The organism is Paenibacillus phytorum (genome assembly GCF_013141715.1).
GTDB classification, from domain to species: domain Bacteria; phylum Bacillota; class Bacilli; order Paenibacillales; family NBRC-103111; genus Paenibacillus_E; species Paenibacillus_E phytorum.
Genome location: NZ_WHOA01000037.1, coordinates 1 through 57,671 on the forward strand (window position 1 = coordinate 1; position 57,671 = coordinate 57,671).

Annotated in this window: 50 protein-coding genes and 1 riboswitch; of the genes, 10 read left to right on the forward strand and 40 right to left on the reverse strand. The window is 43.4% G+C overall.

All coding sequences use genetic code 11. From position 1 onward, the window contains the following. Positions 1-112: 112 nt before the first annotated feature. The 10 genes from GC098_RS05835 to GC098_RS05880 form a co-directional block, all read right to left on the reverse strand. Complete coding sequence (locus GC098_RS05835; protein ID WP_171641839.1) at positions 113-925, reverse strand: carbohydrate ABC transporter permease; 813 nt, start codon at positions 923-925, stop codon at positions 113-115. Further along, positions 922-1,875, reverse strand: a complete 954-nt coding sequence (locus GC098_RS05840; protein WP_171642010.1) for a carbohydrate ABC transporter permease — start codon at positions 1,873-1,875, stop codon at positions 922-924. The genes GC098_RS05835 and GC098_RS05840 overlap by 4 nt, the downstream gene beginning before the upstream one ends. 69 nt (positions 1,876-1,944) lie before the next feature. Next, a complete protein-coding gene (locus tag GC098_RS05845) occupies positions 1,945-3,225 on the reverse strand; it encodes an ABC transporter substrate-binding protein (protein WP_171641841.1) in 1,281 nt (426 codons plus the stop codon). Positions 3,226-3,343: 118 nt separating this feature from the next. Next, positions 3,344-4,567: a response regulator transcription factor gene (locus GC098_RS05850; protein WP_171641844.1), complete on the reverse strand. Its 1,224-nt coding sequence runs from the start codon at positions 4,565-4,567 to the stop codon at positions 3,344-3,346. Then, a complete protein-coding gene (locus GC098_RS05855) occupies positions 4,545-6,281 on the reverse strand; it encodes a cache domain-containing sensor histidine kinase (protein WP_171641846.1) in 1,737 nt (578 codons plus the stop codon). The genes GC098_RS05850 and GC098_RS05855 overlap by 23 nt, the downstream gene beginning before the upstream one ends. Before the next feature lie 216 nt (positions 6,282-6,497). Beyond that, on the reverse strand, positions 6,498-8,204 hold the full coding sequence (locus tag GC098_RS05860; RefSeq protein WP_171641848.1) for an amylo-alpha-1,6-glucosidase: 1,707 nt from the start codon (positions 8,202-8,204) through the stop codon (positions 6,498-6,500). A gap of 225 nt (positions 8,205-8,429) precedes the next feature. Further along, entirely contained in the window at positions 8,430-9,149 is a 720-nt protein-coding gene (locus GC098_RS05865; RefSeq protein WP_171641850.1) for a DUF4386 domain-containing protein, read from the reverse strand. A 12-nt stretch (positions 9,150-9,161) separates the two neighbouring features. Then, positions 9,162-9,377: a helix-turn-helix transcriptional regulator gene (locus tag GC098_RS05870; RefSeq protein WP_171641852.1), complete on the reverse strand. Its 216-nt coding sequence runs from the start codon at positions 9,375-9,377 to the stop codon at positions 9,162-9,164. 1 nt (position 9,378) lies between these two features. After that, complete coding sequence (locus GC098_RS05875) at positions 9,379-9,825, reverse strand: hypothetical protein (RefSeq protein WP_171641854.1); 447 nt, start codon at positions 9,823-9,825, stop codon at positions 9,379-9,381. A 170-nt stretch (positions 9,826-9,995) separates the two neighbouring features. Further along, a complete protein-coding gene (locus GC098_RS05880; RefSeq protein ID WP_246358452.1) occupies positions 9,996-11,387 on the reverse strand; it encodes an amino acid permease in 1,392 nt (463 codons plus the stop codon). A 163-nt stretch (positions 11,388-11,550) separates the two neighbouring features. Continuing rightward, a riboswitch (Lysine riboswitch) is annotated at positions 11,551-11,739 on the reverse strand. 198 nt (positions 11,740-11,937) lie between these two features. Between GC098_RS05880 and GC098_RS05885 the strand changes: the two genes are divergently transcribed. After that, positions 11,938-12,621, forward strand: a complete 684-nt coding sequence (locus GC098_RS05885; RefSeq protein WP_171641858.1) for an AlkZ-related protein — start codon at positions 11,938-11,940, stop codon at positions 12,619-12,621. Positions 12,622-12,648: 27 nt separating this feature from the next. On the opposite strand, the gene GC098_RS05890 is transcribed toward GC098_RS05885, so the two are convergent. The 7 genes from GC098_RS05890 to GC098_RS05920 all read right to left on the reverse strand — a co-directional run bounded on the left by GC098_RS05890 (position 12,649) and on the right by GC098_RS05920 (position 26,753). Next, positions 12,649-13,416 (reverse strand): isocitrate lyase/PEP mutase family protein, encoded by a 768-nt coding sequence (locus GC098_RS05890; protein WP_171641860.1) that lies wholly within the window; start codon positions 13,414-13,416, stop codon positions 12,649-12,651. Positions 13,417-13,868: 452 nt separating this feature from the next. Next, on the reverse strand, positions 13,869-18,386 hold the full coding sequence (locus GC098_RS05895; protein WP_171641862.1) for a beta-galactosidase: 4,518 nt from the start codon (positions 18,384-18,386) through the stop codon (positions 13,869-13,871). A 92-nt stretch (positions 18,387-18,478) separates the two neighbouring features. Next, positions 18,479-20,149 carry an extracellular solute-binding protein gene (locus tag GC098_RS05900; RefSeq protein ID WP_171641864.1) on the reverse strand — a complete coding sequence of 557 codons (1,671 nt, stop codon included), beginning with the start codon at positions 20,147-20,149 and terminating at the stop codon, positions 18,479-18,481. Between the two features lie 114 nt (positions 20,150-20,263). Further along, a complete protein-coding gene (locus tag GC098_RS05905) occupies positions 20,264-21,139 on the reverse strand; it encodes a carbohydrate ABC transporter permease (RefSeq protein ID WP_171641866.1) in 876 nt (291 codons plus the stop codon). 15 nt (positions 21,140-21,154) lie between these two features. Further along, a complete protein-coding gene (locus GC098_RS05910; protein WP_171641868.1) occupies positions 21,155-22,045 on the reverse strand; it encodes an ABC transporter permease in 891 nt (296 codons plus the stop codon). 236 nt (positions 22,046-22,281) lie between these two features. After that, the gene (locus GC098_RS05915; RefSeq protein WP_171641870.1) at positions 22,282-24,534 is read right to left on the reverse strand and encodes an AraC family transcriptional regulator; all 2,253 of its coding nucleotides are present in this window, start codon (positions 24,532-24,534) and stop codon (positions 22,282-22,284) included. 35 nt (positions 24,535-24,569) lie between these two features. Next, positions 24,570-26,753 carry a family 78 glycoside hydrolase catalytic domain gene (locus GC098_RS05920; RefSeq protein WP_171641872.1) on the reverse strand — a complete coding sequence of 728 codons (2,184 nt, stop codon included), beginning with the start codon at positions 26,751-26,753 and terminating at the stop codon, positions 24,570-24,572. A 437-nt stretch (positions 26,754-27,190) separates the two neighbouring features. On the opposite strand from GC098_RS05920, the gene GC098_RS05925 reads away from it, so the two are divergent. Together GC098_RS05925 and GC098_RS05930 are read left to right on the forward strand one after the other, a co-directional pair. Beyond that, positions 27,191-27,346 carry an SH3 domain-containing protein gene (locus tag GC098_RS05925; protein ID WP_171641874.1) on the forward strand — a complete coding sequence of 52 codons (156 nt, stop codon included), beginning with the start codon at positions 27,191-27,193 and terminating at the stop codon, positions 27,344-27,346. 112 nt (positions 27,347-27,458) lie between these two features. Beyond that, entirely contained in the window at positions 27,459-27,863 is a 405-nt protein-coding gene (locus GC098_RS05930) for a CBS domain-containing protein (RefSeq protein WP_171641875.1), read from the forward strand. A 164-nt stretch (positions 27,864-28,027) separates the two neighbouring features. Here GC098_RS05930 and GC098_RS05935 read toward each other — a convergent pair whose 3' ends face one another. Together GC098_RS05935 and GC098_RS05940 are read right to left on the reverse strand one after the other, a co-directional pair. Next, positions 28,028-29,035 (reverse strand): DUF3231 family protein, encoded by a 1,008-nt coding sequence (locus tag GC098_RS05935; protein ID WP_171641877.1) that lies wholly within the window; start codon positions 29,033-29,035, stop codon positions 28,028-28,030. 249 nt (positions 29,036-29,284) lie between these two features. After that, a complete protein-coding gene (locus GC098_RS05940; protein ID WP_171641879.1) occupies positions 29,285-30,010 on the reverse strand; it encodes an AAA family ATPase in 726 nt (241 codons plus the stop codon). Between the two features lie 126 nt (positions 30,011-30,136). On the opposite strand from GC098_RS05940, the gene GC098_RS05945 reads away from it, so the two are divergent. Continuing rightward, entirely contained in the window at positions 30,137-30,385 is a 249-nt protein-coding gene (locus tag GC098_RS05945; protein ID WP_171641881.1) for a hypothetical protein, read from the forward strand. A gap of 111 nt (positions 30,386-30,496) precedes the next feature. Here the strand turns inward: GC098_RS05945 and GC098_RS05950 are convergent, their stop codons facing one another. From GC098_RS05950 to GC098_RS05960, 3 genes are read right to left on the reverse strand one after another with little or no spacing between them, the layout of a single operon-like run. Further along, positions 30,497-31,033 carry a GNAT family N-acetyltransferase gene (locus GC098_RS05950; protein ID WP_171641883.1) on the reverse strand — a complete coding sequence of 179 codons (537 nt, stop codon included), beginning with the start codon at positions 31,031-31,033 and terminating at the stop codon, positions 30,497-30,499. After that, on the reverse strand, positions 31,030-31,503 hold the full coding sequence (locus tag GC098_RS05955; RefSeq protein ID WP_171641885.1) for an NUDIX hydrolase: 474 nt from the start codon (positions 31,501-31,503) through the stop codon (positions 31,030-31,032). Before GC098_RS05955 ends, GC098_RS05950 begins: the two co-directional genes overlap by 4 nt. 2 nt (positions 31,504-31,505) lie before the next feature. Continuing rightward, positions 31,506-32,459 (reverse strand): nucleoside hydrolase, encoded by a 954-nt coding sequence (locus tag GC098_RS05960; protein WP_171641887.1) that lies wholly within the window; start codon positions 32,457-32,459, stop codon positions 31,506-31,508. Between the two features lie 94 nt (positions 32,460-32,553). Here GC098_RS05960 and GC098_RS05965 point away from each other — a divergent pair, with 94 nt between their 5' ends. Next, entirely contained in the window at positions 32,554-33,192 is a 639-nt protein-coding gene (locus GC098_RS05965; RefSeq protein WP_171641889.1) for a Crp/Fnr family transcriptional regulator, read from the forward strand. 280 nt (positions 33,193-33,472) lie between these two features. Here GC098_RS05965 and GC098_RS05970 read toward each other — a convergent pair whose 3' ends face one another. The 15 genes from GC098_RS05970 to GC098_RS06040 form a co-directional block, all read right to left on the reverse strand. After that, complete coding sequence (locus GC098_RS05970; RefSeq protein ID WP_171641892.1) at positions 33,473-34,804, reverse strand: alpha/beta hydrolase; 1,332 nt, start codon at positions 34,802-34,804, stop codon at positions 33,473-33,475. After that, positions 34,773-36,152, reverse strand: coding sequence for an alpha/beta hydrolase (locus GC098_RS05975; protein WP_171641893.1), 1,380 nt, complete (start codon positions 36,150-36,152; stop codon positions 34,773-34,775). Before GC098_RS05975 ends, GC098_RS05970 begins: the two co-directional genes overlap by 32 nt. 24 nt (positions 36,153-36,176) lie before the next feature. After that, positions 36,177-37,091, reverse strand: coding sequence for a LacI family DNA-binding transcriptional regulator (locus GC098_RS05980; protein ID WP_171641895.1), 915 nt, complete (start codon positions 37,089-37,091; stop codon positions 36,177-36,179). A gap of 65 nt (positions 37,092-37,156) precedes the next feature. Then, the gene (locus GC098_RS05985) at positions 37,157-38,896 is read right to left on the reverse strand and encodes a glycoside hydrolase family 13 protein (RefSeq protein WP_171641897.1); all 1,740 of its coding nucleotides are present in this window, start codon (positions 38,894-38,896) and stop codon (positions 37,157-37,159) included. Positions 38,897-38,930: 34 nt separating this feature from the next. Continuing rightward, the gene (locus GC098_RS05990; RefSeq protein WP_171641899.1) at positions 38,931-39,764 is read right to left on the reverse strand and encodes a sugar ABC transporter permease; all 834 of its coding nucleotides are present in this window, start codon (positions 39,762-39,764) and stop codon (positions 38,931-38,933) included. Positions 39,765-39,782: 18 nt separating this feature from the next. After that, positions 39,783-41,081, reverse strand: coding sequence for a sugar ABC transporter permease (locus GC098_RS05995; protein ID WP_171641901.1), 1,299 nt, complete (start codon positions 41,079-41,081; stop codon positions 39,783-39,785). Positions 41,082-41,094: 13 nt separating this feature from the next. Then, positions 41,095-42,378, reverse strand: coding sequence for a sugar ABC transporter substrate-binding protein (locus GC098_RS06000; RefSeq protein ID WP_171641903.1), 1,284 nt, complete (start codon positions 42,376-42,378; stop codon positions 41,095-41,097). 170 nt (positions 42,379-42,548) lie between these two features. Continuing rightward, on the reverse strand, positions 42,549-43,649 hold the full coding sequence (locus GC098_RS06005; protein ID WP_171641905.1) for an ABC transporter permease: 1,101 nt from the start codon (positions 43,647-43,649) through the stop codon (positions 42,549-42,551). Further along, positions 43,646-44,596 (reverse strand): ABC transporter ATP-binding protein, encoded by a 951-nt coding sequence (locus GC098_RS06010; RefSeq protein ID WP_171641907.1) that lies wholly within the window; start codon positions 44,594-44,596, stop codon positions 43,646-43,648. The genes GC098_RS06005 and GC098_RS06010 overlap by 4 nt, the downstream gene beginning before the upstream one ends. A gap of 110 nt (positions 44,597-44,706) precedes the next feature. Then, positions 44,707-45,579 carry a DMT family transporter gene (locus tag GC098_RS06015; RefSeq protein ID WP_171641909.1) on the reverse strand — a complete coding sequence of 291 codons (873 nt, stop codon included), beginning with the start codon at positions 45,577-45,579 and terminating at the stop codon, positions 44,707-44,709. A 185-nt stretch (positions 45,580-45,764) separates the two neighbouring features. Continuing rightward, positions 45,765-46,622 (reverse strand): alpha/beta fold hydrolase, encoded by an 858-nt coding sequence (locus GC098_RS06020; protein ID WP_171641911.1) that lies wholly within the window; start codon positions 46,620-46,622, stop codon positions 45,765-45,767. A 189-nt stretch (positions 46,623-46,811) separates the two neighbouring features. Next, the gene (locus GC098_RS06025; protein WP_171641913.1) at positions 46,812-47,039 is read right to left on the reverse strand and encodes a YolD-like family protein; all 228 of its coding nucleotides are present in this window, start codon (positions 47,037-47,039) and stop codon (positions 46,812-46,814) included. Between the two features lie 233 nt (positions 47,040-47,272). Then, complete coding sequence (locus GC098_RS06030) at positions 47,273-47,989, reverse strand: ABC transporter ATP-binding protein (RefSeq protein ID WP_171641915.1); 717 nt, start codon at positions 47,987-47,989, stop codon at positions 47,273-47,275. Further along, a complete protein-coding gene (locus tag GC098_RS06035; RefSeq protein WP_171641918.1) occupies positions 47,986-49,113 on the reverse strand; it encodes an ABC transporter permease in 1,128 nt (375 codons plus the stop codon). Before GC098_RS06035 ends, GC098_RS06030 begins: the two co-directional genes overlap by 4 nt. 232 nt (positions 49,114-49,345) lie before the next feature. Then, positions 49,346-49,954 carry a TetR/AcrR family transcriptional regulator gene (locus GC098_RS06040; protein ID WP_171641920.1) on the reverse strand — a complete coding sequence of 203 codons (609 nt, stop codon included), beginning with the start codon at positions 49,952-49,954 and terminating at the stop codon, positions 49,346-49,348. Positions 49,955-50,175: 221 nt separating this feature from the next. On the opposite strand from GC098_RS06040, the gene GC098_RS06045 reads away from it, so the two are divergent. After that, positions 50,176-50,934, forward strand: a complete 759-nt coding sequence (locus GC098_RS06045; protein WP_171641922.1) for an SDR family oxidoreductase — start codon at positions 50,176-50,178, stop codon at positions 50,932-50,934. A gap of 141 nt (positions 50,935-51,075) precedes the next feature. On the opposite strand, the gene GC098_RS06050 is transcribed toward GC098_RS06045, so the two are convergent. Further along, a complete protein-coding gene (locus GC098_RS06050) occupies positions 51,076-51,549 on the reverse strand; it encodes a MarR family winged helix-turn-helix transcriptional regulator (RefSeq protein WP_171641924.1) in 474 nt (157 codons plus the stop codon). Positions 51,550-51,681: 132 nt separating this feature from the next. Between GC098_RS06050 and GC098_RS06055 the strand changes: the two genes are divergently transcribed. Genes GC098_RS06055 through GC098_RS06065 form a run of 3 tightly spaced genes read left to right on the forward strand, consistent with a single transcriptional unit; the run spans position 51,682 to position 53,517 of the window. After that, the gene (locus GC098_RS06055; protein WP_171641925.1) at positions 51,682-52,266 is read left to right on the forward strand and encodes a DUF3238 domain-containing protein; all 585 of its coding nucleotides are present in this window, start codon (positions 51,682-51,684) and stop codon (positions 52,264-52,266) included. Positions 52,267-52,289: 23 nt separating this feature from the next. Further along, positions 52,290-52,874, forward strand: coding sequence for a DUF3238 domain-containing protein (locus GC098_RS06060; protein WP_171641927.1), 585 nt, complete (start codon positions 52,290-52,292; stop codon positions 52,872-52,874). A 16-nt stretch (positions 52,875-52,890) separates the two neighbouring features. Continuing rightward, positions 52,891-53,517: an FMN-dependent NADH-azoreductase gene (locus tag GC098_RS06065; RefSeq protein ID WP_171641929.1), complete on the forward strand. Its 627-nt coding sequence runs from the start codon at positions 52,891-52,893 to the stop codon at positions 53,515-53,517. A 173-nt stretch (positions 53,518-53,690) separates the two neighbouring features. On the opposite strand, the gene GC098_RS06070 is transcribed toward GC098_RS06065, so the two are convergent. Further along, the gene (locus GC098_RS06070) at positions 53,691-54,890 is read right to left on the reverse strand and encodes an FAD-dependent monooxygenase (RefSeq protein ID WP_171641931.1); all 1,200 of its coding nucleotides are present in this window, start codon (positions 54,888-54,890) and stop codon (positions 53,691-53,693) included. 243 nt (positions 54,891-55,133) lie between these two features. Here GC098_RS06070 and GC098_RS06075 point away from each other — a divergent pair, with 243 nt between their 5' ends. Beyond that, complete coding sequence (locus tag GC098_RS06075; RefSeq protein ID WP_246358450.1) at positions 55,134-55,907, forward strand: TetR/AcrR family transcriptional regulator; 774 nt, start codon at positions 55,134-55,136, stop codon at positions 55,905-55,907. A 657-nt stretch (positions 55,908-56,564) separates the two neighbouring features. On the opposite strand, the gene GC098_RS06080 is transcribed toward GC098_RS06075, so the two are convergent. After that, positions 56,565-57,302 carry an SDR family NAD(P)-dependent oxidoreductase gene (locus GC098_RS06080; RefSeq protein WP_376773842.1) on the reverse strand — a complete coding sequence of 246 codons (738 nt, stop codon included), beginning with the start codon at positions 57,300-57,302 and terminating at the stop codon, positions 56,565-56,567. Between the last annotated feature and the right edge of the window lie 369 nt (positions 57,303-57,671).

Consider the following 57,671-nt stretch of genomic DNA (forward strand, 5'->3'; position numbering starts at 1 on the left):
AATTGTTGTATAAAATACAAAATTGGTAGTAACTCATTGGATAATTACAACAGTACCTCCACAGGGTACCGGATCTCGCCAAGCTTAAAGTGACCATCCGCTCCTAAGCAATCTACCCCTTAATCCCCGTACCCGCGATTCCACCGACAATGTAGCGCTGCGCGAAGAAGAACACGGCCAACGGCGGAATGGAGATCAAACAGGTTATAGCCATAATGGACTGCATATCGACGCCAAACATCCCTTTGAACTGCGACAATCCGAGCGTCAGTGTATATTTCGACTGATCATTGAGGAAAATTAGCGGTCCCAGATAATCGTTCCAACAGCTCATAATCTGAAACACGCCGACTAAGATGAGCGATGGTCCCATGAGCGGAACAATGATCCGCACAAGAATAGCAAATTTGTTTGCCCCATCGATCGTTGCTGCCTCATCTAACTCGCGAGGAAGCGTAAGAATGAACTGTCTCAGCAAGAAGATATAATAAGCAGAACCGAACCACGACGGAACAATAAGCGGTTTGAGCGTATTAATCCAGCCGAGGTAGTTAAACTCCATATACTGCGGGATCATGGTGACTTCCCAAGGGATCATCATCGTAGCAAGTACAATCAGAAACAGCAGATCGCGCCCTTTAAATTGGAATCTCGCAAACCCGTAGGCTACGAGCGTACAAGATATTAGTTGGCCGAGCGTTGACATCAACGTCACGATGACGGTATTTTTCAGGAATAAGTTAAAAGGCTGAATCGTCCACGCATCGGCGAAATTACTGAATTTCCAAACCGAAGGAATCCATTTTGGTGGGAAAAGGTACAGCTCCGCTGGCGATTTCACCGCCGTCGTCACCGCCCAGAACAGCGGAGCGACGAACAGCAGCGAGCAGATAATCAGCATCATATATACGATTATCCGTTTCATGCAGACCGCCTCCTTCCGCCGGATTTCACTTTCTTCTGTGACTTCTGCTTCATTTCGCCTTCATAGAACACCCAAGCCTCTGACGACTTGAATACAAGGAATGTCAGACTGAGCACAATAAGGAACATGAACCATGCGTTTGCTGCGGAATAACCCATTTTAAAAAACTTAAATGCATTCTCGTACATATACATCGCGTAGAAATACGTTGATTTCATCGGACCGCCTCCAGTGAGCAGAAGCGCGAGGGTCAACTGTTGGAACGCCGCGATAATGGACGTAATCAGATTGAATATAATTGTCGGGCTGAGCATCGGAATCGTAACGCTGAAGAATTGTCTGAGCTTACCCGCACCATCTATGGAAGCGGATTCGTATAGATCCTTCGGTATCCCCTTGAGCCCTGCGAGAAAAATGAGCATCATCGAGCCTTGTCCCCATAGGCTTGCAACGACCATCGCAACAAGAGACCATTGTTTATCATTCAACCAGTTCGGACCCTGCACACCGAAGATCGACAGAAAATAATTTAGAATGCCGTAATCTCCGCTGTACACCCAGGACCAGATCATAGCTAGCGCCACGCCCGAGATCACAGAGGGCAGGTAGAACGCGGTTCGAAAAATCGCGCTGCCGCGAATTTTCTGATTAAGCAGAATCGCTAGTCCAAGCGCTACCGCTATATTGAGCGGAACAAATAGCGCTGCGAACTTGATTGTCACGCCGAACGACTTCCAGAACAGCGGATCTTTCGTAAACATATCCACATAATTGCCTAAACCGATAAAGCGCACTTTACCTACAATCGGCCAATCAAAAAACGAAATAATAAGCGAGAATAACAACGGCCCTAAAGTGAACACTAGGAATCCGAAGATCCATGGGAAAATGAAGAGGTAGGGAGTTACCCCACCCCAACTTCGTTTCCTTCTAGGCTTGAGGTTGGCCATTGGTTTCCCTGCGTTTGCTTGATGCGGGTAGGTCTGAGCCATCTCCCTAACCTTCTTTCTGTAGAAATGTTATTTCAAATAACGCTCACTGTCTTTGACAGCTTGATCCAGCGATTCCTGTGCATTACTGCCAAGTACGGTTGCTTCTACGGCCGAAGATAGCTGACGATTCACTTCATTCCACTTCGCATTGAGCAGGAATGCCGGCGAATTGTCGGAGCGCTGCAGCATCGTGTAAAACGGCTTGTACAGAGGATCTTGATCTTTCTTAAGCTCGTTTACGACGCTTACTCTGACCGGCAAATCCGCTACACGCATCTTGATCGCTTCATTGGAAACATAATATTTGATAAACTCCCAAGCGAGATCCTTCTGTTTCGAATCCTTCGCAATAGATAGGGCAGACTCAGCAATCACGCCTTTGACTGGTTTGCCTGGAAACGCAGGCATCTCCACAGTCCCTACATCAATTCCTGCTTCCTTGAACGATTCCAGCGGCCAAATACCGCTTTCCCACATGGCGATTTTGCTGCCTTTGAAGATATCCTCACCGCTTTGCTGTCCTTTGCCTCCAGCCAGCACGGCCGAACCGTTTTTGACCATATCCCCAAACATTTGAATGGCTGCGGCTGTTGCTTTGCTATTCATGAAACCGTTGATGGTTTTGCCGTCATTAGAGATAAAGGAACCGCCGTTACTCCATACAAATCCTTGCAGATCGTACGTATCGTTCTCTGCTCGAACACCGAAACCGTACTGTTTCTTGGCTTTATCCGTCAGCTTCTTGGAGATATCCTGGAAATCATCCCATGTCCAGCCGTCCTTCGGATAAGGAACCTTGGCATCATCAAACATCTTCTTGTTGTAATACACGACACGAGTCGTGAAGCCAGCTGGAATTCCATAGAGCTTGTTCTCGATCGTCGCGTAATTGAACAACCCTTTGTAGAAATCATCCTTTTTCAAGTCCTTGTCCCCGTCAGCGTAGCTGCCGAGCGGCTCAAGTGATTGATGATACGTTGGAAAATCCCACATATACATGACATCCGGAGGATTCGTAGCACCGAAACCCGCAGCTAGCTTCTGGTCGAAACCGTCAGCGTACGCTTCTACCTGGACCTTCGTTCCCGGATGGTTCGCTTCGAACTTCTTCGCGATATCCTGCTCGATCTTCAGCGCATCCCCGGTATCCCATGTAGCGAATCGAAGCGTTTTCTCTTTGGCAGCATCGTTACCGTTAGCCGGTTGTGTCGCCTTGCTAGTCGTACCTTCGTTAGTACTGCTGCATGCTGTAAGCGCAGTCATTGCCATTGCAGTCGTAAGAACAATGAGTGAAAGTTTCTTGATCATTCTGTCAGCTCCCCTATCAGTGAATGAGTAGATAATAATTGAACCGCTTTCATCATAACTAAAATGAAAGCGGTTCAAAACCGATAACTATTCGAATGTTTGTGCGTTTTTGTTCGATTCACTGAGGTGGGTGTCCATTTGTTCGGAGGGTGCCGTCCTTATGTTCGGCGCGGTACTGACTTGGCGTTTGACCTGTGCAGCGCTTGAACCATTTGCTGAAATATTTGCTGTCTCCAAGCCCCGTGCGTTCAGCAATATCCTGCATCGTCAGCGGCGTATCCTTTAATAATCCGTAGGCCAGCTTGAGCTTTCGTTTGTATTGAAAAGCCACAAAGCTGTCTCCCAGCGTTTTCTTGAAAATAATAGAGAAGTGGCTTCGGCTGAGACCAACCTGTCCAGCCACATCGCTGACAGACCATTCCGCCGCCGGATTGTCATGCAGAAGCTTAACCGCTTTCCAGATCGGCTCCGGCCAATCTGTGGCCGTTACGCCATAGGCTTTCTCCAATTCTGCTGCTTTATGCAGGATTAACAACGCTTCAAGACGTTCCTCCGTGCTTGTGAGCGGCCCTCTTTTGACCCATTGCAGCTTCGCATTCTCGCTCTTTCTCTCCACAAGCAAGCTTTCCGCAGCATTCAGAAGCGATTCTGGCACTATATAGTAGCAGCGCTCATCCCCATAAGGAATGACTGCCCCTTCACATAGCTGACGATCTTCCTCTAGCACTTCCTTTAACAGATCAAGCCATGACGCCTCACACCCGGAAGTCTTGATTAGATAGATGTAAACGGGCTCACCTTGGAAAGACCACACCTCGCGGGTACGTTTCTCCATCTCCCCAATAAGTTTGTCATTATGGCCATTCAGCCAAGCGTAAAGCAGGGTACGCAGCCGCTCATCTTCGTCTTCACTGCCAGCTGCTTGGGCATCTGCTGGTGCTGAAGGAACGATTGCAAGCTCATGTTGAAACTTCGCCAGCATGCCTTCCAGTTCTTCATCCTCGAAAGCGGTTTTGAGCAAATAGCCGGCTGCTCCCAGCTTCATGCCCTGTTGGGCGTACTCGAAATCTCGGTGGCAGCTGAGCAGAATGATTTTCGTATCGGGAGCTGCTTCCTTGACTCGGCGTGACAATTCAATGCCATCCATTTCGGGCATAACAATGTCGGTAATGACTACTTGAGGCCGATGCTCAAGGAAAGCATCCCAAGCTTTGCGGCCATTCGGGGCGTCCGCCACCACTTCCATCCCATATTTATCCCAAGGAACCGTGGAACGAAGTCCTTTACGGACGATGCTCTCGTCATCTGCGATGATTACCTTAATGGTCTTGATTGTTTCCATGCGGACTCTCCTCCTTCTTAGGCCATTCCATGATGATCGTTGTCCCTTCACCCTTGATGGATTGCACCTTTAACCCATATTGCAGTCCAAAATGCAGTTTGAATTTCTGATCGGCATTTTGCACACCCAAGCCTCCCCTGCCCTTACGCTTCGTATCGCTTGGCCGAAGCAGACGCTTCAGCTTATCCGCTGAAATACCCACTCCATTATCGGACAGTGTAAGCAGCAAATGATTGCCTTCTTCCTGAACGGTTAAGCGGATCACTCCCTTGCCATCCTCGAAGCCGTGGAAGAAAATATTCTCGAACAACGGCTGCAGTGTCATGCGGGGAATCAGATAACGCTTGAGCAATTCATCGCATGCCAGTTCATACTCGAATACGGGGCCATAACGGACCTCTTGGATTTTCAGAAAATGCTCAATCATCCGCAGCTCTCGACCAAGCGGTATCAGCTCCTGTGTGATATCCAGATTGCCTTCGAGTACCATCGTGAGATGGTACAGCATTTGGCGGATATCCTCCGCTCCCTGAAGCCTGGCTTTCCATTGAATGGAGTTAAGGGTATTGAAGAGCAGATGCGGGTTGATCTGATAATGAAAAGCCTTCAGCTCCGCTTCCTTCTTGAGCCGCTCGCTCCGTTCAACCTCGCCAATCAAAGTCTGTATGCCGCCCACCATATTGTTAAAGCTCGTATCCAAAATACCCAGCTCATCCTTGGCTTCGACCTGAGTCCTCGTATGCAGCTTACCGAAGCTGACCTTCTGCATCGCATCCTTAAGACGGCGAATCCGTGCGGTGAATCGGGAGGAGAATAAATACGCAAGCCCAAAAGCCAGAAGACATGAAGCTACAGCAACCATAATCGTATTCGATCTTATAATGCTGGAGGAGCGATAGAACGACTGGGAGGGCAGCCTCGCCTCGATCGTCCAATGATTAGCTGCAAGTGTTTTGTTCCAGACAATATCACTGGTTTGTGAAGTGAAGGCAGTTGCTGTCTCATATATAATTCGTCCCTGTGGATTTGCTATTCTTAGATGAGCCTTCGTATCGTTCTCGAATAATTTGAACATATGAAGCAGATCTTCCGCATTCTCCTCTATAAGAATCTTGCTGCCCCGCAGCGCGCCGTAAGGATTATTAATCGGGACAGCTAAGCCCAGCACAGGCATCCCGGAATCTTCGGTTTCCTTCATCCCATGATTCTGAGAATAGAATCCCAGCCAGTACTTCCCCTCATTTGCATCCGACATGGATTGCCAAGCCGGAATACGGCTGAGCTTCGACACATCGAGATTATTTTCTCCATAATAGTAGCCAGAACTGGTAATAATGTAGATGCCTGTCGTTCGGTCGGTTTTAAGCGCTTTCAGAAGAACTTCAAAATCATTCTTATCCATAATCTCTTTATAAGTTGTCGGAACCTGGTTCCCTAGATCGACCCTTGCAGGATCAAGTAAATAGGAATAAACCGTCTCCGTCGTCTGATTCATCCGATTCAAGTACGAACTCATCTGCTGCTCCAATTGCGCCACAGTATTCTCCCCATATTTGCCAAACTGTGAATTAATGACCTTCGCGGACTGGTAATATGACAAGGCCCCAAGCGATAGCAGCGGAATAATCGTCACAATGAGAAAACAGAAGAGCAGCTTCGTGCGAATGCTCCGATAAGAGCCAGACAAAAGGCGGATGTTGAGTCGCTTAAGCAAATAATCTTTGATAATCGCACCCTCCCTCCAGCATTCTCTGTAAAATCATACACTTGAAGTGTAGCATGGAACACTTTCAGCGAACAATGTATCTTCCATCCATGAGAGATTCCGCTGACGGCGATGGCTTCACATACCAAATTGAGATCCGATCCCCGAAACCGGAAAAGCACCTCCCCTCTGCTAATTTATAACAGGGAGAAGTGCAGGTTTTATTTAGGTGGTTGAATATTCATGACCTAGAATCAAGAACACACTGGATGTCCATGTAAAGGCACGATCTCGCAAGCCTTGTCCCGTAATCGCGTCAAAATTCTCCGCCATTCCGCTGCGATCCAGCATGGTGCAGAATCGGCGCGCTACCTCTTCTGCCAATTCACGATCACCCGCTGCGGCCACTCCTTCCACGAGTAGCATGGTCGAAGGAGCCCAGATTGGGCCTCGCCAATAGCCGTCCGGATTATAGAAAGGACTATTCACGCTCTCTGTCGCCCAACCATTACTGGTTAAGAAACGATCTTCATCCCTTAGCCCCTTCAGCAAAGCTGTGCGGATCGGCTCCGGCAGACGTTTGCCTAGAAGAATGGGAACGAACAAGAGGAGACTGTCCCCTTCGGATAACTCGTGCGTGCCGGAGCGGCAAGCCGTGAAGCGGCCATCCTTCCAGAAATGGGAAATCATCTTCTCAAGTGTGCCCTCAGCAAGCTGCCGCCATTCTTTCGCTTCTTCCGCATGCCCGAGCAGTCCCGCAATCTCAGCAAGCAGTTCTATTTGAAGAATGAGAAAGGCCGCTAAATCCGGGCTTTCTACCGGAATGCCATTATTGAAGGCTGTACTGTTATCCCAGCCAGAGTCATTGCCGTGATTGTATTGCGGAATGCCATCTCCATCGCCGTCGCGATATCGGAACCACCATTTCGTCCATTTGGAGAGTGGTTCATAGACCTCTCGAAGTTGGGCATCCTTAATATAGTCCGTTCTGGCCATCATCCAGGAAAGCGTCCAACCGTGAATCGGCGGCTTGTTGCAGTTCCAGAGTTCATACTTATCATTGATGAAATCAGGAATCAAGCCACTCTCATCCTGGCGGTCAAAGAAAATCATAAATTGATCCCAAGCCAACTTCGGATCATGGCGAACAAGCGCCATTGCATTGAAGCAGTGATCCCAGCTCCAAATATTCGTCATCCAGTTCTTCGACATATACATCGCCGGCCTGGTCAGGCACCCCTCATCTGGAACGAGGCAGGACCACGTGATATAAGATGCAAGTTCCCGACTTTCATGCCAACGTTCTGGCAGAGGCAGGGTACGATATAGCCACAGGTTAAACTCTTCCTTCACTTGCTTCACAGCGTCATCGAAGGATTCCCAAGCAGCGCGCGGCTCCCATACGGTGCGGAATTCCTCTACAGCAAACTCGGATACACCCGATTTGCGGTCAGGCAAGAAGTCTGCAATTACATAGGAGCTTTTAATTTTGTCCCATGGCACTTCCATCTTCAAGTCGCCAACCAGCGCTGTCAGCATGAATCGGCATTCATGGGTGAAGCTGTTCACTTCCCAGCTGCTGGAGTCTGCTTGATAGGCGTAATCGTAAGCAGCCGTGCGGAAGGTTAAGCGGATTCCACAGCCTTTCGTCCGAATCCGAAATGTTCGGTGATCGGAGATACAGATCTCAGCTGTTAAGCCTTCCGTCGATTCAAGCCGGATCAGCTCCGGGCAAGCTATTGCCTGGAATGACACGGAATGACCGCTTTCATCCAGCATATCAATATGGAACGCCTCGCCGAATTTATCGTCGCCGCCACGAACGGTGCGCAGATACAGACCTTGTTGTCTATCTTGGGCTTCAGGCAGAATCGAAATCGCTAGGAAGGATTCTCTCCGGCTGAAAGGTACAACGTTCAGATCAAAGTTCATGATTAATTCTCCTTTACAAGAGCAGTATGCGCTTTCATTGTACCGAATGGAGATCGGGGGAAGAACCGACAGTTGTTTGTGATGGGTAGGTAATTTGTTGCGTGTTGAGGGTTGCGAGGGGGTGAGGGGGAATTTCGTTCGTCGTGATTCGTCATATTGTTCGAAAAACGAAAAACCTCCCATCGTGGGAGGTTAGTTTGTGAATATTGATTTAAGAATCGATAGCTATTGCCTTTGTTGAACCTTTACACCTTTAATCAGAAGCCAGAAAGCTAATGACAGCTCTCCAATCACACCAGGTACGGCTACAATCAGTAGGAATATCGTTTTGTAGTCGGTGTAGTTGGGTAGAAGAAAATGTGCAATACTATCTATGACATATCCAGCAGATGCAAGGATCAAGAAGATCCCAATTATTTTTGGAATATAGCCTCCTGACTTGATGATTAAATAACCAACGACCACCAAATGAAATCCAAAGAATACTAATCCAATCAGCCATCCATTTTTAAATGCATCGATTAGAAACATCATCTGAGCGTGTAACTGATTAGTTGTGAATACCGTCAAGTATTCAGCACCACTTAGAAGAGGCAGAACGTTAAAAAAATTTGACAAGGCGACTCCAAAAATGGCGGTGTACACCAACCTAAAACATGCCGCGAGCATGGCAAGATTCTTATTAACTGGTTTGAGTAAAACATACAGTGCCCAAGCTACCAGCACATCAAGAATAAGCACGATGACAAAGCTAATTAATCCACTCCGAAATAACATCTCATTGGCTATAATGTTACTAGCAGTTTTTGCTGCATCATCCGATATGATAAGACCCTCAAGAACAGAAAAATTAGAAAACATAGCAAGTATGGCCATAAGTAGAAGCCCGAACCCTGCGACTCTAGCATAATAAAGCGGTGAAGCTCCTGTGTTACGGTTTGTCATTTCTAACCCCTCCTAATTTTCCTCAAAAGAGAACACTTCTTCCAACGTTAAGCCGAAGACGCGAGCAATACGAAAAGCCAATTCCAGGGAAGGGGAGTAATTTCCTTTCTCAATTGCAACAATAGTCTGTCGTGTCACCCCTGCTTTATCCGCTAATTGTTGTTGGGTCATTTCATCATGATTAAAGCGTAAAGTTCGAATCTTGTTGCTAATATGTGCTTTGCCCATCTTAGACTCCTCTCCGATAAAGAAACAGCTGTGTGATGACTCCAATCACCTCTGATAATAAGCCTGAACTAATAAGTATGATGAACATAACATAGGGTGGTTGATCCATAACCAGCGGTATCATTGCTAGAAGAAAACCAATAATAAATACATAATGAGAATTTCTCGTGGATTTCAATTCAATTAATTTGTCCAGCTCATCCGTGATTCGAGGTTCTTTCTCCTTCGTTGCTATGGTATTGATCATACTGAAAACGATATGAATGATAATTTTTGCTAAAATCGACACCGGGATTAAGATTAAAATGAAAGCTCCCCAGAAGCTGAATGCGTTCGATGTATGAAAGCTCCCTTCTTGGTACTTTTGAAACACATACATACTATAGAGAGAAAAAATGAGTAAGGTAGTAATTAAAGATACGATGTTTTTCTTTTCTTGAAAGGACATATACACCTCTCCTTTTCTGTTAATATTTATAAATAAGTAAAGTATTATTTACATAGTATATTATCCGACATACATTGTGTCAAGTATTCTTTACATGTGATTACACAAATTTATAGCCTAGACCTATGCAAAAAGAGCAAAGGCGTTATGCCTTTGCTCTTTTTGTTCAATTAATCTACTGTAGGGTCCAACTGGCATTCTTCCAGTTTTAACACTTTTGTTTTGTATTTCCACTTGTAGCCCAGCCACAACACCAAGAAAAATGGAATTCCTATATAGGATGCGAGTAAGAACGTCCAGTCCACCTGACCGTCCGAAAACGCGCTAATGCTTTGGCCAATGATGACAATCATACACATTACACCTGCCAAGATCGGCCCGAACGGGAACCACATAGAGCGGTATGGAAGATCAGCTACTTTGTTCCCTTGTGCAACGTAAGCTTTACGGAAACGGTAATGGCTAATTGCAATACCAAGCCATGCGATGAATCCAGACATACCTGATGCGTTCAATAGCCAAATGTACACTTGACCATCGCCAAAGAAAGAGGCAAGAAACGTAAGCATTCCGATTGCAGCTGTCGCGAGCAGGGCGTAAACTGGAATCCCGCTTTTATTTAATTTAGTGAATAATTTAGGTGCTTTACCTTCTTTCGCCAATACCCACAGCATGCGTGTGGAAGCGTACATCCCTGAATTACCCGCGGATAAAACCGAGCTTAGGATAACGGCATTCATCACAGAAGCTGCTATGCTTAAGCCTGCTTTTTCGAAAATAATCGTAAACGGACTTGCCGCTACGCTGTCGCTAGCCAATGTATCTGTGGAATACGGAATCAGCATGCCAACAACGAAAATAGCCAAGATGTAAAATAATAGAATTCTCCAGAATACGCTGCGAATCGCGCGAGGTACGCTCTTCCGTGGATTCTCGGACTCCCCTGCTGCAATTCCGACGAGTTCTGTTCCTTGGAAGGAGAAGCCGGCAGCCATACAAACACCAAGTACGGCAAGCAAGCCGCCCGAAATCGGCGCGTCACCTGCTGTAAAATTACTGAATCCAATCGCTTTTCCGCCCCAGATGCCGACGATCATTAGCAATCCGATACCGATAAACACTGTAATTGTTACAATCTTTATCATTGCGAACCAATATTCCGACTCGCCATAGCTTTTAACAGACAATAAATTAAGACCAACCATCAAAGCAAGGAATAAAGCACTCCATAAGAACGACGGGCTGTCAGGCAGCCAGAACTTAATAATTAACGTCGCCGCGGACAACTCTGCCGCAATTGTAATTGCCCAGTTGTACCAATAATTCCACCCTAGCGCGAAACCAAAGGATGGATCCACGAATTTCGTTGCGTAGGTACTAAATGTTCCAGATACCGGCATATATGTCGCCATTTCTCCTAAGCTTGTTACCAAAAAGTAAACCATAATTCCAATGACCAAGTATGCTAACAGCGCGCCGCCTGGTCCTGCCGTATGAATCGCCCCGCCGCTGGCTAGGAACAACCCTGTTCCAATCGATCCGCCGAGTGAAATCATCGTCATGTGGCGCGACTTTAAACCTCTACGTAACTTGTTCTCTTTCAATTTTTGTACGCTCCCTTTACATGTTTTCCATTAGCTTTCTTTAAATAGAAGGCTAACAACACAAAAAAGCCGCCTCTTTTCATAAATAAGTCAGGCAGCTTCTACTCCCTCATTTATCCTATTTCAAGATAGCACAACACACTGTTTTGGATAAAACAGTATGACAGTTCCGCTCCTTTCGGAAACGGCCCCAGCCGGGCGCGGTCAGTATACCGTGCGGCTTCGGCAATGTTGCCTTTTCATCGGAATTAACAGTCTTTACTGGACTTCCTCCGATGTACTCTTCAACATCGCGACCTCTACCTCATCTAGGTTGATGAGGGTTCATATTTAGTTTTAATAACCTTTACTATTTTAATTAGCTTCAGGTTATTAATCAATAGATATTTATTCCAATTTGAAAGGGATAGCTCTAGACAATTATATTGTGTTTAACTGTCACATGCTTCATATTTATATGGATAAGCCATTATTTTCAAATTAAATCGACTGGTTGAGGTGAACTGCTATGAAAGAACAGAAAATACATACGTATGAAGAGGCCGTTCAACTTATTCATGAAGTCGGTATTCTACCTTTAGCTCCCTTAATCCCAGATCACCCGTCACTCTATCAGGTCACTCACGGTGAGCCGTGGTTAACTGGCACTGATTTAGATCCTTGGGTGTGGCGAGCACGGTTTCCGAGCGACGGTACAGCTGCCTATGGCAAATTCCTGAAGAAAAAATCGGTTTTCATTTCACGCGAACTGTTTCCATGGGTCAAAGCCATATTAGGAAGCCCTCAACCCATTGAAGATCGTTATAAAAACGGCCTTGTTTCCAACGCTTCCTTAGAGCTCTTCCGGCAAATCAAAGAAGAAGAAGGGATTGAAACAAGGTTGTTAAGAGTTAAAACGGGCATGCATGCCAAAGAAATGAAAAAAACCTTTGGACAAGGTTTATTGGATTTACAAGGCACGTTGGATATCGTTATTTCCGGTGTCAAAGAAAGCAGAATTTCGTTAGATGAAAACAGCGCATGGCAAAGCACTTCATTCGAAACAGCGGATCATTGGATGGAGAGCGCCAAATTGCACGAATTCGATATTGACTTGAAAATTGCCAAACAAGAATTGCACACTCGATTAAAAAGCAATTGTAGTCCTGATTCAATGAAATTTTTCACTAAACTGTTTCAGTTCGAAGCCTAGTCTTAGGTTAACATTTTAAATTATTAATCAATTAAATAATATCGATGTATCCTGAGACTCATAAATTTGAGCCGCACAATGATCCAATAAGTTGTTAACCTTCCGATATAACGCACCTCCAATACTTAACCTTTTGACTCCAAGCTCCTTGAGCTTATTGCAGCTAGTGAGTCCCGGCAAAGACATAATATTTAGCGGCGCATTTGTTTGTGAGATGATTACTCTGATTTCGTCATCTTCTTTCAATCCGGGAACAAAAATACCGCTTGCGCCGCTTTCGACATAGGCTTTTGCTCTGTAAATCGTTTCATTTAGAGGATCTTGATTTTGTAAATATGTATCAGTCCTTGCGTTGATATAAAATCCTTGATAGCCATTCTTCTCTAATGCAGTTCTAATTTTCGATAAAAGATGGCATTGTTGGTCCAATGGTTTGAGGCCCGCTTGGTTCTTGAGTGAATCCTCTATATTGATTCCTGACGCACCTAAATCGGCAAGTTTTAACACATTATCGACAATCGTTTGATCATCTTCTCCATAACCGGACTCAATGTCTGCAGTAACAGGTATTTTCACATGATCTACGATCATTTTCACAACGTTTTGCTGTATGGCAAATTCAATCATTTCGCCGTCAGAATATCCTAGGCTTTTCGCTACTCCCCAACTAGTTGTACCGATTGCTTTGAATCCGGCTTTCTCAAGTGACAGAGCGGAGAGTAGGTCCCAGGCGTTCCCCAGCAATAAAACTTCATTTGATTCATGCAGCGCGTTAAACTCCTGAATTCTATTCATGTTAGCGCATCCCCTTTAGTTTTGATTAGACACAAATACATCAAATTCAACCTTATCACTCTTTAACTTATGATTCCCTACTAATGATGCAATAAATAGTTTAAAAATAGAAGCTAGGAATTGATTTTAATTAAAATATCCTCTCGTTCTGGGGGAGGTCCTTTTGGGACAGAGGTTGTTCTTAACGGAACGACAAGCCGCTAAAGTGGATGAAATGAGCTAAAAATTGAATTAGCGGAACGTGAGGGCGTTATTCGATCAAATTTGAGCGATCCGAAGCTAAAAACAACGGAATAGCGTCAATACGTTCCTCGTTTACTTGAATTAGAGCATATTTCACGTAAATAGCGTCTCTACGTTCACTCTGCATCTACAGGAAACGTCTAATTTAAAGAGAAGAGGGCTGTCCTCAAGTAGATTTCTACTTTTGAGACAACCCCTTCAAAACTTAACTATTTAGTTACATTTACTATCATCTTTTCGCTAGAGGTGGCTCCTGCATAGTTAATAAGCTCAGCTCGATACTCATAGTTGCCTTTTGCTCTATTTGCCACGGTCATTACCGCTGATTGGGCGTTCGGTGTATGATTCGCCAGTGCTTCTGTATAGATGAGAATACCATTCTCATATAAATTGTACGTCCCGCCATTGGTTCCCCACCACATGTTCATGCTGACTTTAAAATTGCCGTCACCATCCCAGTTATCGTTGGAAAGAACTGATTTTTCCGGTGCTGCTTTTGTAACCGTTACTACGTGTGTAGGGCTCGTTGTTGTGCCGAATGCATTGGTAAGCTCTGCATAGTAACGATAAATCCCATTCTGCTTGTAGGTAATGGATGTTATGGTGGATTGAGCTGATGGTGAATTGTCAGTGAGAATTTGTGTATCCATTAATACATCATTCTCGTAAAGCTTGTAGATTCTACCGTTTTCTCCATACCACATGTTCATCGTAACATTATATGTACCGTCCAGAAGTCCGGTATCATACCCATTGTCATCGGATAGTACCACTGTACCCGGTTTAGCTTTACTTTTTGCTGCAATATTGTTCACAGTTGCCGTTGCCGTTCCGTGATTTCCTGCTGCGTCGACGAATTCGAAGGTAAAGCTGCCGTTAAAGATGAATGTGTAGCTGTTTGAACCTCCATTATTCGTAATCGTTACCGATTCGCTCGGTGTGATTGTGGCAATTACACTTTGTGCGTTTAGCACGCTATAGGCCACTGTTGCAGTTGGCGCCGTATTATCTACCGTTATCTCTATGCTGCCGACAAAGGGACCGTACGATGCTTGAATGATCGCTCTGCCTTCCCCAATTGCCTTCACTACGCCATAAGTATCCACAGTTACGGTTGATGGATCGGATGAATGCCACGCAGCTTTGCCAGATAAATCTACAAACCCGCTTGCCGTCAGTCCGTGGGCACCCAGAGTCTGTGTTTGTCCCTCCGTCATATTCGTTTGAGCCGCTTCAACAACTAGCCCATTCAACATCCACACTTTTCCATATTTCGCCGGATTTTTATCACTGCCAATCCCGCTGCTCCACTCAAGCCATCCAAGCCGACCGCTGCCGTTATTGTCGTTGACCAGCACAGACAGTCGAAGAGGACCTTTCGGATCATGTACATAAGGATATAATTCAGAAGAATTCACATGGATATAATAAGTTGTTTCATTGGGAACCGTTTGATCTACCTTTAGGGACGCGTACTGTGCTACGCTGTTACCCGGTGTCCAATTTGTTGGCAAATTTCCGCCAACATAAGGCACCGATTGTTTATAAAGCACTGGGCCTTGCGGTGTCAGTGCTGCCTGGAACTCCACCTGATCTCCCGTAAATCCCTGTCCGAATGTGTCAATCGCGAACTGTACGCTGTCCCCTTTCCAGAAGCTTCCGAGTGGATTATCCTGAACAAATGTCCCATCCTTCACACGAACGATCAGGTCTAGCCCGCTATCCGAATACCCCGCCGCAAACGAAGCGTCAAAATCCGCCGGTTTCGTCGACTGAGCAGCTGCTTTATACGCCCAATTATCGGTAGTCCAAACAGCATGGTCTGCGACTTCTAATGTGGCAGGATTGAACAGTTCTCCGCTGGTTCCCTTGGACTCAGGGACAACAATATTACTCGTATTACGGTCGAAATCCGAGATCAAAAACGGCTCTGAGATCGGTAGTAGCGCTAATGCTGCGCTATCCGCATTACTTATCCAATATACCTTACCAGGATGTACGCTAAGTAGGTTATTGGCACTTTGCGTTTTGCCCTCCCAGTCCGTAACGAGGGTTTCACTCGTGAAAGCAGCCGCTAGACGCGCATCGATCGGAGCTTCTGAGGATCCGTCAGTCCACAAACCTATGAGTCGGGTTCCGTCGTTGTCAATTACAACTGCTTTTTGTCCTTCCTGGAGAACGTACTCCCCTTTATAAACGAGCGATTGGCCAGCAAGATCGAGAAAATGGTGGGCTACTGACGCTGCCAGTCTAGGCTCCACTCGCGGCTTAGAGCGGAATAAACCCGATGCGTGCGTTACAGTTCCTGTGCTCTTGGCATAAGATAAAGTTTCCATCTCCGATAAATTCAACATATGAAATAAGGCAATTTTTTGCGTTCCCCATTTGAGCTGTGACAGGAAGTCAACGATCATCCGCTTAGCGATCTCAGATTCCGTAGGTACTGTGCCTGTTACTGAATTCGAATTGACCAGAATCGCATGACTCTCCGAATCAGCCCACTGCTTGGAAGCGATCCCAAAAGCCTGATCAATACGCTGGAATTCGCGTGGATCGGGCAGGTAACCATGCAGCGAGAGCTTATCGAAATAGGACGCTCCGCCCAAGCTGAGCAGTTCTTTATAAAATGATAAATAGTTGCGTCCTGCAAGTCCGCCAATCCATACATCCGAATCTGGCTGCTCCTCTTTGATTGTCTTATATGCCGTTTTCAACAGCTCAACGAAGCGTTCCGTCGAATCCAGCCAAAACACGCTCAACCCCGGCAAATTCGGCTCATTCCATACTTCCCACGTCTTAATCTGATTATCGTACCGGGTAACGACGGCACGAACAAAATCTTCCCAGTCCTTCATATCCACAGGAGCATAAGCGGAATAGGCCGGCACACTAATATTCGCCTGCGTTTGCTCCGGATGCGGCGATGCCCACTGCGGCGTGTATAACAGATTTCCAATCATATCGAAGCCGTAACTTGACAGCTTGTTGATTTGGTCATCGAATCTCGACCACTCATAAACACCGCGTGACGGTTCAATCGCCCAGCTCGTATCGCGGAACTGCGATCCCCATGGCACTGCATGAATCCGCGCAAAGCGAAATCCGACTAAATCAGCCAGTTTCATGGCATTCTCGCCTTCAGAAAGCTGATAGCTAAAGCCCATGGTCGGCCATCTTTGAGATATTGGCTTCGTTGGCCCCTGACTTACTACCAATGAATATCGCTCACGTGAAAACGTAGTAAGATCCGTCTGTGAATACGTATATTTGACGGGCAGATCCGTTAAATCCGTAGAACCGTTCTGTTGATACGCAAAAGCAATTTCGTAGTACCCCGGCTCTTGAGGCGTCCAGCTCCAACCTTGATCGAGGAATGTCTGTCTCGATACAGGCACTTGTGCGATCAATTCATTATCAGAATTGTAAACGCTACCAATAATGGCATTAACGGAACTCGCTACTGCTCCAGCGTTCAATTGATACACTACGGGGTCCCCTAAATTCCACCAGCTTGCAAATTTATTGGATTTCAACGTAAAAACAACCGGTCCCAGCGATTGGTTCGATGCTTCCGCCTTCACATCATCGTAGTATAGCTTGCCACTTGCCGGTGTCGTGGCATTTATGCTGGTAGTCGTCAAATTCAGCACAAGCGTGTTGGTGCCAGCTGGAAATTGGCTTCGATCCACGATAAACGACACCTCCGTCCAATCCGCAAGCGACACCCCCTCCGTCTTATCCGTCGTGTAGGACCCTAAGAACGTCCCGTTGTTCTGGAAGGAAACCCACAAACGCGGTTTATTGCCCGAATAATCTTGCGACGCCTTCAGCTTGGTTGTAATTCGAAACGATGTCATATTCGAAGGGAGCGTTATGGGACTCGACACCCACCCCGCGTATCCGCTGCTGACACTGCCCATAAACACCGAGCGCAAACCGCTGCTTTTTTCATCCTCTGTATAATTCGCCGCCGAAACCGGCGGATTGTTCGCGGATCCGTTCCACCACCACGTTTTCCAATCTTTTGGACTGCTAATGCCATTCGTCACGGTCAATGTCTCAAAGCCCGGATTCGAAACAGGCAGTTGCTGAACTACCGGAATCGGTTCATCCGACGCCTCCACCATCACATCATCATAGTAAATTTTGCCGCTTGCTGGTGTCGCAGTATTTATGCTGGTTGTCGACAGGTTCAGCACAAGCGTGTTGGTGCCAGCCGGAAATTGGCTTCGATCGACGGTAAAGGACACTTCCGTCCAATCCGCAAGTGACAACCCCTCCGTCTGATCCGTCGTGTAGGACCCTAAAAAAGTCCCGTTGTTCTGGAAGGAAACCCACAAACGCGGTTTGTTTCCCGCATAATCTTCCGATGTCTTCAGTTTGGTAGAAATTCGAAACGACATCATATCCGAAGGAAGCGTTATGGGATTCGATACCCACCCCGCGTATCCCGTGCTGACACTGCCAATAAATACGGAGCGCTGGCCGCCGCTTTTTTCATTCTCCGTATAATTCGCTGCCGAAATTGACGGATTGTTGACGGGTCCGCTCCACCACCACGTCTTCCAATCTTTCGGACTGTAAACACCGTTCGTTACAGTCAGTGTTTCAAATCCTGGGTTCGAGACCGGCAGCTGCTGTATAACCGCCGCATGAGCAGCACGTGCTCCAATTACCATAAAAAATAATAGCCCCAAAACACAAACAAATTTCTTAAACTTCCTCATAATCCCCCTCCTCGTATTCATGCATCGATAAAATAAAGCTGAGGACCGCAGATTCGTATAACGGCCCCCATCGTGTATTACAAGCGCGTTGCTTACTTCTTCATTTGTGCTTGTTTGGCAACGGTCTCCCATAAGTCTTTCATCATGAAACTGCTGTCCTTATTGGTTTTATACCACTCGATTATGAAGTCGTCCATTTGTTTGCCGCCCGCTTTATCCCATGAAGTCTGAACGTCCTTAAAGGCTTGATCAACAGAATATTTATCCCCGCTTAAGACTGCTTTCAACCATGTATCCGTAATTTGCTTTTTGACGGTGTTAAATGACGTTTGCATATCTTTGGGGAAAGACGGTATCAGCTCTTGCAAGGTGACGAAACGGTATTTTTTAGTCGAATCGAGATATAAGGACTCGGCTTTGTTGAACATATCCAGTCCTGCTTTTTGTTCTGGAATGTCAGGATTGAATTGATTTTGGAAGAACGAACACTTCCCTAGCAGCAAACGGGAATAGGATTGAGCGTAGTCGCCCGCCCAGCTAACTTCTGCTTTCGTTTTATTCGGATCGATGATTTGCGGACATCCGTTTGCATCCTTCTTATAATGCGTACCTTCCAATCCGAAAAGCAGGCTGGTACCCGTCGAGACACGATTCATAAAGTCGATGTATTTGATCGCTGCAACCGGGTCTTTAGTCTTTGCATTAATCGCAGTTGTCATTTGCACTGGACTTTGTACATCCGGAATAAATTCGCCTACTGGACTTTTTGGCAGTGCGATAGGGATCACATCGGCATCTGGAACAGCCTTTTTCAAGGTTTGTATATCGGTTACTGTCGAATCAAACCAACTTCCTACAAAAGTCGGGAAAATGCCCAGCTTGCCATTCAAAAAGTCTTGTTTGGCCTTTGCCCCATTTTTGTCATTCACGAAGTCTTTATCGATTATCCCCTCATCAAACAAGCGTTTTTTGAACTCCGTCGCCAATTTCGCATGTTCAAATGCTCGGCTCGGTTGATCATTTACAAGACCATACAGCTCAACAGGGTTCCCGAACATCATATCGATCGCAAACTCCGAACGAAAACTCAATGCCATTCCGTATGTGTCTTTCTTTCCGTTGCCGTCAGGGTCTTGCTCCGCAAATGCTTTTGCTACTTTATACAGATCCTCGGTCGTTTTAGGTACGTCCAGATTCAATTTTTTCAACCAATCTGCACGGACAAAGACCGCATAACTTGGAAATGATTCTAGCACCCGTCCAATTTTGTACATCTTCCCGTCGGGACTGGTTGCTACTTTCTTCAATGCGGGATAATCCTGAAGCACCTTCTTATATTCAACACTGTTCTTGTCGATCAGGTCGTTTAGCGGCATAAGCTGCTTCTGATCAATGAGCGGGTTTAATATATTCGGATCAAACTCGTTAATAATGTCAGGCGCCGATCCCGAAGCAAACAGTACATTGAATTTTTGTGCCGCATCGTTGCGCGGAATTGGCACATACTTGACATTCGCAGGGCCGTTTTCATTAACAAATTTTGTCCAACGATTATCTTCTAATGTTCCTTCTGCAGCAGGAATATTTCCACGGTCATAAACCGATACGGAGATATCCCCTTTCTTAGCTGGAGTTGTTGATGCTGTTGGGGTTGTTGAATTAGCAGAGGAACTCGGTTGTACGGTAGGTTTCGTACTGCATGCCGTTAGAACCATTGAAGTCGATAATGCCATCGTTAGTGATGTCGCAAACCATTTTTTCATGTTTGATAAACCCCTTTTGAATTCGTTATTTGTTTGCTTAAGCTTACCTCATCGAATCTTTGGGAACCATATTTCTCTTTGTAACACCACCTCCTTATCGCCCTCATGCTTCACTTAGCCTTTCACGGAACCAAGCATAACGCCTTTGACAAAGTATTTTTGCAAAAATGGATAAACGACCAACATCGGGGTAATCATGACGATCACGCCTGCAGCCTTAATTCCTTCTTCCACCACATGAACCTGATCGTCAGGCAGCACCATCATGGTTTGCTGCAGCACGCTCTGGCTTTGAATCATTTTCTGCACAAGCACGGTTAAGTTGTGCTTATCGGTATCGTTGATGTAAATCAGCATACTCATAAAAATATTCCAGTACGCAACACCATAAAAAAGCGTTAATGTTGCGAGAACAGGCAGAGAAATGGGCAATACAACTTGAAGTAGAAGACGTACTTCACTGCAGCCATCCATTCGCGCCGCATCGTCAATTTCAGGCGGGATGTTCTCGAAGTAACTGCGTAAAAGCAACATGTTATACGTACTTACTAAACCAGGCAACCAAAGAGCCCAATAGGAGTTAACCAGTCCCAAGCTTTGAATAACCAGGAAAGAAGGGATAATGCCTCCCGTAAAGATCATCGTAAAGATCATCGAAAGCGTAAAGAAACGTCGCGCATAAAAGTTGGGACGCGATAAAGGATATGCGGCCATAATGGTGGTGAGCATACATAACGCAACACCTACGAACGTGATCAAAGCACTGTTGCTGAACGATCGGACGACCGGTGTTCCCTTGATCAAAACATTAAACGTATCCAAGGTGAAGCCGATGGGCAATAGATTTACTTTCCCTGTTTCGATGGCGGACGAACTACTAATGGAAAGCGCAATCAAATGAAGAAGTGGAAACAAGCTTGAGCAGGCAATTAAGGCTAATACAATATAGTTCGTGATGTAGAAGATTTTATCTCCACTGGATGCACGCATCTCGATTCCTCCTTTCTAAAATAGACCCTTCTGAAAACGACGCGCAATCCAATTGACAGAGAGCAGTAGAATTAAAGCAACGACTGATTCAAACATGCCCATTGCTGTAGTTAAGCTAAATTGCGCGCCTTGCAGTCCAACGCGATAAATATACGTGCTGATGACATCGGAAACGTCGTTCACCGCAGCATTTTGTAAGACGTAAATGGGGTCGAATCCCACTTCCATCACGCGCCCCATAGAAAGAATAAAGAGTAAAATGATGGTCGGCGCAATTCCGGGAATCGTAATATGAATAATCTGTTTCCATTTATTGGCACCATCCATACTTGCTGATTCGTAAAGCGACGGGTCGATTGTCGTCATTGCCGCCATATAGATGATGGCATTAAAACCCATATCTTTCCATATTCCTGCACCGACAAAGATGGTGACCCATGATTTAATATTGTATAAGAACGGAAATGGTTCAAAGTTAAAAAGGGTCATCCAATGACTTAACCAGCTTCCTTCGATTCCAAAAATACTAAAGACGATCCCGCCGACAATAACCCATGAATAAAAATAAGGTAAATACACGAGCGTTTGAACGATCTTCTTGAACCACATTTTTCTCACTTCGTTCAAAAGAATAGCTAATAGAATCGGAAACGGAAACCCCACGAATATATTTAGACTGCTAAGTAGAAGCGTGTTTCGGATAATTTTTAACGAATTTTCGTTATTGAACAGCTTTTGAAAATTTTCAAATCCAACCCAAGGACTGTGAAATACCCCATCAAAAAAGTTGTAATCTTTAAAAGCAATGATCAGTCCGGCCATTGGCGCGTATTTGAAGATTAAGTAAAATAAAATAACGGGTATGAACATCAGGAGCAGTGGAATATTCTCCCTTAATCTCTTCATGTCGATTCCCCTTCGGTCTATAGCTTTCATATAGCTCCCTCTTTCGTTGTTGTATCCTGCGATCCAACTGTACAACTGAAAGGTGAGGTAGAACAATCGTTCATTTTCCCTTGATCAACAATATTCTCAAATAAAAAAAGAACCGTCATCCCTGGCTTTTTCTCCAGTGAATCCGATTCTATGGCTATCCAAATCCTATGAATCAACAAAAAAACAGCAATCAACAAAGTTCATCTTTATGGCTTCATATGAGCGGTCTTACGAAAGTCTCCTGGTGTCTGACCAACTAGCTTTTTGAATGATCGAATGAACGTGTTCGGATGCAGATATCCGATTCTGACCGTAATCTCTTGTATGGAATGTTCGGTTTGAACCAAAAGCTCTTTCGCGTGTTCCGTACGAATTCGCGTCAAATAATCAATAAAATTCTCACCAATTTCTTCCTTAAACGTACGGCTAATGCTTTTCATATGCACATGGAACACATCACTTAAATGAAGCAATGATAGATCCGGATTCTGGTAATGTTCCTCCATATACAATTTAATTTTGCGGATAAGCATATGATTGCTGCTCATTTCACGCAACGTCGCCATGGCTTCTGTTGTTTCCTTAAGAACACTTCTCAACATTTGCTGTAGTTCGTCCACGGTGTCCCAGTCGTCTACCGCTTTTTGCAGTTTATCCTGCACGCCGTTTGCCCATATTTTTTGCACATCCGCTGGTAGGTCCGTAAACTCCTTATCAAGAAAAAATATCATGTAGCTCATTAAGTTGTCCAATTCCTTACGCGCATACAGACCGGCTCGAATGCCATCGAAAAGTTGTGCGAAGCTGCCCTGCCAATCGCCTTCCCCCGTTCGTAATGAAAAGGCAATCTCACGGATATATTCGAGCAGATCGAGCGACTGCTGCCTGCCCTCGGGCTTAATCTGCCAATAACAGATCACACTATCCTCACCTAGTGAAGGTTTGTATTGAAGTGCTTCCAAGGCTTCGACGTATGCGTAATGTACAAGCTCTATGCGATCGACTCCTGAACCTATGCCCATCGTAATATTGAAATCAAGGTTGGTCTTCACCCATTGCATCATGTCATTCGCTATATCACTCGCGATCTGCTCGGGCTTACTATCGGGCGATACGTTCTGGACCAAGTGCAGCAAAGTCAATTGATCCTTGGACGTCCACTCGGTCCATACGGTTACATTTCGGCCAATTGCGATTTCCTTTACTACGCTACACAAAACGAATTTAAGTAAATTTTGATCATGATCGGAATATAGACTGGCGAATTTACTGTATTTATTAATTTCGAGCACACTAACACATAGCGAGTCAAAATCGCAAGCCATTCCGAGGCTCTCCATCTCCTGCTGCCACTCTTCATACTTCAAGGGACGATTCCCTTCAATCCATTCGAAAAAGAAATGCTTTCGCTTAAACATCAAATCTTCCTCGTGCTGCTTCTGATAGGCATTTGACTGCTCCATCAAATTCACCAAGGCGGTATCGATGAACTTAAATTCATCTTGATTGCCTTTACGGAACAGTTCGGCGCTTTTTTGCTGAGAGAATAATTGGATACGCTGTATGATCGTTTCTACAGGCTTATAGTTCCGTCGGGTAACCACAACAATCCATAAAACACCAATACTAAAGAAAATAGCACAAACGAATATCCAATATTTGGATATGGCAGAGACAAGACGAAACAAATTACCATTCGCCACACTGCTGGAAATAGCCCATTCGGAATAATCGGAGTGCATCTCCGTCATTAGGGAATCGTCTCCATGAATATCACCATAAATAGACGTACCCTCGCGGTCATAAAGACTGAGATGATTGGAATTTTCCGGCGTCAGTGTTTGAACAAAATGGGCAATCGCTTGAAGCTGCACATTGACAACGATTAGACCGTCATTACCGGAATTCAATGGGACATATCGCACTAACGATACGAATTCGGAAGGTTCGCCTTGCTCCGTGTAACCTTTCCGCACATTTGTCCATTGATGATTTAGCCCGGATTGCTTCAATGCTTCCACAATCAATTGTTTATCGTTAAATGCAGCTAGCTTGGAAACGGAGTATGGCGTCTGCACCGTATCGTCCGATAGCCTGTATAAATAGATTGAATCGATGAGAGGCATCGTTGCCATTAGACTTTTCACTTTTACAGACGACAAATAGCCCGAATAATATCGATCGTTCTGCAAGGCAGGATTAAAAAAACCCAATAGCGTATCATCGCTGGCGATTTCATTCGTGATCGTGTTATCGATCAACTTCATTTGATTGTCTACGGATTGGAGCACTTGCTTGGTGAAAATTTTATTCGATTCGATTGCGGTTTTTCGCGACAATTCACTGAATGCCATCAACAGGATAAACATGAGGAGAGGCACGATAAAAAGGAAAATCGTTACATAGGAAAAAAGGAGACGACGAAACCATGTCTTGTTCAGCGAGATATTCTTTATCATCGTTTACTCTCCTTTTTCACAAATATTTTTTATGGTCAGTGTCGGATCACCTGTACATGTTGCGGAAAATCGTGGGCCCACTGTCCATGGTTGTATGCAAGGCGAATCATTCCAGAAGGGACGCGGACTTCCAGCGTAAAATGCTCCCATTGTGCCGGAATTTTTGGTGAAAATGAAATTTCCTCCCACCCCGGTTTGGAAGGTTTCAGTCCGATGATTTCCTCGATCAGCAAGGGTACCGGAGCACTTGCCCAAGGGTGACAAAGACTGGTATTCCATTTCTGTTCTTTCCCCCAGGCCTCAAAACAAGTCGTAGCGCCTTCTTTCAGCATATTTCCCCATGAATGTTCTTCTTCTGAGCTCATAAGCTCATATATCAACGAATGTTCTCCAACCCTCGCCAAAGCTTTTAAGACAAAATAGGAAAAGTACACGCCGCACGAAAATCTTTTCTCGCGAATTTGATCTACGATAGATGGAATGGATTCCTCCGGAGCCAGATTAAAAAGCAATGGCAGCACATTGGCATGCAGTGCATGATGACTGCTTCCCTCTGCATCTGTAAATAAACGGTAGGTCGGATCATAAAAAACTTCGATGAAGCGTTTTTTTAGCCGTGAAAGATCATCCTCGTAAGAAATCCCAAGCAAATCACGTATCTCATTCACTGCTTGGGTGCAGCCAAGATAAAACGCATTAACCACGTTATGGCAACCGGGACCTATCGGCTTCGTTAGCTCAAAATCGTATTCATCGCGCAGTTCCTTCGGCCAATCAACCAAATTCCATTTGTCGGTGATTTCGTGTAACAAACCGTCTCCTCGATCGTAGGCTTGAAAATGACGGAGCAGTTCCTCCGCATAAGGATACATGTCCCGCAAAAAGGTGAGATCCCCGCTGTATCGATAATATTCCAGCAGCTGCAGCGGCCACTGAAGTGAAAAGTCAGCAATCTCCTGCATAAAGTTCCCTGGAACGACTGACATGAGACCCGGGCACGTAGAGGAACTAAGAGCAAATTGCTCAATTGCCTTCTTATACAATCGTAAATCGCCGCTGAGGAGCATGTGAGCATGCCCGATCACCGTATTATCGCCCAAATATTGTCCTTTCTCCCGGGTCGGACAGTCTACAAAGTTTTCTTGGGAACCATATTTGACGCCATTTTTACATATTTGAAAAATTCGGTTCATCAAGTCATCCGAGCTTTGAAAACGGCAGCTTTCTTCATCCAAAGGATAGTGTCTGACGATCGCTTGGAACGAATCCGGACGAATCGCTTGTTCAGGGCCGAACACTTCCACGTATCGAAAGCCTTTGTAATCGTAAAGGTCCAATTTATCTTTATCCCCGGATAGCGTCCAGCGATCTTGATAAGTACAGTTGCAGCGCATGTTAAATCTGACCGCTTGTCCATCTTCTTCCAGTTCTTCGCCGCAGCGGATTTCGATTTCTGCGCCTGCTTCCCCTTCTGCATCCATTGTAAACTGGCCAGTGATTTCCTCTCCAAAATCAATCAAGTAATGACCGGGAGCCTTTCTTTCTACGCTATGCGGTTTCTTCTCATAAACCGATAATACCGGTGTCGGCTGCTCTACAAGCGTATAGTCCGCTTGATCGTTCGTCTGGACGGGAAGCCAAGCGGAGTCATCAAAGGAAAGATCCTTCCAGCCTTTTTCCGACTTTCTGGCATCGATATGCTCGGCAAATTGTGTCAAATAGCCAAAAGTCTCCCCTTTCAGGAAATCTTCTGCCCGTTTAGCTCGCCAAGTCTCATCGGTTTTTACGAAAACACGGTCGCCCGACGTCAGCTCTGCGATAAGCCCCTGCCTGTAATCGCCGCTGTTATATGCCCGATTAACTAGTCCTTGGTAATATACATGGACAGCGATGACATTGTTCCCCGCTTGGAGAAAGGAACCAACCTCGATCCGATTATAATAGTAGTGGCCGGCATCGTTTTGAGCCGGCCCCTGAGCAACAAACCGGCCGTTTAGGTACAGCTTGTAGTAATCGTCCGCTGTGATGTCCATATATAAGGAAACAGGATCAGTAGACTCCAGATTAAATGTGGTCCTCACAAGCCAATGATGATGCTGCAAATCCTCGCTATGCGTCTCTGATTCAGCTGCATCCATTTCTTTATGAAATAGATTCAATGGTTCCATCGATCTAAACGGGGTATCCGTTATCCAACGTGCTTGCCAATGTTTAGACAATCTTATCTCTCCCCTAAAATTGAATTCGAATATTTGTAGTTGAACAGAAGAACTAAAATTCTCCTGCGATACAACTGTACAACTGAAAAGTGAGGTAGAACAATCGTTCATTTTCCCTCGATCAACAATATTCTCAAATAAAACAAAACCGTCATGATGCTGCAAATCCTCGTGATGCGTCTCTGATTCAGCTACATCCATCTCTTTATGCTTCCGATTCCACAATATGGGTTTCAGAAGCCAAAGTCAAACACTTTAGGAGCTCGATGGTACGCCGGCATGAACTCCAATATTTCTTGACATGCAATCACAATTTGTCCGTTTAGCTGCCGTTCATAATTCGACTATCTTCTACACCCTCATTCGTGAACAACATAACGAAACTTATAATATTGAAACAATTATCATGATTAAAGGAGCATCGAATGCTGACCAATATGGACGAAAGAAAGATCACTATTGGAGATATTGACTTGATGATTGCCGAGATAGAGGAAGGCTGGAGAGAGTTGAGTATGATCAGTAGGTCTTGCCGGGATATTAGGGAGGATCTGGTTAGGCTAACGCAAGTTTTGGATGAAATCATTTATTAAGAAACTGGTGTCTCCTGATTAAATGGAAACATCTTTCAATGCCTTTTTAAGACATTTATGTTTTAATTAACATATAATTAATTGAAATTTCAGAGAAAAGGAGTTTATAACCATGAAAATAGCCTCTTTTCTATTACCCAAAGACAAGGTCGCCTTTATCAAATCATCAGCTTCCATGCAGGAAGCGTTAGAACAATTAGAAAATCACTATTACACAGCACTTCCCCTTGTTGATAGTGACGGGAAATATGCAGGTACATTGTCGGAAGGTGACCTGTTATGGACGTTAAAGAATACACCTGGGATTCATTTTGATAATATCCATCAAGTGCCAGTGAGCGAAATCGAGAAGCATATTCACAATGAGTCCGTTTCAATTAATGCATACATGGAAGATATGCTGGCGCTAGCAGCCGATCAAAATTTTGTTCCAGTTGTAGATGACGAAAATATTTTCATAGGAATTATTCGCCGGAAAGATATTATTGAATATTATATGAGAAACATAACCGATTGATAAACCCCTGCCACTACATCTACATCTCTAATCAGGACATTATGCCTCCTCAAATTGCTGAATTAACAATCAATCCCAAATAGAATGTTTATAGTGCTTAAATTGTCCGTTAGCAAAAATAAGCTGCCCAATAAATTGCGGCAGCTTACATATGTTCGTTAGCATCATGTTTTAGTTAGTTGTTTTCTGTCTTCTACTTGTGGTGGTTCCTCCATCCAACCGTGTTTGATCATTAATTCTCCACCGTCTTTGACAAAGGGTAAAATTTTCTGAGTAAGTCGAGCCATCGTCACCAGCAAATCACTTCGCAAACTAAAAGCTCCACCAAGTGCATTGCTCCCAATACTAAATGATCCTAACAAGTTAGTGATATACATCATTAACTTATCCGAAAATGGAGCAACCGTAGAATTCGTCGCTTTCCCTGCATGAGTAGCAGGCGGCTCTATATAATCCTGACGTAAATATTCACCTAGTGTTGTTTCAACTTCCTTTGACAATTTCATACCTTCAACAAAATATTCTTTTACTTTCGTATCATTAGCTACTTGGGCGAAACCAATCATTAATTGCATGCCTGTAAGGTTGGCCTCAATGGCATGATGGATAAGAGAAATTTCAATGGCATTTAATGATCTTTTTTCCCTAAGCAAATTAAACCCTGATAAATAATTTTTATCCTTAATAAAGAAAATTTCTTTGGGCATTGTCATAAAAGGCGGGCGGACAAGTACTCCTTTATCTAAAAGAAATTGTGCACATTGGTCATACATTTCTTGTGCGTTTGCTGTTAATTGCTTAAATAGTTGTCTTATATCTTTACGGTAGGACATTGTTGAGTACAATGCAAAAAGACTAGCTTCAATCTTGCTTATCATATGTAAAAACATGGGTTCATACAGATAATCAAATAACTTAGGAACTCCTTTATTAACGTCGTTCACTGTAAAGCCAAGTGGAATAACTGCTCCTTCTTGTTGGAAAATATTTTTAATGGATTCTACAATTTGTTCCGATAAATCGTAAGTTGACTTTAAGATTTGTTGAACTTCTTCATTTTCTACATGCTCAAGGAAATACTCTAAAAACCTCAATAACATTGTTTTTTCTTGATAAGCCATCCACAAGTTTCCTATTTCCGATGACGTCAATGGTACATGGTTTGAATTCATAGTTATACTCCCTTGTTTTATTGATTATTTTTATCCATTAACTCCAATTAAATTCCCTAATATTTAATATGCCCGTTATTGGAGTGAAGGTACGCGCAAGCCACAATCATTTGCTTCACTTTGTCCCTCCACAATTTGTTATGGTTATTATTCCTTCCCACTTCGTTTTTTAGTATTAAAATGCCCGTACTTAAACGAGAAATAAAAAAGAAGCCGCTTCATAGCAGCTCCTGTTAATTAATTTTTCCGTTAATTGTTATCATCGGAATCGGAAAATAGCTCCTGCAAGACCATCTTTCTGTTTTCAAGAAACCGTCTTGTGATAATGTAATGCAGCGTGTCCTCATATCTAATTTCCTCTATGGGATGAACATCAAAGTTAATAATCTGTGCATCTGGAAATCCGAGAAGTATCGGAGAATGCGTTGCAATGATGAACTGAGCTTCTTTCTCTAAATCCTTGATAACCCGCATTAATGCCAATTGCCTTGCAGGGGATAAAGCCGCCTCAGGTTCATCGAGAAGGTAAATCGCCTTTTTTCCAAAACGATGTTTAAAAAGAGAAAGAAACGCTTCACCATGCGATTGCTCATGTAAAGAACGACCACCGTAATACTGCAGGCTTTCGGGCAAAGTATCCAAATGGGAGGCAAAGTGATAAAAAGTCTCTGCTCTCAGGAAAAAGCCATTCGTGATTTTTGGCATCCATGAAAGACGAATATGATCCCCCAGAATGGAATGTGAAGCCTCCACATCATAATAGTTGTTCTTCCCTCCGCCAGCTGTATTAAACCCGCTTTGATAAGCAATTGCTTCAAGGAGCGTTGATTTACCCGAACCATTCTCCCCAACAAGAAAGGTGACATTCGTTCGAAAAGATAGTGACTTTAAAGATTTCACAGCAGGTATAGAAAATGGATAAGTTTTCGGATCCGTATGATCATTCCTCAGAATCTCAAGGCTTCTCAAGTACATTAATTTTCAACTCCAAACAAAACTTTCATGAGAATAGTCTATGTTGTTATTTTAACATAACCGCCGTTATTACATGATAAGCTATTACATATACGCAAGTATTATTTTGTATAAAGCTGGTCGCAATTGACCTATCCGAAGGTGAGGTCGACGCTAGTGCCTAAGATGCTGGAATCCGATGCAGATCTATTTACCGCAGCATTATCACAAACTCCGGTTTCTGTGTGGCAGACGGATGCCGACGGTGTTTACCGCGAAGTAGATCGCGGAATCATCGAAAAGTTTACGAATAAATCCGTAAGATTGAGCACAAGAACAGATGAAATCGCATATTACTTCCGTGATGATGGGACCAAATTTCGTGCTGAAACGTAAAAAAGAAAAGAACGGGATAAACAAGCCAAAGATCTTTCACGCAAGCTCCCAATACTTGAATGAACAAAAAGAGGAGCCGCCAAGGCAGCTTCTCTTCCGCTATTTATCTGCTTATTCGAAGAATACGCTCGGATATTCAACAACTCCTGAAACATTATCGAGCGTACTTTCACGTAACTCTAATGCCATAAATGCTTCTTCTGAACCTTCAAAAGGTGCTTTTATTCCCCATAAAGATGCCTTTTTGAAACCAAACCTCGGATAATATTCTGGATGCCCCATCACAACAACAGAACTGTATCCAAGTTCTTTTGCTTTTTGTAATGCTTCGAGAATTAACAGCTTTCCTATGCCTTTATTTTGATTATCTGGTAGGACAGAAACAGGTGCAAGAGCAAGTGATTCTGCCGATTCATTATCATCGATAATTTTTATTTTAGATAAAAGAACATGTCCAATGATTTCGTCATTATCTTTATTAATGGCTACTAATGATAATTCGGGGATGAATACATCGGATTTCCTGATTCGAGACACCAATTCATGTTCTTTCTTATCACTGAATGCCATATTAGCAAATGCACTCATTACTACTTTTTCAGTACTTTTATAATCCTCGGGTAATTCTTTTCTAATAGTTATATTCATATATTATCTCCTAATTCAGCTTTCAAAATCACATATTCCCATATATCTCCTTCATACTCCACTCCCGTGTAAAAAAGAGCAAATTCTACAGGTACATCCATCGTAAGCACATCTTCCAAGATTGTCGGTATGCTACTAACCACATCTGGCGACTGCATGATCCACTCCTTGCTTTTCCAATCGAGTGTTCCTTCATTGCATTCAATTAAATCCCCAATAAATTGCTCAGCGAGAAAAATGTACATGCCACCAGCTTGATTCCAAGTGGCAATCCCTTTGAAATGAACAGATTGAAGGGTCAGTCCAGTTTCCTCTTTGACTTCACGAATGACCGCATCTCGAGGAGTTTCATCAAGCATAATCTTGCCTCCCACGCAATTCCACATATTTTTAAAGGGAGGGTTGTTCCTTCTCAGCATCAAAAATTGATTATCTTTATAAATAAAACAATGTACATATTTGATAGACATGACTATTGCACAAGTAATCTAATTAATTTGTCTTTAAATAATGGATTATTAATCGTTTTGCAAACTTTAGCATTAGGGGCATGACCTGCAAAGCCATCTGATATGGCAAGTTTACTACCGTCATTTACAATCACTTGACCATAGGCAGCCTCTTCTGTTGTGCATACATAGCAGTAACACAATTTTTCTTCAACTACAATTTCTTTCCAGAGTACAACCCCCATTGCCACAGCATCAGGTAAGTCAACAATATGTTCATTGCTTCTTTGTAAATTATATTCAAGCAAGGTACGGTTACATTTTACGGAGAACTCAGCTTCTTTCTTACCACTTAAGAGTAATACATCCATATCGTCCTTATTCAAAGCAGCTTCTCCTAGACATACATCAAATCCGATGATGGTAATTGGTATTCCTGAGTTTAGCATAATTCGATAAGCCTCTGCATCTACATACACATTAAATTCAGCAACAGGTGTAGTGTTTCCAGGGCCAAAGCCAGAAGTACCCATGGTGTAAATATGTTTTACCTTTTTCATAGTTTCAGGTGCTTTTAAAATAGCAAGTGCAATATTAGTAACAGGACCGATGGTTACAATTTCGATTTCTCCAGGGTTATTTTCAATAATATCAAGGATAGCATCTACTGCGTGCTTGGTTTCTGGCAAAATAGTAGGATGAATTAAATCACAATCTCCCATACCATCCTCACCATGAACATTGACAGCAGTAACTAAATCACGCATAAGCGGTTTGGCTGCTCCAACATAAAGAGGTGGTTTTTGAGCATTAGCAACTTCGATTGTCATAAGTGCATTTTTCGTTGCCAATTCAAGCGGGACATTGCCACAAATGGTTGTTATCGCCTCTACTTTCACATCCGTTGATTTTAATGCCATAATTAACGCAACAGCATCATCACTTCCAGTGTCTGTGTCAATAATTAATTTTCTCATATAAAAGACCTCCATTTCGTATTTGATCTCATTATATAAATCCAATTACAATGAAAATAGGTCAAATGACCAAAAGGAAAAAGAAGGTGAGAAGATGGATTTTAAAGAGATTGTAAATGAAGTACCCACGCATATTAAGAAAGAATTTATTTATAAAAAGCATAAGAAAGGCAGCCTTATCCTTCATCCACATGAACAAAATAATTATCTGTATATCCTAACTACAGGTTTAGCTGAAGTGTATAGGCAAAGTTATGTGGGAACGATGCTTTCCTTGTATATTTACAAATCATATAGTTGTTTTGGGGAGATAGAAATTTTTAATGATAACATTAAGACACTCGGTGTAATTGCCAAAGAAGACTGTGAAACGATTACTATCCATAAAACAAAGGTTTATGAATGGATGAAACTCGATTTTAATTTTAATTTCTACTTAATTAAACAACTTGCCTCAAAATTAGTTTTAAGCTCAGATACCGCGGCGCAGTTATCACTACTTCCAGCTAAAGATCGTATTTTATTAAGTCTACATAATCATTATAAAATTGGTGATTTAGATCACCTTACAAAGCAAATTTTATCAAGTGAGGTCTGCGCACCAATTAGAAGTTTAAATCGTTCAATAGCTGAGTGCATAAATGAGGGTTTTATAAACTATAAAGGTAAAAAATTCTCTATAAATTCAATTGAAGAAATAGAAAAATATCTTGAAAATTTTTTGCTAAGTTAAAATTGTTGGTTCAGAAGCTAATGACTTTATTTTCACCAAAAAAATAAAAAAGAAGCTGGATCAATGATCTCAGCTTCTTCTTTCTTGCGTCTTATCTGAAAAGAGAAATTACCATATTGCAGGCAATACTTCATTCAATTTTAATTCCAATATGGATACATTTTATAATTCGAACATTATCCGGTAAACAGGTTTTCTTTCTTTTCCGTTTTTAACGCAATAAACAATATTATTGCCAAATAAAAAGTAAAGTATACATGGATAAGATTATTTCACTATACTAAGACCAATGTTCGACTTTAATTTCAATTTTCGAATCCGAGAAGGCTTTATATATGCGCTGCACATGTTTCCCTGTATGATCAACTTCGACGGATCCATCTTCCCTGCTGATTTGATAGACAAATTCTGCATGAAGAGGTACTTGAAGTTGATTGGAATAGGTGCCATTTTCCCGATTATTCATTAACGGAAACCATGCATAGATCTTTATATCTTCAGGCGTATTCGCCGGGACATGAACGACCATTTCCAAGGTCACGCGTTCTTTTTGAGCATTGACCACACGAATTGATTTTGTAGCTTCCAAGTCCTGATATTTGATCGTTACCGATGTTTCCCCTTCTTTTATCGGAATCATGGTTCCATCATTCAGAACACCCAGTATGCGATGATCTTTTACTTCATAAGTTGTCCTTAGCAGGGACATCTGAAAGCCGGTTTCAAAGGCAAGAATCGGATTTAGCCTGCTTTGAGGGCCAGTAAGACCAACCTCTTCGCTGCCGCGTAAAGACAGAGAACATTCCTTACCCTTTTTCCCAAAAAAGTGAATGAGAGGAGAAGATAGTCTGAGTGCCCAGTCTTTCTCCGTATGCTCCGCTCCTGGATCATTGAAATAGATGAGTTCGTTATCTGCCTCATACCCCAAATCCAAGAGTTTCTCAGCAACTTCACGGACATGCTTTTCCATCACCAAGGTGCCTTCACAGCCTCCCAAATCGATCCAGATTTTGGAGATCGACTGCTTCTTACTGAAAGCATGATAAACTGGCGTTTCTTCTAAGGTCAGTGGGTCCACACAGTAAAAATAAGGTGAAATGATGGCGAGCTTCCCAAAAATATCCGGTCGGCGAAATCCGATATGATAAGTGACTTGCCCCCCTCTGGATGATCCCATTAAAGCCGTATGATCAGGATCCGTTAGGGTTCGAAACACAGAATCCACGTATGGTTTTAACTCTTCAATAATAAACGCTTCATATAAATGGCCTTTGGGCTTGATTAGAACTTTATCGGATTGATGGAGGATCCCCTCCATCTCATGGGTAAATTCATCGGCTCTCTCTGCTCCCATGTTTGGAATGCCCACAACAATGATCTCTTCCATCGTATGGTTATGAATCAATCTATCCACGGTTTCGTTTACATGCCATGAGTAGCCGTTAAATGCAGGATGGAAAATATTTTGCCCATCATGCATATACAATACTGGATAATGCTTATCCTTTTCGTATCGATAACTGGGGGGAAGATACACAAAGATATCTCTTTTGTTGTCCAAACGTGTGGAGTAAAAATTTTCAATCCGTAATATACTTGATTTGCTGTCCATCCTGCTCACCTCTATTAGCCACAGCTGCAATGTCTATCCAATTCTCCACTTCGTAATTCAGAACTAATCCATCATCCGTTGTAAATAGGCGATAAGGAAGCTCTCGACCTTGTCGATCTACTTCATGCTGACCTAGGCCGCGAGAAATACGAAATTCAAAGGACATGTCCCTAGGCACTTCAAAGGTTCCGCCATACAGTCCTTCGCGAATCATCGGCAGTTCTAAGCCTGCATATAGCTTATCTGTTTTTGGCGTGAATTCCGGCACTTTAACGAAGACTTTAACCGTAGCCGTTTCGGAAATATAGGGAACAACGGTAACATCCAACGCGGCTGTTACGTTGCCATTCAAATATTGGACCGTCGTTTTCCCTTCTTTTTTAGGGACTAGTTTACCGTCCGTTGTAACCTCCAATAAATCGGGATCAACTACTTCATATTGAGCGTTTAAATCCGTCATCAAAAAACCGCTATCGAAGTGTACCACCGGATTCAATGTTACCTTAGGCCTATTCAGGCCAACAACCCCAGGGCCATGTAGATCAACCCGAACAGGCTGCCCTATTTCCCCAAAAAAATAAATGAGCGGCGCGTGAACCCTTGCAGCCCAATCCTTTTGAGAGTGACCAGAATTGACGGCAAGGTAGTACATAAGATCGTCTCCGAGTACATATCCAGCTCTTACAAGAATATCTGTGACATACCGTACATGCTTTTCCATGACTGTAAAGCCTTCAGAATCTCCTACGTCCATCCAAATCTTCAGGTTCTTCTTTTCTGTGTAGACGTTACTTAACCATTTTTCTTCCATCGTGCCTGGGTCTGTGCTGACAAAGAAAGGACAAAGGGCTCCGATCATTCCAAATGTGTCCGATTGACGGAATCCCATATTATAAGACACAAGCCCACCGGCAGACGACCCCATGAGAGCCGTATGTTCTTTTCCTGTTAAAGTTCGGAGTGCCCGATCGATAAAAGGTTTAACTTCCCGAACGAGAAAGGTCTCGTAAAGTTCGCCTTGATTGATTACATCAAAAACATTGTATCCGTCAGGAGACGCGTGCATATACTCCGCAATCCTGGCGTCTTCAACATGGGAAATCGCGACAACAATGATTTCTCGCATCTTTCCTTGCGAAACCAGGTTGTCTACCGTAGTATGAACCTCCCACGATTCACCCTTTTGATCCTCAAAAAATACATGTTGTCCATCATGCATGTATAGGACGGGATATCGCTTCTGTAGATCTGTATCGTAACTAAGAGGCAAATAAACAAATATATTTCTGTAATTATTAAGGGTCTTGGAATAAAAATCTTTGAGCTCGATGAGCCTTGATGAATTCACAAAGCATTTCTCCTTGTAAAAAAGTCACAATTTGGTTGTCAATAAGAAAAACTTATTAGGGTTTACGTAATCCTGCTCATTCATGTAACGATCCAAACTGTGCAAGATTTCTTCATAATCATTTAATTCAAACTGGATTTTCATCATTTCTTCAGGGAGAATTTCCGAGTAATGGCACGTACATATAGCAACTGTTTTCTTATGGGTCTTGTATACTTCATTAGCCAAAAACTCGTTGATGACAACCCCAGGACGATCGGTAAATTTGGATAAGAAAGTGTTCAAACTCTCTCTGTTCTCGTAAATATATATCCGATCTTCATCCATGTTGGATTTTTCTTTAATGTGCTCCACCAGTTCTTCATTGTTGTAAGCATCCATAATGAGAAATTGCGGGGATTCCGCGAACAATTCATTCAATACGCGAAAGCTTTGCTCAAAGTTCGGCATGATTTTGTGAAATAAATTGTCTTCAATATGACTGTCGATGACGAATATCGGGATACCAAAACCGAAATAATTGGATATCGTCGAAAACTTTTCTTTATCAACATTGATGATGAATACGCCGTCCAAATTTCTTTCCATGATGATCTTGGAGGAAGGTGCCGTACTGTCGATTTGCATAAAAAGAACATGGTAGCCCAACTTGCTGCATAATTGCTCAATCTTGTATATGGTTCTAACATATTTCAAATCAGACCATGCGTTCTGATCTTTGTCTTTAAACAGTAGGATGCCAATCAGTCCTGTTTTCTTAATTTTTAACGACTGAGCCGTCCGGTTTGTCACATATTTCAGCTGTTGTGCGATTTTCAGCACTTTCACGCGCGTTTCATCGGAAATGGACTGCGTTTTGACATCATTTAAAATGTAAGACACTGTGGCAATGGATACGCCAGCCGCTCCAGCTATATCTTTTATTGTTGCTTTTTTCATGAGAAACCCACCCTACTTAAACGTTTAGGTTGATTTAAACACATCGCTTTTGCTTTGTCAATTACTTACAGCGATGCAGCTGCAACGAGCCAGCCGAATGGAGGTAAGCTTACCGAAATCTGATGTTCAGCCATTTTGTATGTCCCGTTACCCATGAGAATGTTAGGCGATGATTCCGTTTGAAATCCGAAGTCCAACGTGGCCGACTTTTCGCTATGATTAAAGCAAATGGTGAGTTGTTCGCTGGCATTCTGCCTTTGTACGACAAGTTGACGATTTTGTGCATAAACAATTCGAAATGAGCCATCTTGCAGGGCTAGATGATTTTTTCTGAAGGCAATTAAATTCTGATAAAAATCAAGCAGTTCGTGGTTCTGTTCTTCCACGTCCCAAATCATCGGTCTCCTGCAATCGGGGTCTTGGCCTCCCCTCATCCCCACTTCGTCTCCATAATAAATACATGGCGCTCCGAGGAAAATAAACTGAAACAGAGCAGCGAGCATGAGCCTTTTTTCGTCACGTGCAACAGTAAGCAATCTAGGCGTATCGTGACTTCCCAGAATGTTAAAGGCTGCTTCGTTTACCTGCTGTGGATATTGGGGTAACAGTCGATTGATCTGATAGGCGAACTGCTGCGCATCGATAGTTTCTTTTGCGAAGAAGTCAATAATGGCTTCCGTAGCCGGATAGTTCATAACCGCATCGAACTGGTCTCCTTGAAGCCATGGCATGGCATCGTGCCAAATCTCACCCAAAATATAGAAATCAGGCTTGATCGCTTTTAACTCCTTGCGGAATTCCCGCCAAAATGCATGGTCGACTTCATTAGCAACATCCAATCTCCACCCATCAATGTCACACTCTTTTACCCAATATTGCGCAACACCCAGCAAGTATTTCCGGACTTCAGGATTCGAAGTGTTTAACTTCGGCATATGGGACTCGAAAGCAAAACAATGATAGGAAGGCTTTGGTTCATATTTAAGCGGATATTCTTTGATGTGGAACCAATCCCAATAAGCCGAGTCAGGACCTTTTGCTATAACATCCTGAAAAGGTGCAAACCAAAAACCGCTATGATTAAATACTGCATCAAGAATTACGCGGATGCCGCGGTCATGAAAAGCATTTACCAATTTCTTCAATAATTCGATGTCACCGAAATGCGGGTCCACTTTTAAATAATCCGTCGTATCGTATTTATGATTGGTCTTCGCTTCAAAGATAGGCGTAAAATAAATGGCATTAACGCCAAGGGAGCTAATGTAGTCGATGCGGTCTAATACGCCTTGTAAATCTCCCCCATAGAAGTCATGTGGGCCCGGATTGGAATCCTCCCAAGGACGAACATTTGCCGGATCATTGCTCGGATCACCGTTGGCAAATCGTTCAGGGAAAATCTGATAAAAGATGGCCTTCTTTACCCAGCCCGGCGGCTTTAAAACCTCACTCGACCAAAGAAACGGATAATCGAAAAATTTCAGCGGGTCCTTCGGTTTCTCCTTGCAAAAGCCGCTTTCCGAATACCAATATGTTTGCTCGCCCGAAACCAATTCAAATGCGTATCTTAACCTAAAATGCTCAGGGGAGATTTCCGCTTGCCAATAATCGAAAAGCTCATCGCTGGCCATTTTATATAGAGCCTTTTCACGAACCGTTTGTTCCCAATCATACTTATCTCCGTGGATGGCTTTCACCAACTGAAGATCGTCTTTCTTTGTCCGCAACCTGATATGGATCAAGTTGTCATCATAGGCGTAGCAATAAGAATCAGCAGCTCTATGGTAAATGGCTTCAAATATCATGGCAGACTCCTTAACTATGATCTACGTTCCTCCATCAACCTTTATCTGCACCTGTCGTAATTCCGTTAATTAAATATTTTTGGAAATACATGTACAGAACAGTGATTGGCAATGCCACAAGCACAGCGCCTGCCGCAAATAGCGTAAAGCTGGAATTCGTTTCGTTGGCCACCATATTATATAATCCTTGCGCTAAAGTCATTTTTGCCGATGATCTCAAAACGATTTGCGGCAAGATAAAATCCATGAACGGCGTTATAAAACTGTTTAGCGCAACAAAGGTAATCGCCGGCAGCGATAAAGGAAAAATAATCTTAAAAAACACATCCGTATTGCTTGCTCCATCGATAAAAGCGGCTTCTTCCAAACTTTTAGGTATGGTATCGAAATGCCCCTTCATCACCCATGTCCCCATCGAAATGGACCCTCCGGCATAAATGAGGATTAAACCCAGATGGGTATCCAACAATTTCGTCTGTAATAACAAAACAAAAATCGCCATGACGGATAAGAAGCCAGGAAACATTTGAAGAACCAACAATGTCATTAATCCTTGTTTTCTGCCCTTGAAACGAAATCTCGAGAATGCATAAGCCGTCGCCGCAACAAGAGTTGTCGACACTACAGCATTCGAAATGGCGATCTTTATTGTATTTTTATACCACAGCACAAAATCAGTGTTCCTTATAAGATCAAGGTAGTGTGCAATCGTTGGCTCATCAGGAATCATCTTACTTACCAGTAGGGCATCACCCGGATTAAGCGACGTCCCGATAACCCAAATGATTGGATAGATCACCGCAATAAGCAAAACGGCAAAAACCATGTAAATCCCGGTTACAATCAAGTTGGATTTTAATTTAGACATTTAGACCAGATCCTCTTCCTAGACTGACTTCATCCGCTTGTAATTCCATAAGGAGAACATCGCAATAAAGATAAACATAATGATAGACACTGCGGAAGCCATATTAAATTGACTTTGATTAAGCGTCATCTTAAAGATCCATGAAATGAGAATATCCGTGCTTCCCGCGTAATAATAGTTAGGACTATCTGGTTTGCCATCCGTAAGCAGATAAATCAAATTGAAGTTATTGAAATTAAAGGCAAATTGCATAATTAATATGGGTGCGGTAGCCAGTAATACAAGCGGAAGAGTGATCTTGACAAACTTTTGCTTTCCTGAGGCGCCATCAACTTCGGCTGCTTCGTAAAGGTCGCGCGGCATTGTCGTTAAAACCCCCGACATCAGCGCCATAAGGAACGGCGTCGAAAACCATAAATTAACAAGAATAATCGTAACTTTCGCCATCGTCGGATCGGACAGCCAAGGTACCGGAGAAAATCCAAGTTTACCGATTACATCATTAATGGGACCAAACGAACCATTCAATAAAACCCTGAAAACCAATATAGAGATGAATTGCGGGACTGCCCAAGGCAAGATAAAGACGGTTCTCCAAAATCTTTTGAATTTAATCTTAGGATGGTTCAGCATCAACGCCAGTATTAACCCGCTCAAAAAAACAGATGAGGTAGAGGCTACAGCCCATACGATATTCCAAACGGATATGCCAAAGAACGTGAATCTCCATGCTTTTTGTGCAAATAAATCATAAAAAGTTCTAACACCTACCCAATCCACTAAGGATCGATCAGGAATATGGGCGGGAGCCGAATAGTTCGTAAAAGCAATCAAAACATTAAAAACGAGCGGTATAATCGTAACAAAGAGTACAAAAAATGCAGCTGGTATTAATAATAAATAAGGGAAATTTCTAAACTTCGCTTTTCTAACGGAATCCATGAATCCAGGGACACTGTCTCCTTCATCCCTCAGTCCCCCGTTTTTCTTGGCGTCATAAATGTTAGTTATATAGAAGCCTAAGAACAAAAGGATAACCACTAGTGTAATGAGACCGTTTATTAACATAAAAATGGAGTGATCGCCATGAACCACTTTCCCATTGATGATTTGGGTAGGCACATCACCTAACGTGATTAAGCTTATAATCCCTTTATAAGCAATGGGGTAGTAGTTCCAGAAAAACAATTGAGCCAAGATTATGAATACGAAGCCTTTTAGATATTGTTTGTTATAAAGTTGACCTAGACCAATAAAAATTGTGGAGCAAATAGCGGCTATCGTTCGATGTCGAAGAGCGCCTTGTTTCAAATCCATACGTAAGACCGCCTTATTTCTTAGTCTTCATTGCTGTCTTGATTTGTTCTACCGCGTTATTCAGGACTGTGGCCGGATCCCCATTGTCGTTCCAAATGGAAGCAAGTGCAGCGCCTGCAGGCACCCAAACATTCCCCATCTCCGGTATGGACGGCATTGGCGTCGAATATTTCGCTTGTTCAAGGAAAGCCGATGCATTAGCGTCATTCATAATAATCGGATCATTCATAAGATCTTTTCTTGGAGGCAGTTGGGTCGTCATTTTAAACCGATTAATTAAATTCTCTTTACTTGTTGCATAACTAGCAAACATTTTCGCGGCAACCGGGTACTTGGTATACGAATTTACATACAGCCCTCTAATGCCTGAAAAGCTTTGCGGATGTTCGCCATTAGGCAAAAGAGGCAGCGGAGCAACGCCATACTCGAAGTTCACTTTGGACAAACCTGCCATTAACCAGGGTCCGTTGATGACAGCGGCTGTTTTCCCTTCTTGGAATAAGCCAGTAATGATATTATCGTTAATGTCATTAACGTTTAACGGAAGTATTTTCTTTAAGGATTGAAAGAACTTCGCCCCTTCGATCGCTTTGGTACTATTCAGACCAATATCAGTTGCATCCGTACCATTCTTGCCAAATACATAGCCGCCGTAACCCGCAAGGAACGAATAGGATTGGTACAACTGGCGTACATCCCACATAAAGGCGTACTTTTTGTTTTTCGGATCATTATAGGTTTCTGCAAACTTCATGATTTCTTCGTAAGTTTTCGGAGCTTTTTCCAACAATTTTTTATTGTAAAAAAGAGCATAAGTGTCAATGGCCGTCGGGAACCCGTATAACACTCCCTTGTAGCTAACCCCGTCAATGGCCGAAGACATAAATTCATTTCGCATGCTTTCGTTAAACATATCATTCTGTAAAACAAGTCCTGCCGTAACGGCGTTACCTAATTGATCGTGAGGTGCAGAGAACACATCAGCCCCAATTCCAGCAGGACCATCTGTCGTAAGTTTCTTCACAGAGTCAATCGCAGGAACGACTTCCACCTTCACTTTAACACCATATTCTTTTTCAAAACTTGCTGAGATCGCTTTCAAATAATCCAACTCAGGACCTTTTGACTCCCAGACGAGCAGCTCAGCTCCATCCTCTGGTTTCGCTCCTCCTTGCTTATTGCTGCCTTGTTCTACATGACCTTGCTCTGGCTGGGTCGATTTTTTCGTACATCCAACGAGAAATGAAAAGCTGAAAAGAACAACAATAACTGAGGTAATCAACAAACGTTTGGACATTCATATTCCCCCTATAATTTTACTGAATCGTTTAAGTACCTAAACGTTTAAGTAACAACACAATTATAATAACTTTTAACCCATATTGAAGTCAATGAAAAATTTACGGACTAGACGATACGCAGAAAAAGGCAGCCGATCCAATCTGGCCGGCTGCCTATTATTTTCCGTTACTCCCACTTAAATGTTAGGCTGGCGATAATGAAGGCTACAAGCATCCAGCCGCCAAGCAGTGCGGCTTCAGGCCACATGTCGGTAAGTGAGGCTCCGACATTCATGATTTGGCGCAGTGCTGTGGACAGATGCGCGATCGGCAGCAACTTGACTACGGGCTGCAGCCAGTCAGGCATATTCTTGATCGGAAAGAAGACGCCACCTAGAAATAGAAGTGGGAAGGAGACGAAGCCGGCAATTGGGCCAGCGCTTTCCGGCGTTTTGGCGAGCGCGGCGATGATAAAGCCGATCGACATGAACGTCAGTGTCCCGAGTACCACGAACATGAGCAGAAGTATCCACGAACCGTTCACCTGCGTTCCGAAAATCAGGCTCCCGATTAGCAGCACGATGATCGCCTGTGCGCCGTTCAACACCAGTCGGGCCGTGATTTGTGCGGCAATGAAGCTCCGAGGTTGGAGCGGCGTACTCTGAAGACGCCGAAGGATACCCCGCTCGCGCCAAGATGCGATTTGGCCGGCGACGCCGTTCAGATTGTTACTCATAATCATCATAGCAACGATGCCTGGGACGAGGAAGTCGATATACTTCAGGTTAAGAGATTGGACCGCCTCTGATTGAATCGTGATGACAGGGGTGTAACCCACGATCTGCTTGCTAATCCCATCGGCAATCTGAGACATAATGGGGAGCCCGATCTGATTGGTTGTTTGGCTCGTCTCGTCGTAGTAGACGGTGAGTTTGGAACCTTCCATAGAGGCATTTTTAGCGCTCACAGCAGCTTCATACCCTTTTGGAACAGCAACGACAAGCTGCCGATCGCCATGCTTAAGATCTTTCATTGCCGTGTCAAGATCTGTGCTTTCCGTTAATTTTAATATGGATAGCTGCTTCATAGAGGATAGAAGCGCCTTCGACGCAGTCGTCTGGTCTTGGTCGATAACGGTGACGGAGAGCGATGTGCTGTCCCCTTTTCCTAAGAATGAACCCAGCATCACCATGAAAAAGATTGGAAAAACGAGCGTCCAAAATAATACTTGCCGATTTCGCCCAAATAGTCGTAGCTGGGCTAAGGTCAATTGACGATACGCTTTCATTCTTCCCTCAGGCTCCTTCCCGTCATGTGGATGAACACGTCCTCGAGCGTTGCCGTGCGCGTTTGCAGATCAGAAACCTTGATGTTCTGCTCAGCAGTTTGTTGTACAAATGCAGTCAGCGTATTTTGTAAATGATCCGTGTACAGCACAAACGTGTCTTTACGCTGGTCAACTTGCTTTACATCAGGCAATGATTGGATTAGCGTCAGCACTTCCTGCTTTCGCGCCTCATCTTCTCGAATCTGCTCCGGCAAGCGAAACTCGATAGCGCTGTCTGACTGCAGGCTGCGGACGAGCTGCTCTGGCGTGTCCAGTGCAACGATTTGTCCCTTATCCATGAGGCAGATGCGGTCACAAAGCACATGAGCCTCTTCCATGTAGTGCGTTGAGATCACCACAGTCTTACCGCGCTCTTTCAGGCGGAGGACGATATCCCACAACGTACGCCGGGCTTGAGGATCGAGTCCGGTTGTCGGCTCGTCCAGAAAGACCACCTTTGGATCATTCACGAGTGCTAACGCAATGGCGAGGCGCTGCTTCTGACCGCCGGATAAGTTTTTGACGCGGTCATTCTTTTTTTCGCGCAATAACATATCGTCGAGCAGCGGCTCAATCGGAACTGAGCTTGGATAAAAACTTGCGTACATACGGATAATCTCGTGAACGTGGAGCAGGTCGAACAGTGACGTCGATTGGAGCTGGACGCCAATGATTTCCTTGACCTTTTTCAAATCTTTTTTCGTATCGAAGCCTGCGACAAGTGCTCTCCCTTCATCCGGTCGCCGCAGACCTTCGATCATTTCCATCGTTGTCGTTTTGCCCGCCCCATTTGGCCCGAGCAGTCCGAACACTTCCCCTTCACTCACTTTGAAATGTATGCCATTCACCGCGGTGAATTTCCCATACCGTTTGACGAGTCCGTCCACTTCTATGATGGCGTTGACCAAGGTTGGTTCCTCCCTTTCGATATTCCTGCAAGTATTTTCTGTGCTTCAGCTCGCATTTTTCAAAAAAGCTGATCGGCAAAATAACACCCATCAGCTTTTTTTTCTGATACTTATTCTTTTCGAATGACCAACAGTACACCAATAAAGATGAATAGGGTACCTATTCCAAAAGACAGGCCAACTTGTTCGCCTAATAATAGCCACCCTAAAAAAGTACCGACAATAGGCTGGAAAAAGAAGAATAATCCACCACTTGAAGCGTTAAGCATTTGCAGTCCACGATTCCAAAGTAAGAAACCACAAGCAGTCGAAATAATTCCCAAAAATAAAAGACCACCCCAAATAGATGGATGCATCATGGCTTGAAAATCGAGCTCATCTAATCGACTTATTGTAAAAGGCGTTAGTAAGGCGATTGCCACAAGAGTGGCATAGCTCGTTACGACAATTGGTGAATATTGCTCTGGTACTCGTTTAATAAGAACAGACATAAGTGACCAAGTTAGTGCTGCAATAAGCAGTGATACGCCACCAAGTTGATGAGAGAAATCGATATGGGCATTTCCAACAATAATACACACGCCGATTGTTGCTAAAACAATAGAAACAGCCTTTTTAAAAGTAATTTTTTCTTTTAAAAGGATACGCGCAAACAGCACCATAAATGCAGGTGTCGTTGAAGTAATAATGGCCCCCATTTGTGCATTAGAGAGCATCGTACCCACTTCTTGGGTTACGATAGAAATTGTATTTCCAACAAGCCCAATAATGAAAATTAAGAGCCAGTCTCGTTTTTCAATCCGCCATGATTGTTTGGTTACAACGCCAATAATTAGCAATGCAAACATCGCAATAACATAGCGAAGCCATACTAATTCAAGTGGTGGTACAACGTCTACCACAACTTTTACCACCACATACATCCCGCCCCAAATACTAGCAGCGAGTGATAAATATAAAGAACCTAATAAGGTTTTCCTCATTTTGTACCCTCCGTTTTTTCAAGACATTTCCTGTCCTTAACGGAGATGTAGTTATTCTACCGTTAAGGGAGAATAACTGCAGGTACATCATTTTCAAATAATGGTGACCACATCATCAGCTTTCAGCTCACTTTCAAAACGTTTATTTGATTATACAATAATATGGTCGATTTAGGCACCAAAGTTCAACTTAGAAAATACCGCTTTACATGCTGCGCCACTTCTACCGGTGCGTATTTGTTGTCCGGAGCGAGATGATCTAGATTTGGTAAAATCAACGTTTGTGTTCGTGAAATTGTTTCATCCAATGCGCGAATCATTTGATGTACAGAATCTGGACTCTTCCCCCCAGAAATTAATAGGACATTCGCATCAATCATTTGGTAATTAGGGAAAGTGGATTCCAAGCGTTTCACTTCTCTGTGCTCTATTAAATTTTCTGGTAATAGATTTTCTATTTGATTCCAATGATTTCCGCGTATCACCAAACGTAAAATAAATTTTGCATACCATTTCGGCAACCGTTTTAAGGGAGTGTGACCTGAACCCCTTACAAAGCTGGCAAACGCCCCCCTGAAATCTTTCTTATTCATGTCATTTTCATATTCAGGCAGCCAATCCCAATCCGTTGGTATCGACTTAATTGAAACGCCAGGTTCATAGACGGCCATTTTCTTAAACGTATTTGTTCGCGCAGCTTCCAAGGTTACAAGCCCACCGTAGCTATGACCGAATACATAGTTTGCTCCCGTTGCTTCTTGTACGCTTTTTACATCCTCACACTCCTTACGGATAGAGTAGTCAATCCCTAGCGGTCCACTCATTCCACGCCCACGTCGATCCATAACATGGACTGTAAAGGAATTCGATAATTCTTGGGCAAACTTCGTAAAATCATTCGAAGTACTAAGCGCCCCGTGAATCACAATGAGACTCGGCCCCTTACCTATACTTTGGTAGCCAATTGTGGTTCCGTCCGTCGAAACTACGGTTGAATGGGTAAACGAATCCAAATCGTTCGAATTTATTTTTACACTTACCATATCCATTTCCCTCCCCTACAACCCAGTCTCCAGGTTGAATAATACTAGTGTTTTCATTATATAATGACGACACTGCTATTCATTCAAGCGCGGGTATGAAATCACACTCCGTCTTGAGACCGAACCAAAGAAAAAAAGACATGCTGATTTCCCAGCATGCCTTCCTTTAGAACTGTCCTTGCAAAAGTACTACTCCACCAATTCTACATTCAAAATATCGTCAAATGCTACCCAATCCGTACCATTTTCGTGGGATAACTTTACTCTTCTAATCTCTTGATCAATTTTGGTTATTAGACCTGTAATTTGCCCATCCCCAGCCTCATTATAAATCTTTACAATAATAAATTGCTGGCTAAGTAAGGCATTAGCCATTACGTTGGCTATCTCTTTATTCTCACGATTACTTATACTCATTAGTACTCAACTCCAATCCCAGAACATTTGTTCTAAGCCTATTATACTTTTAGTAGGATGAGTGGTAAAGAGTTAATGGTCAATCCTTTATTTCTTAGAACAAAGGGCTACTATCCTGCCTAATACGCTGAGCCATTGATCATGTACTGGACCCCACAAAAGAAACAGCGGCGGACTAGGACTCAAAAATAAGTCTTAGACTGCCGCTGCTATTATTGTGGCTCCACTACTCGTCAAACTAACACTGAAACGTGGGTTTGGGCACTACTTTTTTGTTTTTCGATTAGTTTTCCATTCTCAAGAAAAAGCACTCGATCACAAAGAGGCAGTATTCGGTCATCATGAGTAACCATAACCGCGCTCTTTCGCTGATCCTTTACTTGCTTCGCGATCATACTCACTATATCGTGCCCTCGTGAGGCATCTAAGCTTGCTGTTGGTTCATCTGCGAATAGGACAGCTGGGTCATTCATTAAGGCTCTTGCAATAGCTACCCGTTGACGCTCCCCCCCTGAGAGTTTATCAGGATATGCGGTTCGTCGATGAGACAATCCCATCTTATCGAGTAACTCTTTAGCACGTTTGGTTGCCTTCGCCTTTTCCATCCCGGCAAGCTTGCTTACTAAAACTAATTGTTCTTCAACTTTCAAGTACGGAATCAAGTTAGCGCTTTGAAAAATAAATCCGATTTTTTGAAGTCGTAGATCAGAAAGTGCTTGCTTGTCTTTACCGATAATGGATTCTCCATCGAGTAGAACATGCCCACTCGTTGGTTCAAGAAGTGCTCCTGCTATGGACAGAAACGTACTTTTGCCCGAGCCTGAAGGGCCCATTACCGCGACTAGTTCACCTTCGGCCACCTCAAGGTTTAGCTTATCCAAAATCGTTCTTTCCATACCGCCATCCTCAAAAGTCCGTGTAATCTCCTGTAATACAAGTCTGTTTTTCATGCTGCTGTCCTCCCAATCGCATCCAGAGCGTCAATTTTGGCGACTTTCCATACCGAAAATAGTGAACCGGCCAAAGACATTGTTATAAAGGACAGGCAAGTAAGTGCCAAGGTGGAAAAGCCTAATTGAAATGGCATGGAACTTGGCAATACGGCCTCAAACAATTGAACCAATAGGACGCTAAGGACCAAACTGCCGACCGATAAGACCAACACCTGCAGCGTCACACTTCTAGCTAGATAGGCAGTACGTGTACCGATGGCTTTCAATATACCAAATTGACTGGTTTTCTGAATCGTGATGACATAAAAGAATACAGCCAGTACAAAGGCAGAGATTACAAATAAGAATACAATCATCATCATAAGCGAACCTTGCTCTTCTTTGTAACCAGGAATCCCAGATACGGCCTCAGACTTCGTTATCACTTCCGTATTGGGCAGCGCGGACTGAAGCTCCTTAACTTTTTCTTTCGAGGCTTTAATGGCAACTGCATTGTAAACTTTACTGTCTGCTGCTAATTCAGTTCCTTGACGTGTAAGTGTCTGCGCTTGAAGATTAAGCCAGTCCTGCTTATTTAGAAAGACAGCAGGAGCATGACTGAATGACTCGTTTTTTACAAATCCGCTTACAGTCCATTTTGTTCCCGAAGCTTGATCTACAATGATTGAGCCAATTTTGACTCCAGAATTAGACAGCTTTTGATCAACAAGAACATGTCCTTTTGTCTGATCCGAGATGGGTGAACCTTCTGTTACTGTTGGCGCCAGCCAGCTATCGAGATTAACGGCGAGCAAAGCAACATCAATCTTCCCAGTATCTCCTGATGGAACAACGGTTGTCATTTTCAGACCAAGTGGCTCTGCATTCTCTTTCCCTACTAGTAAGCCAGTCTTTTCAACCTGATTCTGATCGACCTGGGATCGGGTGAAACGGTGATTAGAGTCTTGTCCTAAGACAAAATGTGTTGCATCCATATTCTTAACAGAAGCGGCGTTGTCATACGCAAGCCCCTGTGCAAGCCCAGTGACGAACATAACAAGAAATGCAACCAGCACCATAATTGTAGCGATCAACGAATACCGTGCCTTAGCAAACCTCATTTCTCGAATAGCTAGAAACATTGTGATTCCCTCCTTCGTAATGACTACAGTATAGGAATCGAATATGAACGGAAAATGAATAACAGGTTACAGCTGAGGTAGCGTTACCTGTATCCGTATTTAATCCGAATGCTCAAAGTAAGATTTAAACATAAAGTACACAAAAACAAGCTTACCCTTAGGATAAGCTTGTTTAAAGCAAATCTGCCTGTTTACTCGCGGCTGAGCAGCTCTTTTTCTAACGGCATATTCGTTACCTCTTCGTCGAGCCTTTGATCGCGGTCTTCGCAACAGTCGGATGATAGTTGATGATTTTCACCAACTGCTCCTGCATGTAAGTCGGAGAATGCTTAAAACCGCTCTCCACCCAATGGAATATAAGCCCCAGCAACGCATTAAGCGAATAAATAATCAACAGTTCTTCATCGATGTCCTTTCTTGTATAGACAAGCTCCTCAGTGGAAATCTTCTTCAGCGCGATGAACATTTTCTCCCGGAGCGCCATTAGCATGTCGCTCTTCATAAACACGGTGTAAATCGTGGAATGCTCATAGATATGCTCGAAAAGCATAACGGAATGCGCCTTGAGCTGATCGACGTGGAAGAACTCTACCTTCTCGTACGGTGCGCGGAAGGAGAGCAATAATTTCTCGATCAGGTCGGAAATAATATCGTCAAGCAGTGTATCCTTGCTTTCATAATTGGAATAGAACGTCCCGCGGTTATAATTCGCAAACTCCACGATTTCCGTAATGGATATCGCCTTGAACGGCTTGTCCGCCATTAGCGTCAGCAGCGCATGCCGTAAGGCCGCCCGGCTGCGGACGATGCGGCGGTCCGTTTTTTCCCCTTTGTCGGTCATGCCTGTTATTCCTTTCTTTACGACTTATTAAACAAAATTAGCCGAGTTGTTCGTTACCTGACAAACTTATCATTTTTACTGATTGTAATCCCTTTCAATACTTCATTATACTCGAAGTAACGGATGTTCTCTATTGAACATGTGTTAATTATCTTTTAGGAACAGCCGGGATGATTTATCAAATGAGTTAAATAATAAGAAAACGATGGAGGGATTTCGTCATGAGATTATCCGGAAAAGTTGCTGTTGTTACTGGTGCCGCTTCAGGCATGGGAAAAGCCATCGCGGAATTGTATGCTGCAGAAGGGGCGAAAGTTGCTGTGTCCGACCTTCGCGTTGAAGCCGCGCAAGCCGTTGTGGACGGGATTACCACCAAAGGCGGCACTGCTTTCGCAATTGCGGCTAACGTCGCTAATGAAGATGACGTCCAATTGCTTATTAATACAACCGTCGAGAAGTACGGAACAGTAGATATTCTCGTTAACAACGCCGGCATTATGGACAACTTCGTACCAGCCGGAGACCTGACGGACGAGCTGTGGGAACGTGTCTTCGCAATCAATACAACGGGCCCGATGAGAACGATCCGCAAAGTTATTCCGATCTATCTGGAGAAACAAAGAGGTGTCATCGTTAACATCGCTTCCGCAGGCGGCTTGATGGGCTCCCGTGCCGGTGCGGCTTATACAGCTGCGAAGCACGCGGTCGTCGGTCTTACGAAAAACGTCGGTTTCCAATATGCGCCTAAAGGCATCCGCTGTAATGCCATTGCGCCAGGTGGCGTCAATACCAACATTGGCACATCCATCACAAGCCCGAACCCATTCGGTATGGAAAGAGCGATGGCCGGCATCAACCTCAACCCACGCGCAGGCGAGCCGGAAGAGATCGCAAAAGTGGCATTATTCCTCGCCTCCGATGATGCAAGCTTCGTAAACGGAACAGTTGTAACGGCCGATGCTGGCTGGACCGCTTATTAAGATACATCACAAATTAGGAGCAGGTCGCCGCGGCGCCTGCTCCTTTCTATAAATAAAAACATTAAGCCCCAGGTATAGCCACTGCTTAATGTTTGAGTTATACATAGATACTTTAATTGATTACCTTCATAGACTATATATTTACCAAACAGGTCTTGTCCTCGATGATAATTTACCTTCATTTGCTATATGAACTAATTTTGTTAAATCTTCTTTGAGCATATGCATTCGTTCGATACCTATATTTTCAATCCAGCGTCCCTCAATCTCAGTTAGTATCTTCTCTTTTGCTTTCACTACTGACCAACCTCGTTCGGACAAAACAATAATTTTCCCCCTTTTATCAGTGGGATGATTTTGTCGTATTACATAACCACTATTCTCAAGATAATCCACCATTTTACTTACAGCCTGCTTTGTAATGCCTAAAAACTCAGCTAGTTCTATACCTGTTGCTCCACTAGGAGTGATACATTTAAACATAAAGCCATGTGCAGGTCTAATATCTCCAAACCCTAATTCGCTCAATCTGTCATGTAGTTCATCAATCAATGCACTAAAGGATAATGACAAAAGTGATGTAAGATCCAATTCACTATATATGGGATGATTCATCCAAAATACCTCCTTAAATAAAGTCAATTAAGTTGACTTTATTTAAATCGTATTGTACTATATCAAACATAGTCAATCAAGTTGACTATAGGATTCACCGAAATAAAAATCAATAAATTAAGGAGGTTTCTCATGGCTACTATCGTTAAAATTAGAGGAAGTGTCTTTGCACCGTATGCTTGGTTGGAACCTATTAAAGATTCTGCAACAGGAAAAATACTGGAATATGCTGGCGATGCACGTGAATTCACACCATACGCTGTAAACACAATGCGGTCAAGATTAGAACAAGAAGTGATTATTGATTTTTATAAAAAAGAAATTTTTACACATGAAAATGCTTGTATCGTAACTGTGAAAGTCACAAATCCAGATGGTTCTATTGATTATAAAAAAGGAAAAGCAGAGACAATAAACATTATATGTACTAATATTGTGTGGCGCTCTGATGAAGTTTCTTTTGAAATGAGGGCAAGTGCCAGTAACCCTTTAAATACAGCAGCACCTGCGGCTGACTATTCATTAACTCTACGTGTTAGCGAAAGTGGTCTGGCGCAAATTGAAGGTTCCCATGATGGGTTCCCCTGCTATGAATTTTATAAACAAACAGATTTTGGCCCATTTGAATTAATTTATAAACATGATTTCAGAGAAACTGGTGACACTCCAGAAGCGCTAGCCGGAGAAATGGAATACAGTTTTAAATTGACAATCTAGATATAAAACCAGAGGTGTATCTCATGACTAATATCGTTAAAATTAGAGCAAGCGTATTTATTCCTATGTCCTGGACAGAACCAAGGAAAGATATTCAAACCGGAAACGTAATCCAATTCGAAGGTGACTCACGTGAATTTAACCCTTATGCTGTAAACACTATGCGTTCCAGAATTGAACAAGAAGTAGTTGTAGATTTTTACAAAAATGAAATTTTCTCATATGCGAATACTGGCATATCTACAGAAAGAGTCACAACTCCAGATGGTTCCGTTAATCAACTAACAGGAAAAGCTAGTACAGACGGTATTTTGTGCACAGATATTCTATGGAGTTTTGATGGCGTCAAGTTTCAAATGAGTGCAAGTGCTAGCAACCCATTAAATATATATGCACCTACCGTTGACTATTTATTAACCGTATATGTCCAAAAAAATGGGATTGTCGATATTCAAGGTGCACATGATGGATTCCCTTGTTTTGAATTTTATAAGCAAATAAATTTTGGGCCGTTTGAACAAATTTATACACATGATTTCAGAGAAACTGGTGATACACCTGAAGCTCTAGCTGGAGAAATGGAGTATAGTTTTAAAAAAATATTATAAAATCGAGGAACAGAAAATGACAACAGTTTTATTTGTAAAAGCAAACAATCGTCCAGCCGCACAAGCGGTTAGTGTGAAATTATATGAAGCTTTTTTAGCGAGCTATAAAGAATCACATCCAAATGATACAGTGGCAGAGCTTGATTTATACAATGAAGATTTGCCATATGTAGGGGTAGATATGATTAACGGTACATTTAAGGCTAGTAGAGGACTTGATTTAACAATAGAAGAAGCAAAGGCTGTAGCTGTTGCTGATAAATATTTAGATCAATTTCTTGCAGCTGATAAAGTTGTGTTTGGTTTCCCGTTATGGAATTTAACAATCCCTGCTGTATTACACACATATATTGATTACCTAAACCGCGCGGGCAAAACATTTAAATATACGCCGGAAGGTCCAGTAGGTCTTATTGGAAATAAGAAAATTGCATTATTAAACGCAAGTGGCGGTGTATATTCTGAAGGACCAAAAGCTGAAATGGAAATGGCTGTTAAATATGTAGCAAGTATGATGGGCTTCTTCGGTGTAAAAGATATGGAGACAGTAGTGATTGAAGGTCACAACCAATTCCCTAATGAATCAGAAGAAATCATTGCCGCAGGGCTTGAAAAAGCTGTTAAAGTAGCAAGTACGTTCTAATTTATTTATAACTACTACCCCAATAAGGTGTAAAATCGATCAAGCGGCATAAAAATGGCTTCCTCTATCGTCTAATACGACGAAGCGGAAGCCATTAAAAATATTACACCTACCCTTTTGAGGTTTCAGCTGTATACCTCGAACATTGAATCCCCCATTTTCGAGTGTTTTTTCTAATCATATTCCTTTAATGTGATCCCCTTAGCGGCTTTGGCAATCATTTTTACAACCATTTTAAACATGACGGTCATCAGGAATGGCACCCGCAACATCCAATTGCGCAGCAAGATTTTGAAATGTGAGTTTTCGACCATACTTTCCGCTGCAAAAAGTCCTACCTTCTGGTTCTTCTCCGCAAATGTTCTCATCTCTTGTTCGTAGAGGGCAGAAGCTTTGGCGTAATCACCTTGAGCAGCCTTCAGCTCTCCGGCGAGTACATAGGCTCCGACTAGCGCAAGGCTAGTACCTTGACCGGAAAGTGGGGACGGGCAATATGCCGCATCACCTACGAGCGCAACACGACCTTTGGACCATGTCGGCATTTGGATCTGGCAAATCTCATCAAAGTAAAAATCTGGCGCGTCTTTCATCGCATGCAGCAGGTGCTGTGTTTCCCAGCCCATTTCGTTACCGAAGACGCTGTTGACAAGATTTTTTTGTTCTTCCGCATCATGTCTGTCGTACGTTAAGGTCCCCGATTTGAATATGAATAATCCTTTCGCCTCCGTATTGTCACGTGCGCTATATATGCCCACCGTTTTGCCGGGAATCGTATATAACTGCTGATTGTGATCAAGATTGAGATAATTATCAGTGGTAAAGATCGCGATATAGCAGCCAAGCGTACGTTTAAACTGTTCTTCTTCGCCAAAAGTCAGTCTTCGAACGTTGGAATGAAGACCGTCCGCGCCAATCACCAAGTCGAATATCTGCGGCTTGCTATGGGCAAATCGAACCTCTGCACCCGCTTCAGTTTCTTGAATGGCGGTAATTGAATCCCCCCAAATGTAGTTAGCCTTATCCTTAGTTAGATTGTACAAAATGTCACCCAGATCGTCGCGCATGATTTCGATGTCCATGCCGTGCTCATTCCCCACACTCGCCTCACTCAATCGACCTTCAATCTTGCCGCTGCTGTTCACAAAATAAACGCCCGTCATGTGTGTATCTGCCGCACGAACTTGTTCGAGAATGCCCATTTTCTCAAGTACTGAAATGGCCGCTCCGCGGATATCTACTCCGTAACCGCCCTTACGTAGTGCGGGAGCACGTTCCACGATTGTCACTTCGAAACCGTAACGGTGCAGCCAGTAGGCAAGTATAGGCCCTGCAACGCTAGCCCCGGAAATTAGAATTCGTTTTGCTTGTGTCATATTCGTCTCACTCCTATTATTTTATTGAAAATAAGTTAAATAAAATTCGTCACCCAAAACTGTGTATTGTATAAACAGTATATATCGCATACAATTAAAATACAATAGGAATTTTGCTGAGGGAAAATGCCACCTAAGCAAGAATCTTGACTTTAATTTCTGAATTGTTTAAGTTAGGTAAATTCGGATTTTATTTTGAACGTTGTACTTTCTATAACAGAAATAATGGAGGAGGGCGATTCTATGGATAACGAATTTGAAGGAGGTCTGCCGCGCGGTGTGGCTCTCAGTTGGGGGTTAGTCAAACCGCCCCAGAGAGGACCGAAACGGGAGATGAGTCTGAAGCAAATCGTTGATTCGGCCATTGCCATAGCTGATAAGGACGGGCTTTCCGCCGTTTCAATGAATCGTGTCGCTGCATCCTTGGGATTTACGACCATGTCTATCTACCGGTACGTTCCAAGCAAGGATGATCTTGTGCTTCTTATGCAGGACGCCGTATGCGATATCTTCATCTCGGCAGAAAGCGAATCTGCACATTGGCGCGAAAATATGTTCAATTTTGTTCGGACCCTTGTCCGCTGTTACCTTGACCATCCTTGGCTTTGCGATATCCCTGTCTCGGGTATCCCGATGACGCCAAACAACCTGCGGATTGTTGATTGGGCTTTGCAGATAATGAATGAACTTCCTTTAAATCATCAGGAAAAAATCTCAATTGTCGTCTTATTAACGAATCAAGCACGTGTTTACGGCTTTTTTAAACGGGATATAGATCGGGCCATCCGGACAGGCGTTAACACGGGATCGGTCCCTGGAGTCGACTATAGTGCAACGCTCAAACAGCTGGTTACCGCTGAACGCTTCCCTTATCTGCAGCCAGTCGTTCAAGCGGGGGGATATTCCGCTGAAGAAGAGAGTGAAAACGATAATGAGAAATTTTATGGGAATGAATTCGATTTCGGTCTCGAAAGGATTCTAGACGGAATTGAGCATTACGTGATTTCGAAGACATGATGGGGCCGGGTTTATCTGCTCAAGAGCATGTGACCTGCAGGAAATGATTATCAGTAGGCCAAGCAAAAAATAACCAGCTTACGCCTGCCTTAGTCGAGAGGGCAAATGGGCTATATAATAGTTACCAATGTTGTATTCTCTACAACAATTCACACACTTTTTACAACATCATTCAAACGTTATGCAACTGCCTTCCTAATTCTCCATTTCTAACAAAAACCAGAAAACAAAACCCAAACAAATATGGTCAATCAACGAAAGATTAGACATGCATCCACAGCATGTATCCACAATCTCACTCAGCTCAGCAAAATCCATAGCACCCCAAAACATATAAATGCTTATCTGTCAAGGATAAACGACTCCGTCGTCCTCCTGGGACGAGCGCGTTTGTCAAGGTAGATGCGAAGCAAAAGTATAAAACTTATACTTTCTTATCTACAAACAAAGGGCCCGTACGGAAGTTATCCACTTCCATACGGGCCCTTTTTAATAAAGAGGGTTCAATGCGATTGTCCGGTATCTTCATCTTGCCGATACAACATCGCAATCGCTCACTTTTTAGATATTTAGATTTAACCTTATCTTATTTTCACACGCGGGGTCTTAAACTGTCAAAACGGCTAAAGTACGGATTTCAGCTTTTATGTTGAACGCCTACAGAGACAAGCCACCATCCACCAGGATAATGGAGCCAGTCATATAGCTTGAAGCGTCAGAGGCGAGAAACGACACGACCTCCGCCAGTTCCTCTGGCTCGGCAAACCGTCCCATCCGCATGTTCGGGAACTCCTCCGGCACATAACCACTCTCCTGAAGCTGCTGCGGCACACTTGCCGTAAGTCCGGTCGCCACGCCGCCCGGACATATCGCGTTGACCCTAATACCCTTTTTCACATATTCGAGCGCTGCTCCCTTGGTCAGTCCAACTACGCCATGCTTGCTTGCACTATACGCAGCAATACTGTGCTCCGCCCGTACGCCAGCCGTGGAGGCGGTATTAATGATATTGCCGTAACCTTGCTTCTCCATCACCTTCAAAGCGTACTTCATGCCGAGAAAAACACCTTTGAGATTGACATTCATAATCCGGTCAAAATGCTCTTCGTCAATATCCTGCAGCAGTGAGAACTTCTGGATAATTCCCGCATTGTTGAATAGGCAATCGATTTTGCCATACGTCTCAAGCGTTTGGTTCATGTACCTCTGCACATCCTCGCTTTTAGATACATCCGCCTGCACGAAGATGCCTTCTCCGCCTTGTTCCTTGATCAAACGCAGCGTTTCCTGACCAGCTTCCTCATTAAAATCAACGATTGTAACCTTGGCTCCGCCAGCAGCCAGCTTAAGCGCGCTGGCTCTTCCAATTCCTCCGGCTGCTCCGGTCACGATGATAACCTTGCCTTGGTGCGATAATGAGCCTGCGGATTGTGCCTTTGGCGCGGCCGACACCGGCTTGACGGGAGACTGAACGATGTCCACCGAGGCCAAATCAGCTTTCAAAGCTCCCAGCCTATCCTCAGACAAGCTTACCTGGGGCATCGCCGCCAGTTGATCGAGTGTAAGCATCGACGCCATCTTGAAAGTCGGCTCGCTAACATATTCCGGCAGATGCTTGGCTAGAATTGCTGCCGCTTGTTCGTTAGCCAGAAGCTCGCCAATTGTCCATTTTTCATTGAAAGACATGTTAAATAACCTCCTTAAATGATTCCATAAATTAATTAATGATAGTTAGACTATCACTATAATATACAATATATCACC

Excerpts from the sequence above, each read along its gene's own strand:
- GC098_RS05835 (WP_171641839.1), bottom strand. The coding sequence starts at position 925 with ATGAAACGGATAATCGTATATATGATGCTGATTATCTGCTCGCTGCTG.
- GC098_RS05840 (WP_171642010.1), bottom strand. The coding sequence starts at position 1,875 with ATGGCCAACCTCAAGCCTAGAAGGAAACGAAGTTGGGGTGGGGTAACT.
- GC098_RS05845 (WP_171641841.1), bottom strand. The coding sequence starts at position 3,225 with ATGATCAAGAAACTTTCACTCATTGTTCTTACGACTGCAATGGCAATG.
- GC098_RS05850 (WP_171641844.1), bottom strand. The coding sequence starts at position 4,567 with ATGGAAACAATCAAGACCATTAAGGTAATCATCGCAGATGACGAGAGC.
- GC098_RS05860 (WP_171641848.1), bottom strand. The coding sequence starts at position 8,204 with ATGAACTTTGATCTGAACGTTGTACCTTTCAGCCGGAGAGAATCCTTC.
- GC098_RS05865 (WP_171641850.1), bottom strand. The coding sequence starts at position 9,149 with ATGACAAACCGTAACACAGGAGCTTCACCGCTTTATTATGCTAGAGTC.
- GC098_RS05870 (WP_171641852.1), bottom strand. The coding sequence starts at position 9,377 with ATGGGCAAAGCACATATTAGCAACAAGATTCGAACTTTACGCTTTAAT.
- GC098_RS05875 (WP_171641854.1), bottom strand. The coding sequence starts at position 9,825 with ATGTCCTTTCAAGAAAAGAAAAACATCGTATCTTTAATTACTACCTTA.
- GC098_RS05880 (WP_246358452.1), bottom strand. The coding sequence starts at position 11,387 with ATGACGATGATTTCACTCGGCGGATCGATTGGAACAGGGTTGTTCCTA.
- GC098_RS05885 (WP_171641858.1), top strand. The coding sequence starts at position 11,938 with ATGAAAGAACAGAAAATACATACGTATGAAGAGGCCGTTCAACTTATT.
- GC098_RS05890 (WP_171641860.1), bottom strand. The coding sequence starts at position 13,416 with ATGAATAGAATTCAGGAGTTTAACGCGCTGCATGAATCAAATGAAGTT.
- GC098_RS05895 (WP_171641862.1), bottom strand. The coding sequence starts at position 18,386 with ATGAGGAAGTTTAAGAAATTTGTTTGTGTTTTGGGGCTATTATTTTTT.
- GC098_RS05900 (WP_171641864.1), bottom strand. The coding sequence starts at position 20,149 with ATGAAAAAATGGTTTGCGACATCACTAACGATGGCATTATCGACTTCA.
- GC098_RS05905 (WP_171641866.1), bottom strand. The coding sequence starts at position 21,139 with ATGCGTGCATCCAGTGGAGATAAAATCTTCTACATCACGAACTATATT.
- GC098_RS05910 (WP_171641868.1), bottom strand. The coding sequence starts at position 22,045 with ATGAAGAGATTAAGGGAGAATATTCCACTGCTCCTGATGTTCATACCC.
- GC098_RS05915 (WP_171641870.1), bottom strand. The coding sequence starts at position 24,534 with ATGATAAAGAATATCTCGCTGAACAAGACATGGTTTCGTCGTCTCCTT.
- GC098_RS05925 (WP_171641874.1), top strand. The coding sequence starts at position 27,191 with ATGGACGAAAGAAAGATCACTATTGGAGATATTGACTTGATGATTGCC.
- GC098_RS05930 (WP_171641875.1), top strand. The coding sequence starts at position 27,459 with ATGAAAATAGCCTCTTTTCTATTACCCAAAGACAAGGTCGCCTTTATC.
- GC098_RS05935 (WP_171641877.1), bottom strand. The coding sequence starts at position 29,035 with ATGAATTCAAACCATGTACCATTGACGTCATCGGAAATAGGAAACTTG.
- GC098_RS05940 (WP_171641879.1), bottom strand. The coding sequence starts at position 30,010 with ATGTACTTGAGAAGCCTTGAGATTCTGAGGAATGATCATACGGATCCG.
- GC098_RS05950 (WP_171641883.1), bottom strand. The coding sequence starts at position 31,033 with ATGAATATAACTATTAGAAAAGAATTACCCGAGGATTATAAAAGTACT.
- GC098_RS05955 (WP_171641885.1), bottom strand. The coding sequence starts at position 31,503 with ATGTCTATCAAATATGTACATTGTTTTATTTATAAAGATAATCAATTT.
- GC098_RS05960 (WP_171641887.1), bottom strand. The coding sequence starts at position 32,459 with ATGAGAAAATTAATTATTGACACAGACACTGGAAGTGATGATGCTGTT.
- GC098_RS05965 (WP_171641889.1), top strand. The coding sequence starts at position 32,554 with ATGGATTTTAAAGAGATTGTAAATGAAGTACCCACGCATATTAAGAAA.
- GC098_RS05970 (WP_171641892.1), bottom strand. The coding sequence starts at position 34,804 with ATGGACAGCAAATCAAGTATATTACGGATTGAAAATTTTTACTCCACA.
- GC098_RS05980 (WP_171641895.1), bottom strand. The coding sequence starts at position 37,091 with ATGAAAAAAGCAACAATAAAAGATATAGCTGGAGCGGCTGGCGTATCC.
- GC098_RS05985 (WP_171641897.1), bottom strand. The coding sequence starts at position 38,896 with ATGATATTTGAAGCCATTTACCATAGAGCTGCTGATTCTTATTGCTAC.
- GC098_RS05990 (WP_171641899.1), bottom strand. The coding sequence starts at position 39,764 with ATGTCTAAATTAAAATCCAACTTGATTGTAACCGGGATTTACATGGTT.
- GC098_RS05995 (WP_171641901.1), bottom strand. The coding sequence starts at position 41,081 with ATGGATTTGAAACAAGGCGCTCTTCGACATCGAACGATAGCCGCTATT.
- GC098_RS06000 (WP_171641903.1), bottom strand. The coding sequence starts at position 42,378 with ATGTCCAAACGTTTGTTGATTACCTCAGTTATTGTTGTTCTTTTCAGC.
- GC098_RS06005 (WP_171641905.1), bottom strand. The coding sequence starts at position 43,649 with ATGAAAGCGTATCGTCAATTGACCTTAGCCCAGCTACGACTATTTGGG.
- GC098_RS06015 (WP_171641909.1), bottom strand. The coding sequence starts at position 45,579 with ATGAGGAAAACCTTATTAGGTTCTTTATATTTATCACTCGCTGCTAGT.
- GC098_RS06020 (WP_171641911.1), bottom strand. The coding sequence starts at position 46,622 with ATGGTAAGTGTAAAAATAAATTCGAACGATTTGGATTCGTTTACCCAT.
- GC098_RS06025 (WP_171641913.1), bottom strand. The coding sequence starts at position 47,039 with ATGAGTATAAGTAATCGTGAGAATAAAGAGATAGCCAACGTAATGGCT.
- GC098_RS06030 (WP_171641915.1), bottom strand. The coding sequence starts at position 47,989 with ATGAAAAACAGACTTGTATTACAGGAGATTACACGGACTTTTGAGGAT.
- GC098_RS06035 (WP_171641918.1), bottom strand. The coding sequence starts at position 49,113 with ATGTTTCTAGCTATTCGAGAAATGAGGTTTGCTAAGGCACGGTATTCG.
- GC098_RS06040 (WP_171641920.1), bottom strand. The coding sequence starts at position 49,954 with ATGACCGACAAAGGGGAAAAAACGGACCGCCGCATCGTCCGCAGCCGG.
- GC098_RS06045 (WP_171641922.1), top strand. The coding sequence starts at position 50,176 with ATGAGATTATCCGGAAAAGTTGCTGTTGTTACTGGTGCCGCTTCAGGC.
- GC098_RS06050 (WP_171641924.1), bottom strand. The coding sequence starts at position 51,549 with ATGAATCATCCCATATATAGTGAATTGGATCTTACATCACTTTTGTCA.
- GC098_RS06055 (WP_171641925.1), top strand. The coding sequence starts at position 51,682 with ATGGCTACTATCGTTAAAATTAGAGGAAGTGTCTTTGCACCGTATGCT.
- GC098_RS06060 (WP_171641927.1), top strand. The coding sequence starts at position 52,290 with ATGACTAATATCGTTAAAATTAGAGCAAGCGTATTTATTCCTATGTCC.
- GC098_RS06065 (WP_171641929.1), top strand. The coding sequence starts at position 52,891 with ATGACAACAGTTTTATTTGTAAAAGCAAACAATCGTCCAGCCGCACAA.
- GC098_RS06070 (WP_171641931.1), bottom strand. The coding sequence starts at position 54,890 with ATGACACAAGCAAAACGAATTCTAATTTCCGGGGCTAGCGTTGCAGGG.
- GC098_RS06075 (WP_246358450.1), top strand. The coding sequence starts at position 55,134 with ATGGATAACGAATTTGAAGGAGGTCTGCCGCGCGGTGTGGCTCTCAGT.